At 64.8% G+C, this 56,885-nt stretch carries 57 protein-coding genes and 1 tRNA gene (2 of these 58 only partly in view); 45 read left to right on the top strand and 13 right to left on the bottom strand.

Annotated features, from left to right (window positions below):
- Nucleotides 1-886, top strand: partial view of a GlxA family transcriptional regulator gene (locus AU175_RS17390; protein WP_066292520.1) — the 3' portion only. The gene continues 83 nt to the left of window position 1, outside the view; the window shows 886 of its 969 coding nt (coding positions 84-969); its start codon lies off the left edge, out of view; its stop codon occupies nt 884-886.
- A 14-nt stretch (nt 887-900) separates the two neighbouring features.
- Here AU175_RS17390 and AU175_RS17385 read toward each other — a convergent pair whose 3' ends face one another.
- Nucleotides 901-1,224 carry a protealysin inhibitor emfourin gene (locus AU175_RS17385; RefSeq protein WP_066294392.1) on the bottom strand — a complete coding sequence of 108 codons (324 nt, stop codon included), beginning with the start codon at nt 1,222-1,224 and terminating at the stop codon, nt 901-903.
- A 60-nt stretch (nt 1,225-1,284) separates the two neighbouring features.
- Nucleotides 1,285-2,343 (bottom strand): M4 family metallopeptidase, encoded by a 1,059-nt coding sequence (locus AU175_RS17380; RefSeq protein ID WP_066292518.1) that lies wholly within the window; start codon nt 2,341-2,343, stop codon nt 1,285-1,287.
- A gap of 463 nt (nt 2,344-2,806) precedes the next feature.
- On the opposite strand from AU175_RS17380, the gene AU175_RS21485 reads away from it, so the two are divergent.
- Together AU175_RS21485 and AU175_RS22055 are read left to right on the top strand one after the other, a co-directional pair.
- Entirely contained in the window at nt 2,807-3,379 is a 573-nt protein-coding gene (locus tag AU175_RS21485; RefSeq protein ID WP_197497168.1) for a DUF6318 family protein, read from the top strand.
- A gap of 345 nt (nt 3,380-3,724) precedes the next feature.
- A complete protein-coding gene (locus AU175_RS22055; protein WP_231938640.1) occupies nt 3,725-4,327 on the top strand; it encodes a PKD domain-containing protein in 603 nt (200 codons plus the stop codon).
- A 281-nt stretch (nt 4,328-4,608) separates the two neighbouring features.
- Here AU175_RS22055 and AU175_RS17365 read toward each other — a convergent pair.
- The 4 genes from AU175_RS17365 to AU175_RS17350 all read right to left on the bottom strand — a co-directional run bounded on the left by AU175_RS17365 (nt 4,609) and on the right by AU175_RS17350 (nt 7,669).
- A tRNA-Arg gene (locus AU175_RS17365) sits at nt 4,609-4,681 on the bottom strand.
- Between the two features lie 79 nt (nt 4,682-4,760).
- Nucleotides 4,761-6,320 (bottom strand): ferredoxin--NADP reductase, encoded by a 1,560-nt coding sequence (locus AU175_RS17360; RefSeq protein WP_066292509.1) that lies wholly within the window; start codon nt 6,318-6,320, stop codon nt 4,761-4,763.
- A complete protein-coding gene (locus AU175_RS17355) occupies nt 6,317-7,189 on the bottom strand; it encodes an FAD:protein FMN transferase (RefSeq protein ID WP_066292507.1) in 873 nt (290 codons plus the stop codon). Before AU175_RS17355 ends, AU175_RS17360 begins: the two co-directional genes overlap by 4 nt.
- Before the next feature lie 3 nt (nt 7,190-7,192).
- A complete protein-coding gene (locus AU175_RS17350; RefSeq protein ID WP_066292504.1) occupies nt 7,193-7,669 on the bottom strand; it encodes an FMN-binding protein in 477 nt (158 codons plus the stop codon).
- A gap of 181 nt (nt 7,670-7,850) precedes the next feature.
- On the opposite strand from AU175_RS17350, the gene argS reads away from it, so the two are divergent.
- From argS to AU175_RS17300, 10 genes are all read left to right on the top strand, one after another.
- Entirely contained in the window at nt 7,851-9,500 is a 1,650-nt protein-coding gene (gene argS, locus AU175_RS17345; protein WP_066292502.1) for an arginine--tRNA ligase, read from the top strand.
- 5 nt (nt 9,501-9,505) lie between these two features.
- Nucleotides 9,506-10,969 (top strand): diaminopimelate decarboxylase, encoded by a 1,464-nt coding sequence (lysA, locus tag AU175_RS17340; RefSeq protein WP_066294389.1) that lies wholly within the window; start codon nt 9,506-9,508, stop codon nt 10,967-10,969.
- The gene (locus AU175_RS17335; RefSeq protein WP_066292500.1) at nt 10,962-12,278 is read left to right on the top strand and encodes a homoserine dehydrogenase; all 1,317 of its coding nucleotides are present in this window, start codon (nt 10,962-10,964) and stop codon (nt 12,276-12,278) included. The genes lysA and AU175_RS17335 overlap by 8 nt, the downstream gene beginning before the upstream one ends.
- Entirely contained in the window at nt 12,279-13,385 is a 1,107-nt protein-coding gene (gene thrC, locus AU175_RS17330; protein ID WP_066292497.1) for a threonine synthase, read from the top strand.
- Nucleotides 13,386-13,387: 2 nt separating this feature from the next.
- Entirely contained in the window at nt 13,388-14,362 is a 975-nt protein-coding gene (gene thrB / locus AU175_RS17325; RefSeq protein WP_066292495.1) for a homoserine kinase, read from the top strand.
- A gap of 298 nt (nt 14,363-14,660) precedes the next feature.
- Nucleotides 14,661-16,835, top strand: coding sequence for a transcription termination factor Rho (rho, locus tag AU175_RS17320; RefSeq protein ID WP_066292491.1), 2,175 nt, complete (start codon nt 14,661-14,663; stop codon nt 16,833-16,835).
- A 183-nt stretch (nt 16,836-17,018) separates the two neighbouring features.
- A complete protein-coding gene (prfA, locus tag AU175_RS17315; protein WP_066292486.1) occupies nt 17,019-18,092 on the top strand; it encodes a peptide chain release factor 1 in 1,074 nt (357 codons plus the stop codon).
- Nucleotides 18,093-18,104: 12 nt separating this feature from the next.
- Nucleotides 18,105-18,971, top strand: a complete 867-nt coding sequence (prmC, locus tag AU175_RS17310; protein WP_066292484.1) for a peptide chain release factor N(5)-glutamine methyltransferase — start codon at nt 18,105-18,107, stop codon at nt 18,969-18,971.
- Nucleotides 18,972-18,986: 15 nt separating this feature from the next.
- Complete coding sequence (locus AU175_RS17305) at nt 18,987-19,853, top strand: L-threonylcarbamoyladenylate synthase (RefSeq protein ID WP_066292481.1); 867 nt, start codon at nt 18,987-18,989, stop codon at nt 19,851-19,853.
- Nucleotides 19,853-20,611: a WecB/TagA/CpsF family glycosyltransferase gene (locus AU175_RS17300; RefSeq protein WP_066292478.1), complete on the top strand. Its 759-nt coding sequence runs from the start codon at nt 19,853-19,855 to the stop codon at nt 20,609-20,611. The genes AU175_RS17305 and AU175_RS17300 overlap by 1 nt, the downstream gene beginning before the upstream one ends.
- Here the strand turns inward: AU175_RS17300 and AU175_RS17295 are convergent.
- Nucleotides 20,608-21,504 carry a glycosyltransferase gene (locus tag AU175_RS17295; protein ID WP_066292474.1) on the bottom strand — a complete coding sequence of 299 codons (897 nt, stop codon included), beginning with the start codon at nt 21,502-21,504 and terminating at the stop codon, nt 20,608-20,610. The genes AU175_RS17300 and AU175_RS17295 overlap by 4 nt on opposite strands.
- Nucleotides 21,505-21,809: 305 nt before the next feature.
- Between AU175_RS17295 and AU175_RS17290 the strand changes: the two genes are divergently transcribed.
- The 14 genes from AU175_RS17290 to AU175_RS17225 all read left to right on the top strand — a co-directional run bounded on the left by AU175_RS17290 (nt 21,810) and on the right by AU175_RS17225 (nt 35,267).
- Entirely contained in the window at nt 21,810-22,922 is a 1,113-nt protein-coding gene (locus AU175_RS17290) for an MraY family glycosyltransferase (RefSeq protein ID WP_066292471.1), read from the top strand.
- Nucleotides 22,923-23,024: 102 nt separating this feature from the next.
- A complete protein-coding gene (locus AU175_RS17285) occupies nt 23,025-23,507 on the top strand; it encodes a hypothetical protein (protein WP_066292469.1) in 483 nt (160 codons plus the stop codon).
- Nucleotides 23,500-23,829 carry an AtpZ/AtpI family protein gene (locus AU175_RS22465; RefSeq protein ID WP_066292467.1) on the top strand — a complete coding sequence of 110 codons (330 nt, stop codon included), beginning with the start codon at nt 23,500-23,502 and terminating at the stop codon, nt 23,827-23,829. The genes AU175_RS17285 and AU175_RS22465 overlap by 8 nt, the downstream gene beginning before the upstream one ends.
- 91 nt (nt 23,830-23,920) lie before the next feature.
- Nucleotides 23,921-24,721: a F0F1 ATP synthase subunit A gene (gene atpB / locus AU175_RS17275; RefSeq protein WP_066292465.1), complete on the top strand. Its 801-nt coding sequence runs from the start codon at nt 23,921-23,923 to the stop codon at nt 24,719-24,721.
- 79 nt (nt 24,722-24,800) lie between these two features.
- Nucleotides 24,801-25,004 (top strand): ATP synthase F0 subunit C, encoded by a 204-nt coding sequence (gene atpE, locus AU175_RS17270; RefSeq protein WP_009356484.1) that lies wholly within the window; start codon nt 24,801-24,803, stop codon nt 25,002-25,004.
- Between the two features lie 56 nt (nt 25,005-25,060).
- Nucleotides 25,061-25,612 carry a F0F1 ATP synthase subunit B gene (locus AU175_RS17265; protein WP_066292463.1) on the top strand — a complete coding sequence of 184 codons (552 nt, stop codon included), beginning with the start codon at nt 25,061-25,063 and terminating at the stop codon, nt 25,610-25,612.
- Complete coding sequence (locus AU175_RS17260) at nt 25,612-26,439, top strand: F0F1 ATP synthase subunit delta (RefSeq protein ID WP_066292461.1); 828 nt, start codon at nt 25,612-25,614, stop codon at nt 26,437-26,439. Before AU175_RS17265 ends, AU175_RS17260 begins: the two co-directional genes overlap by 1 nt.
- A gap of 83 nt (nt 26,440-26,522) precedes the next feature.
- A complete protein-coding gene (atpA, locus tag AU175_RS17255) occupies nt 26,523-28,160 on the top strand; it encodes a F0F1 ATP synthase subunit alpha (RefSeq protein ID WP_066294388.1) in 1,638 nt (545 codons plus the stop codon).
- A 72-nt stretch (nt 28,161-28,232) separates the two neighbouring features.
- Nucleotides 28,233-29,123 carry a F0F1 ATP synthase subunit gamma gene (locus AU175_RS17250; protein ID WP_066292458.1) on the top strand — a complete coding sequence of 297 codons (891 nt, stop codon included), beginning with the start codon at nt 28,233-28,235 and terminating at the stop codon, nt 29,121-29,123.
- 84 nt (nt 29,124-29,207) lie between these two features.
- A complete protein-coding gene (gene atpD / locus AU175_RS17245; RefSeq protein WP_066292455.1) occupies nt 29,208-30,662 on the top strand; it encodes a F0F1 ATP synthase subunit beta in 1,455 nt (484 codons plus the stop codon).
- Nucleotide 30,663: 1 nt separating this feature from the next.
- A complete protein-coding gene (locus tag AU175_RS17240; RefSeq protein WP_066292452.1) occupies nt 30,664-30,948 on the top strand; it encodes a F0F1 ATP synthase subunit epsilon in 285 nt (94 codons plus the stop codon).
- Between the two features lie 10 nt (nt 30,949-30,958).
- Nucleotides 30,959-31,390 (top strand): DUF2550 domain-containing protein, encoded by a 432-nt coding sequence (locus AU175_RS17235; RefSeq protein WP_066292450.1) that lies wholly within the window; start codon nt 30,959-30,961, stop codon nt 31,388-31,390.
- 5 nt (nt 31,391-31,395) lie between these two features.
- Nucleotides 31,396-32,706 carry an alpha/beta hydrolase-fold protein gene (locus AU175_RS17230; protein ID WP_066292445.1) on the top strand — a complete coding sequence of 437 codons (1,311 nt, stop codon included), beginning with the start codon at nt 31,396-31,398 and terminating at the stop codon, nt 32,704-32,706.
- Complete coding sequence (locus AU175_RS17225) at nt 32,703-35,267, top strand: bifunctional lysylphosphatidylglycerol flippase/synthetase MprF (protein WP_066292443.1); 2,565 nt, start codon at nt 32,703-32,705, stop codon at nt 35,265-35,267. Before AU175_RS17230 ends, AU175_RS17225 begins: the two co-directional genes overlap by 4 nt.
- Nucleotides 35,268-35,449: 182 nt before the next feature.
- Here the strand turns inward: AU175_RS17225 and AU175_RS17220 are convergent, their stop codons facing one another.
- Nucleotides 35,450-35,653, bottom strand: coding sequence for a cold-shock protein (locus tag AU175_RS17220; protein WP_011692441.1), 204 nt, complete (start codon nt 35,651-35,653; stop codon nt 35,450-35,452).
- Between the two features lie 291 nt (nt 35,654-35,944).
- Nucleotides 35,945-36,640: an endonuclease NucS gene (gene nucS, locus AU175_RS17215; protein ID WP_066294386.1), complete on the bottom strand. Its 696-nt coding sequence runs from the start codon at nt 36,638-36,640 to the stop codon at nt 35,945-35,947.
- A 37-nt stretch (nt 36,641-36,677) separates the two neighbouring features.
- On the opposite strand from nucS, the gene AU175_RS17210 reads away from it, so the two are divergent.
- Both AU175_RS17210 and AU175_RS17205 read left to right on the top strand, forming a co-directional pair.
- Nucleotides 36,678-37,046: an ATP/GTP-binding protein gene (locus AU175_RS17210; protein ID WP_066292440.1), complete on the top strand. Its 369-nt coding sequence runs from the start codon at nt 36,678-36,680 to the stop codon at nt 37,044-37,046.
- Nucleotides 37,047-37,120: 74 nt separating this feature from the next.
- Nucleotides 37,121-37,921: an alpha/beta hydrolase gene (locus AU175_RS17205; RefSeq protein ID WP_066292438.1), complete on the top strand. Its 801-nt coding sequence runs from the start codon at nt 37,121-37,123 to the stop codon at nt 37,919-37,921.
- A gap of 47 nt (nt 37,922-37,968) precedes the next feature.
- On the opposite strand, the gene AU175_RS17200 is transcribed toward AU175_RS17205, so the two are convergent.
- Nucleotides 37,969-39,276: an AI-2E family transporter gene (locus AU175_RS17200; protein ID WP_066292435.1), complete on the bottom strand. Its 1,308-nt coding sequence runs from the start codon at nt 39,274-39,276 to the stop codon at nt 37,969-37,971.
- Between the two features lie 206 nt (nt 39,277-39,482).
- Between AU175_RS17200 and AU175_RS17195 the strand changes: the two genes are divergently transcribed.
- From AU175_RS17195 to AU175_RS17160, 8 genes are all read left to right on the top strand, one after another.
- Complete coding sequence (locus AU175_RS17195; protein WP_442855339.1) at nt 39,483-41,189, top strand: hypothetical protein; 1,707 nt, start codon at nt 39,483-39,485, stop codon at nt 41,187-41,189.
- 69 nt (nt 41,190-41,258) lie between these two features.
- Nucleotides 41,259-42,266 carry a tetratricopeptide repeat protein gene (locus AU175_RS17190; RefSeq protein WP_066292429.1) on the top strand — a complete coding sequence of 336 codons (1,008 nt, stop codon included), beginning with the start codon at nt 41,259-41,261 and terminating at the stop codon, nt 42,264-42,266.
- Nucleotides 42,266-43,363, top strand: a complete 1,098-nt coding sequence (locus tag AU175_RS17185; RefSeq protein WP_066292426.1) for an NADH:flavin oxidoreductase/NADH oxidase — start codon at nt 42,266-42,268, stop codon at nt 43,361-43,363. The genes AU175_RS17190 and AU175_RS17185 overlap by 1 nt, the downstream gene beginning before the upstream one ends.
- 72 nt (nt 43,364-43,435) lie before the next feature.
- Nucleotides 43,436-44,230, top strand: coding sequence for an ABC transporter ATP-binding protein (locus AU175_RS17180; RefSeq protein ID WP_066292424.1), 795 nt, complete (start codon nt 43,436-43,438; stop codon nt 44,228-44,230).
- Entirely contained in the window at nt 44,212-45,783 is a 1,572-nt protein-coding gene (locus AU175_RS17175; protein ID WP_066292422.1) for a transporter, read from the top strand. Before AU175_RS17180 ends, AU175_RS17175 begins: the two co-directional genes overlap by 19 nt.
- Nucleotides 45,784-45,813: 30 nt before the next feature.
- Nucleotides 45,814-46,596, top strand: coding sequence for a glucosamine-6-phosphate deaminase (gene nagB, locus AU175_RS17170; protein ID WP_066292420.1), 783 nt, complete (start codon nt 45,814-45,816; stop codon nt 46,594-46,596).
- Nucleotides 46,597-46,647: 51 nt separating this feature from the next.
- On the top strand, nt 46,648-46,989 hold the full coding sequence (locus tag AU175_RS17165) for a DUF3039 domain-containing protein (RefSeq protein ID WP_066292415.1): 342 nt from the start codon (nt 46,648-46,650) through the stop codon (nt 46,987-46,989).
- Entirely contained in the window at nt 46,989-48,773 is a 1,785-nt protein-coding gene (locus AU175_RS17160) for a DEAD/DEAH box helicase (RefSeq protein ID WP_066292411.1), read from the top strand. The genes AU175_RS17165 and AU175_RS17160 overlap by 1 nt, the downstream gene beginning before the upstream one ends.
- An 81-nt stretch (nt 48,774-48,854) precedes the next feature.
- On the opposite strand, the gene AU175_RS17155 is transcribed toward AU175_RS17160, so the two are convergent.
- The gene (locus AU175_RS17155; RefSeq protein ID WP_066292405.1) at nt 48,855-49,502 is read right to left on the bottom strand and encodes an isochorismatase family protein; all 648 of its coding nucleotides are present in this window, start codon (nt 49,500-49,502) and stop codon (nt 48,855-48,857) included.
- The gene (locus tag AU175_RS17150; RefSeq protein ID WP_066294382.1) at nt 49,502-50,830 is read right to left on the bottom strand and encodes a nicotinate phosphoribosyltransferase; all 1,329 of its coding nucleotides are present in this window, start codon (nt 50,828-50,830) and stop codon (nt 49,502-49,504) included. Before AU175_RS17150 ends, AU175_RS17155 begins: the two co-directional genes overlap by 1 nt.
- 107 nt (nt 50,831-50,937) lie before the next feature.
- Between AU175_RS17150 and clpS the strand changes: the two genes are divergently transcribed.
- The 6 genes from clpS (at nt 50,938) to rdgB (ending at nt 55,355) form a co-directional block, all read left to right on the top strand.
- The gene (clpS, locus tag AU175_RS17145) at nt 50,938-51,318 is read left to right on the top strand and encodes an ATP-dependent Clp protease adapter ClpS (RefSeq protein WP_066292403.1); all 381 of its coding nucleotides are present in this window, start codon (nt 50,938-50,940) and stop codon (nt 51,316-51,318) included.
- On the top strand, nt 51,311-51,877 hold the full coding sequence (locus tag AU175_RS17140; RefSeq protein WP_066292402.1) for a DUF2017 domain-containing protein: 567 nt from the start codon (nt 51,311-51,313) through the stop codon (nt 51,875-51,877). The genes clpS and AU175_RS17140 overlap by 8 nt, the downstream gene beginning before the upstream one ends.
- Before the next feature lie 94 nt (nt 51,878-51,971).
- Entirely contained in the window at nt 51,972-53,051 is a 1,080-nt protein-coding gene (gene murI / locus AU175_RS17135; RefSeq protein ID WP_066292397.1) for a glutamate racemase, read from the top strand.
- Nucleotides 53,048-53,845 (top strand): MBL fold metallo-hydrolase, encoded by a 798-nt coding sequence (locus AU175_RS17130; RefSeq protein WP_066292394.1) that lies wholly within the window; start codon nt 53,048-53,050, stop codon nt 53,843-53,845. Before murI ends, AU175_RS17130 begins: the two co-directional genes overlap by 4 nt.
- A 62-nt stretch (nt 53,846-53,907) precedes the next feature.
- A complete protein-coding gene (gene rph / locus AU175_RS17125) occupies nt 53,908-54,666 on the top strand; it encodes a ribonuclease PH (protein ID WP_066292391.1) in 759 nt (252 codons plus the stop codon).
- Nucleotides 54,663-55,355, top strand: a complete 693-nt coding sequence (rdgB, locus tag AU175_RS17120) for an RdgB/HAM1 family non-canonical purine NTP pyrophosphatase (protein ID WP_442855338.1) — start codon at nt 54,663-54,665, stop codon at nt 55,353-55,355. Before rph ends, rdgB begins: the two co-directional genes overlap by 4 nt.
- Nucleotides 55,356-55,431: 76 nt before the next feature.
- On the opposite strand, the gene AU175_RS17115 is transcribed toward rdgB, so the two are convergent.
- Entirely contained in the window at nt 55,432-56,208 is a 777-nt protein-coding gene (locus AU175_RS17115; protein WP_066294380.1) for a VTT domain-containing protein, read from the bottom strand.
- Nucleotides 56,209-56,336: 128 nt separating this feature from the next.
- Between AU175_RS17115 and AU175_RS17110 the strand changes: the two genes are divergently transcribed.
- The gene (locus tag AU175_RS17110) at nt 56,337-56,738 is read left to right on the top strand and encodes a GntR family transcriptional regulator (RefSeq protein ID WP_066292389.1); all 402 of its coding nucleotides are present in this window, start codon (nt 56,337-56,339) and stop codon (nt 56,736-56,738) included.
- Nucleotides 56,735-56,885, top strand: the beginning of a protein-coding gene (locus tag AU175_RS17105; RefSeq protein WP_066292386.1) for an ABC transporter ATP-binding protein. It continues 782 nt past the right edge of the window; the window shows 151 of its 933 coding nt (coding positions 1-151); it begins with the start codon at nt 56,735-56,737; the stop codon falls past the right edge of the window. Before AU175_RS17110 ends, AU175_RS17105 begins: the two co-directional genes overlap by 4 nt.

Below are 56,885 nucleotides of genomic sequence, written 5' to 3'. Positions count from 1 at the left end.
CAGGACCGCCCGCGGAGGTGGCGTGCCTGCCTTCGACTTCCGCGTCTGCACACCCGAACCGGGAAACGTCAGGCTCAAATCCGGCCTGTCCATGAACGTTCCCCTGGGGCTCGATGCCACGGCGGACGCTGACCTGGTGGTCATGGCGCCGTACGGGCGGGACGAAGACGTCCCCGAGTCCGTGATGGAGGCGCTGCGCGCCGCTGACGCCCGTGGGGCGTGGGTGATGTCCATTTGCTCAGGAGCTTTTGCGCTGGCCCGCGCCGGCCTGCTCAACGGCCGCCGCTGCACCACGCACTGGCACTATTCGACCGAGCTCGCGAGCCGGTACCCGGACGTACAGGTGGATGAGAACGTGCTCTACGTCCAGGACGGGAACATCATCTCCAGTGCAGGCACGGCGGCGGGGATCGACGCCTGCCTCCACCTGGTGCGGGTGGAACTGGGCGCCAACGTGGCCGCCGCGATTGCGCGGGACATGGTGGTGCCGCCGCATCGCGACGGCGGGCAGGCGCAATTCATCGACCGGCCCATGCCCACCTGCGGCTCCGCGCCGATGGAGGAACTGCTGCGCTGGATGGTTCAGAATCTTGACCGCGAGCACACCGTCGGCGAGCTGGCTTCCCGGGTGCACATGTCGCCGAGGACCTTCGCGCGCCGGTTCCGCTCGGAGACGGGCGCGACGCCGGCGGCGTGGCTCAACTCCCAGCGCGTCCTTCGGGCGCAGGAATTGCTGGAATCCACGGACCTCAACATCGACGAAGTGGCCCGGGAGTCGGGATTTGGCCATCCGGTGCTGCTCCGGCACCACTTCTCCAAGGTGCTGGACACCAGCCCGCAGTCCTACCGCCGGGCCTTCCGGGGGCAATTGGCGACTGCTGGCTGAGTGGGGACCCGCCGCTACGGAGCGGCTGGCCTGTGCTGCCCGGGCTTGTCCTCGGCGGCTGCCCGGGCACTGTCCACCAGCACCCGCCAGGGGCCGGTGACAGCCTGCTCCGGCAACGCCGCCCGCCGCTGGCCTGCCCGGATGGCATAGATGAAACGGTCAGCCTGGTTTCCCGCCGCCTGAGCGGCTGCCGCCCTGACAGTTTTAGGCACTGCGTCCCACGGGCACGCTTCGACAATGGGCTGCCACTGGCTTTTGGCGCTCTCGGTCTGGGCGTGCACTGTCCATACTCTTGTGAGGGCGGCGACGCCGCCGCTGCGCTCCACGCTGATCTTCATGGCGGGTCCCGGGCTTTCCTGCAGCCTGGCCGCTGGGTGGAAGGCGGCGAAGGCATTCAACTAAAGCTTGACCTTCACAGTTTCCCACGCCTGCCGCACGGCGTCATGCTCCGTGGAACCGGTGCCAAAAAGTTCGACGGCGGACGCCGCCGTCGCCCTCGCGAACACACTGAAGGTGGCTGTAGTGGGTAACGAACCGCCGGTGAGGGTCTCGTACCAGATCCGGCCCGGGGACTCCCAGGCATTGCCTCCCAGTGCCTCCGCGAGGAGATAAAACGCACGGTTGGGAATACCCGAGTTGATGTGGACGCCGCCGTTGTCCGCGCTCGTGCGTACGTACGAATCCATGGAGTCCGGCTGTGGGTCCTTCCCGAGGACGTCGTCGTCGTACGCGGTGCCGGGAGCCTTCATGGAACGCAAGGCTGACCCTTCCACCTGCTCAGTGAAGAGGCCTTCGCCGATGAGCCAGCTGGCTTCCTTGAAGGATTCCTGATTTAGGTATTGCTCCACCAAGGCACCGAAAACGTCCGACATCGATTCGTTGATGGCGCCGGCCTGGTTGCGGTAAGCCAGACCCGCCGAGAATTGCGTGACCCCGTGGGCGAGCTCATGGCCGATAACGCTGAGTGACCGGGTGAAGCGCTCGAAAACCTCGCCATCGCCGTCGCCGAAAACCATCTGGCTTCCGTCCCAGAAGGCGTTGTCGTAGAGCTTTCCGAAATGGACTGTGGCATCAAGGGGAAGCCCTTCACCATCAATGGAGTTCCGGCCGAAGACCTCAGCGTACAGGCGGTGTGTGTGTCCGAGTCCGTCGTAGGCTTCGTCCGCCGCTTCGTCGCCCGAGGCCGGTTCGCCCTCCTTGCGGACGAGCTTGCCGGGGAGATTCTCGGCGCCGCCGGCGTCGTAGATGCTTCGGTTAGGTGGGCCCGGCTGGACCTGCCGGAGCCCCGGGGGAGTAGTCCTGGCTGGCTGGGCGCGGGACTCCTGGACGGACCGGACATGGCTCAGGGCCTCCTTCGCGGCCCGGGCCGCCGCAGAAAACTGCGGCGCGTCCTGGCGGGCCAGCCGGCGCAGCAGGTAAGGCGGAATGATGGAACAGAATGTGGCTGAAGTATGCATGGCCTACCCCCTCAAGTTGGTTGGAACAGCCTACGAGGGGCCACCGACAAAGTCCTGCAAACACACCCCGGGCGCGAACGTACACTTGTGGCCCTCGCCTCGCTGGCTTGAGGGTGCGTGGAGAAATAGTGCCGGAGCTGTGAATCGCAGCGAAAAGTGGCGGGCTTTCTTGAGCGGTAACTGTCGCCCGGTTAGCAGGGTTGTTATGGGTTCGCGCAGCTGTGTATGTGACTTCATATCTGAACAAGTCGATGGTAGAACCGATGACGGGTGGCTGTGGATAACTCTGGGCGCTGAAATGTGACCTGGGCTACCCTTAAGGCATTGTTCGGAGCGAGGCGTCTTGAAACTATTGGGGGAATAGCTGCCCATGACATCGCACAATCTCTTCACGTCCCGGCGCGTGCGTCTGGCACCACTCGCGGCTTGTGCGGCTGCCGCTTTGGCCTTAGCTGGCTGCAATATGGGCAGCGATCCCAACAGCGGCGGCACCCCGTCCCCGTCCGTGTCTAAGACGGAGTCGGCGACACCGAGCGCGACGCCAACTCCTTCTCCTACAGCGGTCTACAGGCCTGCAGATGCCAGCGGCCCGGCGCAGAACGTGCCAATTCCGGTGTTGCCAGATGTGGCTAAGACGGAGACGAAGGAAGGGGCGCTGGCCTTTGGCAGCTTCTTTTTCAGTGTTTTGAGCTACGCCTACGAGACTGGCGACCTGACGCTCCTCGAGAACGTGGCGCCAAAGACCTGCGCACCTTGCCAGAAGTCTTCTGAGGCTATCCGGGCGTGGCACTCCGAAGGAAGATGGCTCGCCGGTGGCAAACTGACGACTCCAACGGTGGAGACGACCTTTTCGAAGGACAACGAGGCGAAGTACAAGGTGGCCGTTCAAGTCCACCAGGAGCCGCTCTCGTACTTCCGAGCAGACGGAACATTGGCACGCACGGATCCTCAAGCCGCGGACTCTGGAAATTTGCTCGTAGTTTCGTTCCAGAACAATTCGTGGGTACTTCACGAAGTCGGAAGCATTGTTGGTTGACCCGTGTCCGGGACTCGATACTTTGGATACCCCGTATCTTTCGCTGCAGCGATCTTGCTCACGGTCCTCCTTGGGTCCCCGGCGCGCGGTGCTGAAAGCGAGGACCCTGATTTCGATGGAGCGTGGAAGCCTGATGCTGTGGAGATTGGCGGCTGGACCTGGGACCCTGAAACCCAAGACTATGGGCGGTTGGAACCTGGGAGCCCCAATACAGAACCCAACATCTACAAGTACGAACTCCAATGTCACCTTGGCGGTGGGGACTTCAATTCTGTCTGCCTGCGGGACCAAGTTGACTGCAAGAGCGGGCCAGAAGGCAGGGAAGAAGGAATCCCAGTTATTTGGTTGTCGGCCCCCAAAGGCTTTGCGAATCCCGTCTGGTCCTATCACTCCGGCCCCACGTGCCTTTACGACGCGAAGCCTGAGGACCTGCTGCCCCGCATCGCTGCCGACATCCAAAGGCAGTTTGAGAGTCTGCCGATCAACGCCGGCACCGTCGTGGCCCAGCCAAGCCCGCACACCCTGCGCGGTGCAGAAACAAACTTCTACGCCGAGGCTTCCGAACAGCAGTTCGACGTCACCATGTTCGGGCAGCGGGTGCACGTTGTTGCCACCCCCGTCCAGTACACCTGGAACTACGGCGACGGCACGGCGCTCGGCCCTCAGCCGTCCATGGGCGGACCCCTTCCGCAGGAGCGCTGGGGCGAGAAGACCCGGACCAGCCACGCCTATGCGGAAACCGGCGACTTCCAGGTTGTGCTCACCACGTCATTCCAAGGGACGTATTCCGTGAACAACGGTCCGCCGCTGCCCATCCCAGGTCAGGGACAGTTCAGTGCCGCGCCGCAGACCGTCAGCGTCTGGCGGTCCATCACGCGAAACTACGCCGACAACTGCAACCAGAATCCGCAAGGCCAGGGCTGCCCTGGAGCCCCGTCGGCCCCATAAAGCCGAGGCGGGCCTGAGGTGCTCATTCATGCGAAGGTAGCGGCCCTGAGGTGCTCGTTCGCGCGATTGGGAGGGCCACAAGTGTACGTTCGCGCGATTGGGAGGGGCGCAAGTGTACGTTCGCGCGATTGGGAGGGGCGCAAGTGTAGGTTCGCGCGATTGGGAGGGCCGCAAGTGTACGTTCGCGCGATTGGGAGGGGCCGCAAGTGTACGTTCGCGCAGTTCGGGCCGAGGGAACGCGAAAACCCCTACCGCTTTTCCAAGCGGCAGGGGTTTCGTTGTGCCCTCGATAGGATTCGAACCTACGACCTTCTGCTCCGGAGGCAGACGCTCTATCCCCTGAGCTACGAGGGCAATCCAGGGTTCCTGCTGTTGCCAGCGGGACGTCCTAGAGCTTAGCAGGAAGGTGGCCTGCAAGGAAAAACGACTCGCCTCAGTACCCGGAAAACGAGTCCACATGCACGCGCCGCGCACCTGCCTTCTTGGCCGCGCGGCGCAGCGAAGCCACGCTGCCGGGAGATCCGGAGACGTAGACCGTACGTGCCGCGATATCGGGCACGAGGGCCTGCAGTGATGCCCCGTCCAGTCGGGCACCCCCGCCGGCGCCCGCAGCAGTCCCGGCCCCAGTGATGAACGACGGCGGGACGGAACCGTCCGCGAGGCGGGCAATGATCCGCGCTCCCGACGTACGAAGCTCATCGGCGTAGGCAATCTCTTCAGCGTTTCTTGCCAGCAGCAGCAGAACCACGTCCCGGTCCTGCGCTGCCCCGGAGGCCAGGTGCGCCAGATAGGGCGTGATGCCGATCCCGGCCGCTATCAGCAGCAGCGGCGTGGCCGGATCCCGCGGCAGGACGAAGTCCCCTCCCACGGAAGTGGCGGTCACCTGATCGCCCGGCTTCAGCGCGAGCAGCACCTTCTTGGCTGCGGACAGGGGCTCTGCCGTCCGGACTCCAAACCTGACCGAGGCCGAGCCCGGGGCGCTGGTCAGGCTGAACACCCTGCGCCGCCCCTTGCCGTCGGATTTGGCGTGCGGAAGATCGAGCTCCATGTACTGTCCCGGGACAAAGCGGACGGGCCGGGACGGCTCAAAAGCGAACTCTGTGGTGCTCGGCGTCAGGGGACGGGAACCGGTGAAGCGCAGTTTCAACCCGCCCCGTTGTCCCGCCAGGAACGCCAGCAGGTTACCCAGCAGCAGGGCCAGCTCCGGGGAGTTGGCGACAAAGCCGAGGTTGTACGGCACCGCAAACACCACCCCCACCACCGCGGCCAGTGCGAGCTGCTGCCATCGGCGCGGTGGAAGCGTCAGCGGCTCCGTCAGCATGAAGCCCACAAAAAACAGGAGGGGGCGTTGCGCCAGCGCCTGCCAGAGCGCGCCGCCGAAGGAGAAGCCGGCCTGCAGCAGCTCTGCGCTGATGATCGCGGTGGAAACCACGAGGAAAACCGCGGCCATCAGAAACTTGCGGGTTCGGTAAAGCACCAGCAGGATGCCGGGGACCAGCAGCCACAACATGGCCGGGGTCGCGGCCCACCACGTCGCAATGTTCATCCCCGTCAGCCCGGTGATGAATGCCCCGGCCGCGGCCGGGTTGAAGATATGCCGGCCACGCCACGCGAGCGCGTACTTGGAGGCGGAAGCCAGGACACACGCCAGCGCCACTCCTGCCAAGTCCATGGGTACAAACGTGGGCCAGAACAGGAAGTAAAGGAGCAAGCCGGTGATGAGCGAGGATTCGGAATGCGGTCGCACCCGAAACAGCGCGGCCAGCCCCCGGTTAGACACATAGGTCAGGCCAAGGCACAGCGCCAGGTGGACCACCATCTGTGGGATGCCGAACGTGAGCCACCCGAGGACGTTCAGCAGGAGGCTGTACAGGGCCAATGCTGCCAGGACCAGCAGGATCAGCCGGTACATCGTGTACTTGCCCAGCAGGGTATCCAGCCGGCCGGCAGGGGAAACGGCTGCGCCCGCCTTGGGGGCGTCAACGGGGGTCATGTGAAAAGTGTCCCTTCAAATCCGGCCGAATAGGCCGCGCTGCCATCAGAAAATACCGTCAGCCAGGAAAAATCAAAGGTGCGTTCCAGCACCGCGCCGGGAACGAAGAACAGCGCTGTTGCAAGGGCGTCGGCCACCATGGTGCTTTCCGCCATCGTCCATGTAGCCACCGCAGTGCTGACGGGACGCCCGGTGGTTCCTTCCAGCACATGGTGCAAGCCGTCGCCCCACACCCGACGGTTTGAGGCAGATGCGCACAATGCCCCGCCTGCCAGCGACACCGTGCCGATGGCCCTGGTCGGATCGTACGGATGCTCCATGGCCACCGTCACAGGGTCAGGGCCGCTGTGAAGCAGGTCCCCGCTGGCATCGATCAGGAAGTTGTCCTCCCCGTGTGAACGTAGTTCCGCGGCCAGGAGATCCACGAGCTGCCCTTTCCCCGCGGCTCCGATGTCCAGGACCAGCGGGACGGAAGTTATTAGTTCGCTGCCGTCCCAGGCCAGGGCATCCTCCCAACGGGGCGCTGGAACCGGCGGGCCTGCGGGCCGGAGGGAATAGGACGCGTCGTACCCCAGCTGTTCCAGGCTGCCACCAATCAACGGCGTCATGGCCCCGGCCGTGATGTCGTACAGGGTGCGGTACAGACTGCCGAGGGCAGCCGCCTCTTCCGGCAGTTCGTACCGCCCCGCCGCGCGGGTCATGGCAGTGACGGTTGAATCGGGCCGGAACCGGGACCAGTCGCCGTCGTACCGCTCGACAACGGCCAGCAGCCGCGCGCTGAGGGTGCCGTTAATGGGCCGGGGCGTGGATATTTCCCAGCGGGTGCCGATCCCGTCGAAGGTGAACCCGTCCCAGTCCGGCTGCGGCACGGTTTACTGGGCCTCCGCCTTGATCTTGTCCACTGCCTGGTTGAAGCCGCCGCTGGTGAGCGAGGACCCCGCCACCTTGGAGACGTTCAGTTCGTCGATGCTCTTTCCCACGATTTGATCTGCAATCCCGCCGGCAAACTCGCCCTGGAATTTCCGGGTGTTTGGGTTGGAAGGATGCTGCGTGATGTTGACTGCTGTGACATTGCCCGAAGCGAGGGTCAGTTCCACGCCGACAGTTTCGGTGCCGTTCGGGGAAACGTACGTGCCGTCGGCGCTGTACGTACCGTCCTTGTAGACGGAACCGCTGCTGGCGAGCGAGGACGACGTGCTCGAGGGGGTGGAAGCGGATGCTTCGGGTGAGGTGCCCCCGGTGGTTGCCGGCGTGCCCTGCGTGGCGGACGGCGCACAGCCGGCCACCGTTCCTGCGAGGGAAAGGCCGGCGATGCCGGCGAAAACACTCTTGCGGACTGACGGTCTCATGAAGGGTCTCGTTTCGTGGGCTGGGTGCTTACTGTGTTCTCAACGTCGGATTCAGCGTAATGGTTCAGCCTGTGATTCGTCCGTGCGCCGCTGTGTCTGAAGACCACGGCGGCCGGACATAGCCAGGGCGCCCCTCAACGCTCAAATTCGTCCACGTGGCGGCCGCCGGTAGGCTAGAGGGGTGACTCCCGAAGAACTCTCCCTCGCCATATCCGCCTGCCTGAAAGACGCCGTCGCCGCTGGCGAAATTGCGCTTTCCGCATCAGCTGTCCCTGATGTGGTGCGCGTGGAGCGACCGAAGAACCGGGAACACGGCGACTGGGCCACCAACATCGCCCTTCAGCTCGCCAAGCAGGCCGGGACGAACCCGCGCGAACTCGCCACGATCCTCAGCGCCCGGCTGAAATCCATCAACGGCGTCTCGGCCGTGGACATCGCCGGTCCAGGCTTCCTGAACATCACGGTGGATGCCGCCGCGGCCGGCGCCCTGGCCAAAGCCATCGTGGAAGCCGGGCGGACATACGGCACCAACTCCGCGCTCGCAGGCCACACCGTGAACATGGAATTCGTCTCCGCCAACCCCACCGGACCGCTGCACATCGGACACACCCGCTGGGCCGCCCTCGGGGACGCCATCGCCCGCGTGCTGCGCGCTTCCGGAGCCGAGGTCACCGCCGAGTACTACATCAACGACGCCGGCACACAGATGAACGTGTTCGCCCACTCCGTCTACAACCGGCTCCACGGCCTCCCTGTGCCCGACGGCGGCTACCCCGGCCAGTACATCGCCGACCTCGGCCATGAGGTACTTACCGAGCACCCTGATATCCGCGAGCTCACCGAGGTCGCTGCCCTCCCCGTCATCCGCGCCGCCGCCTACAAAGCCCAGATGAAGGACATCAAGTCCACCCTGGCGGACTTCGGCGTCGAGTTTGACGTGTTCTTCTCCGAGCAGGAACTGCACGACGCCGGCGCGATCCAAAGCGCCGTTGCCCGCCTCCGCGAACAGGGCCACGTGTTCGACGACGGCGGTGCCGTCTGGCTGCGGACCACCGACTTCGGGGACGACAAGGACCGTGTGATGATCCGGGCCAACGGTGAGCCCACCTACTTCGCCGCCGATGCCGCTTACTACCTCTCCAAGAAGGACCGCGGCTTCACCGAAAAGATCTACCTCCTCGGCGCTGACCACCACGGCTACATCAACCGCCTGAAGGCCATCGCGGCCTGCGCAGGAGATGACCCGGACCGGAACATCGAGGTGCTGATCGGCCAGCTGGTCTCCGTCAACGGGGCCAAGCTGTCCAAGCGTGCCGGCAACATCATCGAGCTCAAAGACCTCATCGACTGGCTGGGCAAGGACGCCGTGCGGTATTCCCTGGCCCGCTTCCCGGCGGATTCACCGCTCACCCTGGACCCGGACCTGCTGAAGAAGCACAGCAACGAAAACCCGGTCTTCTACGTCCAGTACGCCCACGCGCGCACCCGCGGCGCGGCCCGCAACGCCGTGGCTGCAGGCGTGGATCGGAGCGCGTTCAACGCTTCCCTGCTGGACCACGCCACGGAAAATGAGCTGCTTTCCTACCTGGGCAGCTACCCCTCCATCGTGGCCAAGGCGGCGGAGCTGCGTGAGCCGCACCGTGTGGCCCGCCACCTGGAAGTGATTGCCGGCGCCTACCACCGCTGGTACGACGCCTGCCGGATCGCTCCCATGGGCGACGAGCCGGTTACCGACGTCAACCGCACCCGGCTGTGGCTCAATGACGCCACCAGCCAGGTGCTGGCCAACGGCCTTGACCTCCTTGGCGTTTCCGCGCCGGAACGGATGTGATTCCCATGCCAGTGCAGACCGGAAATGCAGCGTCCCCGCTTGCTCCCGACTGGCTGACGGTGCCGGCGGACCTGAACGCCCTCCACGAGCCCATGTGGGCAGGCAGCGTGCAGCGGAACGACGACGGCGTCCTCACGGTGGGCGGCCTCGACGTCGCAGCCCTGAAGGAACAGTTCGGAACGCCGCTTTTTGTGATGGACGAAGCCGACTTCCGTGCCAGGGCGCGCGCCTTCAAGGACGCCTTCGACGCAGCCTTCCAGGACATCTGCGGGGGAGTGGACGTCTACTATGCCGGCAAGTCCTTCCTCTGCACCGCCGTTGTCAAGTGGGTAGAGGAAGAGGGCCTGCGCCTGGACACCGCCTCCGGCGGTGAACTGGCAGTAGCCGCGCGCGCCGGCATTCCCGGTGAGCGGGTGGCGCTGCACGGCAACAACAAGTCCGACGCCGAAATCAACCGGGCGCTGGATATGGGACTGGGACGCATCGTGGTGGACAGCCTCGACGAACTGGTCCGCGTTGGCACCATCGCGCACGCCCGCGGTCAGCAGGCCAAGGTCATGCTCCGGCTCACCCCAGGGGTCCACGCACACACGCACGAGTTCATCGCCACGGCCCACGAGGACCAGAAGTTCGGCCTGTCCATGGCCGGGGACTCCACCGACAAGGAAGGCCTCTCCGCGGCCGAGGAGGCGGTGGCGGCAGCCTCCGCGCATCCCGGCATCGAACTGCTGGGCCTGCACTGCCACATCGGGTCGCAGATCTTCGAGCCTGACGGCTTCGCACTGGCTGCCGAAAAGCTGCTGCGGTTCCTCGCAGCCGTGCAACGGAAGTACTCCATTGAACTGCCTGAGCTGGACCTTGGCGGCGGCTACGGTATTGCCTACACACCCGTTGACACCCCCCGCCCCGCAGCCGACATCGCGACGGCGATGGCCGCCGTCGTGCGTTCCACCTGCGCTGAACTGGGCATCACGTCCCCCCGGATCTCCATTGAGCCGGGCCGCGCCATCGTGGGCAGCACCACGTTCACGCTGTACGAGGTGGGCACGCTGAAAACGGTCCGGGTTGACGCGGAAGGGCAGGAGAACGTTACGTATCCGCGCCGCTATGTGTCAGTGGACGGCGGGATGAGCGATAACGCCCGCCCGGTGCTCTATGACGCCGATTATTCGGCGATTCTCGCCTCCCGCACCTCCACGGCGTCCCCGCAGCTGTCCCGCGTAGTGGGCAAACATTGCGAGAGCGGCGACATAGTTGTTAGAGATGTATATCTGCCCGAGGACGTGGCAGCCGGTGATCTGCTTGCTGTACCGGGTACCGGCGCCTACTGCTGGGCCCTGTCAAGCAACTACAACTATCTGGCCCGGCCGGGCGTTGTCGCGGTGCGCGACGGATATGCCCGGCTGATTGTCCGCGGGGAAACCGAAGAAGATCTGCTTAACCGCGACATGGGAGTGCCGAATGACTGAATTGCGAACCCTGAAAGTGGCCCTGCTGGGCTGTGGCAACGTTGGGGCCCAGGTTGCGCGGATTCTCATTGAGGACGCCGACGCCCTTGCCGCCCGTACCGGTGCACACCTGCAGCTCAACGGCATCGCCGTACGCAACGTGAATTCCAAGCGGGACGTTGAACTCCCGCAGGAGCTGTTCACCACCGACGCCGAGACCCTGGTCAAGGACGCCGACCTGGTGATCGAGCTGATGGGCGGCATCGAACCTGCCCGCACGCTGATCCTCTCGGCGCTCCGCAATGGCGCCTGCGTGGTCACCGGCAACAAGGCACTGCTTGCCCAGGACGGCCCCACGCTGTACGAAGAAGCAGACAAGGCAGGCTTGCAGCTCTCTTACGAAGCCGCCGTAGCCGGAGCCATCCCCATCCTGCGACCCATCCGCGACAGCCTCGCCGGCGACCGCATCACCCGGGTCCTTGGCATCGTCAACGGCACCACCAACTTCATCCTGGACCAGATGGACTCCACCGGCGCCCAGTTCGCGGACGCCCTCGCCGAAGCCCAGCGGCTCGGCTACGCGGAGGCTGACCCCACCGCAGACGTCGAAGGCCACGACGCCGCAGCGAAGGCCGCGATCCTCGCCTCCCTATCGTTCCACACCCGGTTTGCGCTGGAAAACGTCCACTGTGAGGGCATCACGTCCGTCAGCGCCGCCGACATCGCGGCCGCCAAGGACGCTGGATTCGTCATCAAGCTGCTCGCCATTGCCGAAAAGCTGACAGATGCCGACGGCGGCGAGGGAGTCTCCGTCCGGGTGCACCCGACGCTGCTTCCCCGCGAGCACCCGCTGGCTGCCGTCCGCGGCGCTTTCAACGCCGTCTTCATCGAAGCGGAAAACGCCGGCGAGCTGATGTTCTACGGCCAGGGTGCCGGCGGCACCCCGACCGCGTCTGCCGTGCTGGGTGACCTCGTCTCGGCAGCCCGCCGCCTGGTCCTCGGTGGTCCCGGCCGCACCGAGACCACTACCGGCCACGTTCCGGCCCTGCCGATCGACTCTGCCGTCACCAGCTACTACATCGGCCTGGACGTCGCCGACCAGCCCGGCGTACTGGCCAGGATCGCCCAGCTCTTCGCGGAGCACGGCGTGTCCATCGAGATCATGCGCCAGACCATCCACACGGACGCTGCGTCCAAGGTGGAGTCCGCCGAACTGCGGATCGTCACCCACCGCGCATCAGAGGCTGCCCTCGCAGCCACCGTCGAGGCCGTGAAGGGCCTGGACGTCATCAATTCAGTTACATCCGTTCTGCGGGTAGAAGGAGTCTAAGTGGCTCACCAATGGCGCGGTGTCATCCGCGAATACGCTGACCGTCTGCCCGTGACGGAATCCACCCGGGTGATCAGCCTGGGCGAGGGCGGCACCCCGCTGGTTCACGCCCAGAAGCTGTCCGAACTGACGGGTTCCACCGTGTACCTGAAGGTTGAGGGGATGAACCCCACCGGTTCGTTCAAGGACCGCGGCATGACCATGGCCATGACGGCCGCCGTCGAGTCCGGGGCCCAGGCCGTGGTGTGTGCCTCCACGGGCAACACCTCCGCCTCTGCCGCGGCGTATGCAACGGCGGCAGGCCTGAAGTGCGCCGTCCTGGTACCCGAAGGCAAGATCTCCATGGGCAAGCTGAGCCAGGCGATCGCGCACGGCGCAACGCTGCTGCAGGTGGACGGCAACTTCGACAACTGCCTGGACATCGCGCGGAAGCTGGGGGAGTCCTACCCGGTTTTCCTGGTCAACTCCGTCAACCCGGCCCGCATCCAGGGCCAGAAGACCGGCGCCTTCGAGGTTGTTGACGCCCTGGGCGACGCCCCGGACATCCATGTCCTGCCCGTCGGCAACGCCGGCAACATCACGGCGTACTGGAAGGGCTATAAGGAATACTCCGCGCCCTTCGAGTCCGCAACGGCAGGCACGCTTCCCGCCGTGTCCACCAAGACGCCGCAGATGTGGGGCTTCCAGGCCGCCGGTGCCGCACCGTTCGTGGCGGGGCATCCCATCACTGAGCCGGACACCATTGCCACCGCCATCCGGATCGGGAACCCCGCATCCTGGGACGGTGCCATCGCTGCCCGTGACGAGTCCGGTGGCTTCATCGACGCCGTGACGGACGAAGAGATCCTGGACGCCCACCGCTGGCTGTCCGCCCGCGAAGGCGTTTTTGTGGAGCCGGGCTCCGCCGCCGGAGTGGCGGGCCTGCTCAAGAAGCACGCCGCCGGTGACGTCCCAACAGGTAAAACGATCGTCATCACCGTCACCGGCCACGGCCTTAAGGATCCCCAGTGGGCACTCCGCACGGAAGACGGCAGTGACGTACAGCCGGTCAAGGTCTCCAACGATGTTGTGACCGTCGCGGCCGAATTGGGACTGGAAGAAAAGTAGCCGTGGAAACCACCTCTCCCACCACTGTTGGCCTGCCTGTCATCGAGGCCGGACAGCGCGTCACCGTCCGGGTCCCGGCCACCAGCGCCAACCTCGGCCCGGGATATGACAGCCTGGGCCTGGCCCTGACGTTGCACGACACCCTGACCGTGGAGAGCCTGGAAACCGATGAACTGCTTTTCGAGCTCAGCGGCGAAGGGGCTGAAACGCTGCCGCGGGATGCCAGTCACCTGGTGGTCCGGGCCATGGAAGCCGCCTTCGAACGGCTGGGTTACCGCCATGGCGGCCTGAAGATCACCGCGAAAAACGTCAACCCGCACGGCCGGGGCCTGGGTTCATCGGCTTCGGCTGTAGTGGCTGCAGTCTCCGCGGCCAATGCCATGGTGCCGGACGCCGGGCAGCGGGGGCGGGACTGGATCCTCCAGCTCACCAGTGAACTGGAAGGCCACCCGGACAACGTCGCACCAGCCATTTTCGGCGGACTGGCGCTGTCCTGGCAGGACAGTGACCAGTACAGCAGCACGTGTGCCACCGTGCTGGAGTCGGTGATCCCGATTGTTGCGGTGCCTGACTTCGAGCTGTCCACGGAAGCCGCCCGTGCGCTGCTGCCGGCGTCGGTTGGCCACCACGCCGCGGCCATGAACTCCGGCCGCGCCGCGCTGCTCATCCATGCGCTGACGCAAAAGCCCGAGTTCCTGCTCGCAGGCACCGAGGACTTCCTGCACCAGAGCTATCGCGCGGAGGCCATGCGGCCCAGCGCGGCGCTGATCAGTGCGCTGCGGAAGGCAGGACACGCGGCCGTCGTCTCGGGCGCCGGTCCCACGGTCCTGGTGCTGGCCGCCGGCGAGGCGGACGCCGCCGTGGTCCTGGACTTCATCGAAGCCTTTACGGCGTCAAACACGCCGGACATCGCCTGGCGCGTGCTGAAGCTCGCAGTGGACGTCGAAGGTGCTAAGGTGGACTTGCACCGGCGGTAATTCCGCCTATCTGATCTGCAGCTGCATTCAGTTGTTATTTGATCTCCTACTGCGCAATATTTTCCGGTGCCACCTGCTTGGTCTGTCGCAGGAATCTGCAGCATGAAGTGTCTGCCCCTGAACCGTCAGTCCAGCGTTCCGCCATTAATCGGAGCGTGAGGTGATCAGTATCCGGCCCTGCTGGCCGAAATCCAACCGGCAAGGCCGAACAATCCGGCTACAGATCTGAACTGCAGCCCAGATCAAATCATCGCGTCCAGCTCCCAGTCTGGACGCCGTCGAGGGGGAAGGATCCTTCGTGACCGAAACCACTGAGCTGTCACCAGCTGTGGAACTATCATCTTCTGCTGCCGAATCACCGGCCGCACCCGCCAAGAGCAGCGGCCTTGCCGGCCTGAAGCTCGCCCAGCTGCAGGCTCTCGCCAGCCAGCTGGGTATTTCCGGCGGATCCCGCATGCGCAAGGGGGACCTTGTATCGGCCATTTCGGCCCATCGCGCAGGCACTCCCGCCACCAAGGCACCGGCCAAGGCTGCCGAAAAGGCGACTGAAAGCCCCGTTGCTGCCGCGCCTGCCGCTGCTGAGACTGCTGAGGCTCCGGCCGCAGAGGGAACCCGTGCCCGTGGGCGTGGACGCAGCCGTCGCGCCGTCAGCGATGGAGTGGTTGCCGCCCCCGCCGCGACAGCAACCGAGGCCCCGGCCGCCAGCCCGGCTGAAGCTCCGGTGGCCCAGCCCGCCGAATCCGGCGAGTCAGCGGAAGGCACCGGCGAACGCCGCCAGCCGCGCACCCGCAACCGCCGCCGCGGTGAAGCAGCGGCCAGTGCCCCGCAGGCTGCCGAGGCCGCTGAAGCTCCGGCAGAACAGCCGGCCGCCGAACAGCGCCAGGCAGAAGCCCCGCGCGCGGAGGCCCAGCGCACCGAAACCCCGCGCACCGAAACCCAGCGCACCGACGCCCAGGGTGCGGAGTCCGGCGACGGCCAGCGATCGGACCGCCGTGAAGGCGGACGTACCCGCGGCGCCCGCGACACGGCCGTTCGGGAGACAACCGACGGCGGCCGCGACAACGCAGGCAGCCGCGAGGCCGGCCAGCGTGAAGGCACCCGCCGTGACGACACCCGCGACAGCGACGAGGCAGACGGCGGAAGCCGCCGGAACCGCCGCAACCGCCGGGACCGGAACGACCGCAATGACCGCTCAGGCGGCCAGGACAGCCGGGACAACTCCCGCAACGACCGTTTCCGCGACCGGAACGACCGCCGTCGGGGACGCGCGCAGGGACCGGACGTCGACGACGTCGAGGTCACCGAGGACGACGTCCTGCTGCCCGTTGCCGGCATCCTGGACGTCCTGGAGAACTACGCGTTCATCCGCACCTCCGGTTACCTCCCGGGCCCGAACGACGTATACGTCTCCCTGGCCCAGGTCAAGAAGTACAACCTGCGCAAGGGCGACGCCGTAGTTGGCGCCATCCGCGCTCCGCGTGACGGCGAAGACCGCAGCCAGCAGTCCGCCCGCCAGAAGTTCAACGCCCTGGTCCGCGTGACGTCAGTCAATGGCAAGACCTCCGAAGAACTCAAGGACCGCGTCGAGTTCGCCAAGCTGGTACCGCTGTACCCCTCCGAGCGCCTGCGCCTGGAGACGGACCCCAAGAAGATCGGGCCCCGCGTCATCGACCTGGTTGCCCCGATCGGCAAGGGCCAGCGCGGCCTGATCGTCTCCCCGCCGAAGGCCGGCAAGACGCTCATCCTGCAGTCCATCGCCAACGCCATCACCACCAACAATCCTGAGGTCCACCTCATGATGGTGCTCGTTGACGAACGCCCCGAAGAAGTCACGGACATGCAGCGCACCGTCAAGGGCGAGGTCATTGCCTCCACCTTCGACCGTCCCGCCGACGACCACACCACCGTGGCCGAACTCTCCATCGAACGCGCCAAGCGCCTCGTGGAAATGGGCATGGACGTGGTGGTCCTCCTTGACTCCATGACCCGCCTGGGCCGCGCCTACAACCTGGCAGCACCGGCCTCCGGCCGCATCCTGTCCGGTGGTGTGGACTCCGCCGCGCTGTACCCGCCGAAGCGGTTCTTCGGTGCAGCCCGCAACATCGAAAATGGCGGCTCGCTGACCATCCTGGCAACCGCCCTCGTGGAGACCGGTTCCAAGATGGACGAGGTCATCTTCGAAGAGTTCAAGGGCACAGGCAACATGGAGCTCCGCCTGTCCCGTCAGCTCGCGGACAAGCGAATCTTCCCGGCCGTGGACGTCAACGCGTCCGGCACACGCCGCGAGGAGAACCTGCTTTCTCCCGAGGAAGTCAAGATCATGTGGAAGCTGCGCCGCGTCCTCTCCGGACTTGAAACGCAGCAGAGCCTTGAGCTGCTGACCAACAAGATCCGGGAGACCCAGAGCAACGTCGAGTTCCTTATGCAGGTCCAGAAGACGACGCTTGGTGCGAAGTCGGATAACGACAAGTAGCTGAGCTCACCGCTCAAAATATGCCGGCCCCGCCCCTACGCCGGGTGGCTTGCGATCTACGATCCCAAGCCACCCGGCTCCGGCAGGCCCGAAGCCACTCCCCGGCCGGCATATTTTGAGCGGTTCGTCGTTAAGCCACCGTTTCGCGTTACTAGACTTGTAAGAGTCGAAAGAGGTTTTGAAATGTTTGAGTCCGTACAGGGCCTGCTTGATGAGCATGATGCTATCCAGGCGCAGCTTGGTGATCCTGCTGTTTATGCTGACCAGCGGCTGGCCCGGAAGCTGGGGCGGCGGTCTGCCCAGCTGAACGGCATTGTGGAGGCCTACCACAAGTGGGAAGGCCTGCAGGATGATCTTGCCGCGGCCAAGGAGATGGCTGCCGAAGATCCGGAGTTCGCCGCTGAGGTGCCTGAACTGGAGGCCGCCATGGAGGCGGCGTCGGCCAAACTCCGCCGGCTGCTGATTCCCCGTGACCCTGACGATGCCCGCAACGTGATCCTTGAAGTCAAGGGCGGTGAAGGCGGCGACGAGGCAGCGCTGTTCGCCGGCGACCTGCTGCGGATGTACACCCGGTACGCGGAATCGCGCGGCTGGAAGACCGAACTCATCTCCGCCACCGAATCTGACCTGGGCGGGTACAAAGACGTCCAGATGGCCGTCAAAGGCAACTCCAACGATCCCGCCGAAGGTGTTTATGCCCGGCTCAAGTTCGAGGGGGGTGTGCACCGCGTTCAGCGTGTGCCCGTTACGGAATCGCAGGGCCGTATCCACACCTCGGCTGCCGGTGTCCTTGTCCTGCCGGAAGTTGACGAGCCGGAAGAGCTCGAGATCAACCAGAACGACCTCAAGATCGATGTCTACCGGTCCTCGGGGCCTGGTGGGCAGTCCGTGAACACCACCGACTCCGCCGTCCGCATCACCCACCTTCCCACGGGGATCGTCGTGGCGATGCAGAACGAAAAGTCGCAGCTGCAGAACCGCGAAGCAGGCATGCGTGTCCTCCGGGCCCGCATCCTGGCGCACCAGCAGGAGCAGATCGACGCCGAGAACTCGGCCCAGCGCAAGTCTCAGATCCGCACCATGGACCGCTCTGAGCGCATCCGCACTTACAACTACCCGGAAAACAGGATCGCGGACCACCGCACCGGCTACAAGGCGTACAACCTGGACCAGGTCATGAACGGCGACCTTGAGCCCGTGATCCAGTCCGCCATCGAGATGGACGAACAGGCACGCCTGGACGCCATCGGCGAATAGCCGCCTGTTGACATGCCTGGTACGGAGCGGACCCTCGCGGCGGCCGTCAGGGAGGCGACGGCCATCCTGAAGCAAGCCGGCGTCCCCAGCCCCCGCGTGGACGCGGAACTGCTCGCCGACCACCTGCTCGGAGTAGGCCTCGGCCGGCTCCGGGCCATGATGCTGGGGGAATCTCCGGCACCGGTGGGCTACGACGACTTGGTGGCCGAACGGGCGCAACGGATCCCGCTGCAGCACATCACCGGAGTTGCGCACTTCCGTTATTTGGAACTCGCCGTCGGGCCTGGCGTGTTTGTCCCGCGGCCCGAAACTGAGTCCGTGGTCCAGTTGGTCATTGACTACGTCAAAGGCATGGAACACCCGCGGATTGTGGATTTGGGCACCGGCTCCGGGGCGATCGCCGGTTCCATTGCCCACGAGGTTCCCGGCGCGGAGGTGCATGCCGTGGAGTACAGTCCCTTCGCGCACGCATGGGCCGCGAAGAACCTGTCGCCCCTCGGAGTGGAACTCGTCCTGGGAGACCTGCGGGACGCGCTGCCCGAACTCAACGGAACCTTCGACGTCGTCATTTCGAATCCGCCCTACATCCCGGCAGAAGCCATCCCCAACGAACCGGAGGTTGCGCTCCACGATCCGCCGGAAGCCTTGTACGGCGGGGGAGCGGACGGCATGGAACTCCCGACGGCGGCGGCAGCCTCCGCTGCCCGGCTGCTGGTTCCCGGCGGCTACTTCGTGATGGAACATGCAGAGGTCCAGGCCGGCTGGATCAAGACGATGTTGTCGCGGTCCGGCGTGTGGAGCGGAATCAGCACACACCTGGACCTCAACGGTAAGGAACGCGCAACCAGTGCCGTGCTGTCCGGGCCGCACCGCGAGTGATGAAAGAATAAAACAGTGACCACAACCTACAACTGCACGTCAGACGATCAGCGCGCCCTGGGGCTGGAACACGCCCAGCGCGCCATCAGCGAAAAGAAGTGCGTGGTGTTTCCCACGGACACGGTCTATGGAATCGCCGCCGATGCCTTTTCGCCGCAGGCTGTCACCATGCTGCTGGTTTCCAAGGGACGTGGCCGCAGCATGCCGCCGCCGGTGCTCATCCCGCGGATCAATGCCCTGGACGGGCTCGCCACCGATGTGTCCGCGGACGCCCGGAAACTCGCGGAAGCATTCTGGCCCGGCGGGCTGACGCTGATCCTGCACGCCCAGCCGTCCCTGGACTGGGACCTGGGTGACACCAAGGGAACCGTCGCCCTGCGGATGCCCGCCGACGAGGTGGCCCAGGAACTGCTCACGCTGACCGGCCCGCTCGCGGTTTCGTCGGCCAACCGGACCGGCCACGCCGCCGCGCAAACCGCGGCCGAGGCGCGGGAGCAGCTTGCCGAGTCGGTGGAGGTCTACCTTGAAGGCGGATTCCGACCCCTGGAGGGCACCGAGGGTGTTCCTTCGACGATTGTTGATGCCACCGGACCCCTGCTCCGCGTGGTCCGGAACGGTGCCGTCTCCCTGCAGCAGCTGCGGGAGCACGTTCCCGGAGTGCTGGGGCTAGGCGAAATCCCGATGGCTGAAGAACCGGCCGACGAACCTCCGGTGACTGAAGCTCCCGTGGACGACGCTGCGGTGCCTGAAACTCCAGGCGATGACCGTTCCGCCGATGAAATTCCGGTGGCTGTAGCTCCGATAAACGAAACTGCAGATGAACCTTCCGCAGGCGCAGCCGGCGCGGAGCCTGCCGGGCCCAAACAGGAGCCAAAAGCGTGATGACCCTGCTCCGACAGCGCATCCCGGTCCTGGGAGTCGACGCCACGCCCCTGAAAGTTGACGAGCTGATGAGTGTGCTCGAAGGGTTCGTGGGCGACGGCCGGACGCGGACCGTCGTCGGCCATAACCTTCACAGCGTGACACTGACGCACTCCGATCCCGGCTTCCGCCGGCTCTATGAGGACAGCGACGTTGTGCTCCTGGACGGTGCGCCGGTGCTTTGGCTGTGGAGCCGCACCGGCCAGGCATCCGGGCCTGTCATGGAGTACCGCCTTGGCTCAACCGACTGGATCCCTGCATTGGGGCAGCTGGCAGGACTGGAACGGATCGCGGTGGTCGGGGCCGGAACCGAGGCGAACGCCAAGGCCGTGGCAAGGCTGGAAGGCATTGTCCCGTCCGCCACGGTCACAGGTTTTCCCGGCGAAGGCTGGAACGACGACGTCGAGGACAACGCCGCCGCCTGGCTCATCGGACAGCGTCCCCAGCTTGTACTGCTGGGACTGGGCATGCCTTTGCAGGAATCAGTGCTGCAGCGCAGGCTGGACACCCTTCCACCGGCCATCTACTGCACCGTGGGCGGAGCGATTGAGCAGATCGCCGGAGTCCAGAAGCTGGCTCCCCGCTGGCTGGGACGGTTGGGGCTTGAGTGGGCCTGGCGCCTGCTTCTGCACCCGAGGAGGGTGGCCTACCGTGTTTTCGGTGAGCCGTGGGTGCTGCTGTGGCTGCTTGCCCGACGCCGCCTCAGACGAACCGCCTAGAACTTCTGGTCCTCCAGGGGAGCGAATCCCTTGGCACGCAGGCCCGTGGTGAAGGACCTGGCCCAGTCCAGGAACCCGGCCAGGTCCCGGCGCTGGACAAAATAGCCGGCATAGCCGCCGACATCGGCCACGAACGACTTGATCCGGAAATAGCGGCGGATCAGGTAGCCGCGGTTGCGGTAGTAGTAATAGCGCTTGAAAGCCGACTCCGGCACGATGACATGCCAGCCGGCGCCATAGACGTGCTTGGTTTCCGAGAAAGCATGCGGATGCGTGATGGCCGTGGTGGTTGCGGTGCCGAACCGGATGCCTGCCTTGCGGAGCCGAATCGTGAAGTCCACTTCATCGCCACGGATGAAGAGGCGCATGTCCGGCAGGCCCACCTTGAAGAAGACATCCGATCGGATCAGAGCACCGTTAAAGAAGTGCCCGTCATCCGGCAGGAAGCCCACTTTCTCTACCTCCGCACGGTCATGCGTGACTTTTCCGTCAAGCCGGAAGAAGAAGGACAGCCGGTCGGGCTGGCCGGGTGCGACAACGAGGGGAACCACGGCTTCGAGGTCACGGGCCTCAGCTTCGCGAAGCAGGATGGCCAGGCATTCCGGGTCCGCCGGTTCGGCGTCATCATCCATCATCCAGATCCATTCGGCCCCGCTGGCAACGGCCTTGAGCGCTGCCAGGGCGAAGCCTCCGGCGCCGCCGAGGTTGGCCTCCGAACGGACGTAGTCCACGTTGGGATGCGTTGCGGCTACGTCACGTGCGGGACTCGTGCCGCTGTCAATGAGGCAAATGCTATCCACTGTTACGGACTGTGCGTTGATGGCGTCCAACAGAATGGACAGTTCGCGGTGACGGTCGAAGGTCACCGCAGCAACAGCAATACGGGGGGTCATGGACTTCCTTTCAGCATGGCTGACAGGGAATTCCCCGCTCGCAGTGCGCCGTGTGGCGCGAAGCCATGAAGCCGTTGGCGCTAGTATCTTTGACTAGAGTCCACTGTAATACAGCCCTGTAAGGCACTGCGTACACGAAAAAAGCACTGCCTGCTGCGCGCCCGGCGACGGAGAAGTTTCATTTATCGAAGAACAGATCCCCGGCCAGTGAGCCCATCGACCACGGAACAGCCAATGATGTGGCTGCCCAGCACTGTCACAGCTCCAGGAGCCGCGGCAGGCACCGACGAAACGGCCGCCATCGCATGATTATGTACCTGCTTATGGGCTTGACGGCTGCCGTCGTGTCCTACTCGGCCACTTGGGGTGCCCGGGTCATCGGAAACCGGCTTGAACTCCACATGCCCATCCGAAGCCGCGACATGCATTCGACGCCGGTATCGCGGCTTGGCGGCGTTGCCATTTTCCTTGGCGTGATGGTGGCCCTGATCGTGGCCAGCCAATCTTTCTTCGTCAAGGACATCTACCGAAACAACTTCTCGCCGTGGGGCGTCCTGGCCGGTGGGGCGCTGATCGTCCTGGTGGGCGTGGCGGATGACCTGCTGGATATCCGCTGGTGGGTCAAGCTCATCGGGCAGAGCGCTGCGGCCCTTGTAGTGGCCATCTGGGGAGTCCGGATGACAATTGTTCCCTGGGTTCCGGAGCCGATCTTCCTGGAGAACGAGATGGTCCGGATAGTGCTGACTGCCGGACTCATCGTCACCACCATGAACGCCTTCAACTTCATCGACGGCCTCGACGGATTGGCGGCCGGTGTGGCGATCATCGGCGGGACCGCGTTTTTCTTCACCGCGTACTGGGTCCACCGGAATGCCGTACTTCTCGACTATTCTGACCTGGCTACCCTCCTGACTGCAGTCCTGGTGGGCAGTTGCATCGGGTTCCTGCCGCATAACTGGTTCCCCTCGAAAATCTTCATGGGCGACTCGGGGGCCATGCTGCTCGGGCTGCTGATGTCATCTGCCGGCATCGTCTCCACAGGCCAGATCACCTCAGGGCTGTACGACCGCGCCAACGGTATCTCCACCGTCATACCCATCCTGCTGCCGTTCGCTGTGCTCTTCCTGCCCTTGCTTGACTTGGGCCTTGCCGTCGTCAGGAGGACAGCCCGCGGCCGTTCGCCGTGGTCCGCGGACCGCGGCCACCTCCATCACAAACTGCTGGACATCGGCTATTCGCACCGGACCGCGGTGATCCTGATGTACCTATGGACTGGCGTCCTCTCCTTCGGCGGCCTGGCCTTTGCCGTCTTCCCCTGGCAAATCGTGCTGTCTGTGGACATTTTTGCGACCCTGGTAATGGGCCTCGTAACGGCGTGGCCCTACCTGACCCGGAGGAGCGAAGAATCGGCGGCGTAACCCTGTTCGGAAATATTTCTATCTCGTGTAGAATTTAGGGGCAGCTGAAGCTGTCCCTCCACCTCTCCTGGCTGCTTGCCGGGTACCGACGATTGGGATCACATGACCTCCAACGCCGACTCCGGATCCGCGTCCGGGAACGGGTCCGTTGGCGTCTCCGGTCCCACCGGGTCGCTGTGGCTTCGCCTCCTCGCACTCAGCTCGTTGGCCGCCTCGGCCGGCCTGGTCCTGTGCTCAGTGGCTGCTGCGCTTCTCGATGGCGTGAACGGCGCCGTGTCGGCTGCCGCTGGCGGACTGCTGGTGATGGTGTTCTTCGGGATCAGCCTCCTGGTAGGCCACTTTGTAGGACGCAGCAACCCCTCAGGCGCCATTGGCGTGTTTGTTGCGACGTACTTCGTCAAGGTCGTGGGATTCGCCGTTGTCCTGTTCGTTATTGGGGCCCCGGAGTGGCTGCACGGCCGTTGGTTCCTGACAGGTGCCGTCGCCGCGGTAGTGCTTTGGCAGGCTGCCGAGATCTATGGCTTCAGCAAGGCCCGGCTGCAGATCTACAACGACCCCGAGACCAAGGAACCGCGCGATGTCTGATCGGAAACGAGAGGGAAGCAGTGGCTCCTCCAAGCCCCGGGTAACCGGTTCCGCCCCTGGCGTGTCCAGTGAAAACAACGACGGCGGATACAACGCCGGGATGGCCGTCTTCAGCTACATAATTGGCGGAATCATCGTCTGGAGTTTGATAGGGTGGGGTCTGGATTATCTGTGGGGAACGCGCTGGATTGTGCTCGCAGGCGCTCTGCTTGGAGCCGTCGGAGGTTTTTACCTTTCCCACATGCATGGCCTCACCAGCAATCGAAAAAAGGCTGGGGATCGCCCTGCTGCCAGCGGGCCGTCCAAGGACGGCAAACACTAATGCCAAATAATTTCACAACGGGAACAGCAGGCCTAACGGCCGCCGGTCCCTGCCCAACGCCCAATGATGGACACTGCAGAGAGGAAACGCGTTGATCGCGCTTGCGCTCCCGGCCCAAAATTCAGGAGACTTCACTCCTCCTGGAATTAACGAAATGCATTTGCCGGCAATCCTGCCGTGGGGTGCCGCAGAGGGATTCTCCAAGCAGATGCTGCTTGTCCTGCTCTCTGTCGCCTTTATCGCCGTCTTCTTCGTGCTTGCCGCACGCAAGCAGCAGCTGGTACCCGGCAAGCTCCAGTTCGCCGGCGAGGCCGCCTACGGCTTCGTCCGCAACGGCATTGCCAAGGACATCATCGGCGGCCGGGACTTTATGAAGTACGTCCCGCTGCTGTTCAGCCTGTTCTTCTTCATCCTGGTGAACAACATCTACGGGGCCATCCCGTTCTTCCAGCTCCCCACGTTCTCACACGTCGGCGGCGCCTATGTCCTGGCTGGCATTGTCTACTTCACCTGGATCGCCATCGGCATCAAGAAGAACGGACTGCGCTACTTCAAGCTCGCAACCGTTCCTTCCGGTGTTCCCTGGTACATCCTCCCGATCGTCATCCCGATCGAGATCATCTCCAACTTCCTGGTCCGGCCTGTCACGCACAGCCTCCGTCTGTTCGCGACCATGCTCGCCGGCCACCTCATTGTGATGATCGCCGGCTATGGCATCGAGTTCCTCATCATGCAGGAGAACATCCTGCTGAAGGGCACCTCCCTCCTGGTCCTTGGCGGCGCGATCGCCATGTACATGCTTGAAGCCCTGATCATGGTCCTGCAGGCCTATGTGTTCACCCTGCTGACCGCGATCTACATCGAAGGCGCACTTCACGCCGACAGCCACTAGGCTCCCAAAAGCTTCCCCTCGCGGGGATGAAGCAACCCAAACAACCTGCCACATGGGTGGCATCTTGAAAGGAAGAAAAATGGAAGGCAATCTCAACCTCGTAGGTTACGGTCTGTCCGCAATCGGAGGTGGTATCGGTGTTGGTCTGGTGTTCGCCGCTTACATCAACGGTGTGGCCCGCCAGCCGGAAGCCCAGCGCGTCCTGCAGCCGATCGCGTTCCTCGGCCTCGCGCTGACTGAAGCCCTTGCCATCCTCGGCCTGGTCTTCGCCTTCGTTCTCTAGTCTGTCTTCAGAACCAAGCGAACATCCAGAACCGAGTAGATAAGGACGGGTGAATTATGAACCAGGTGATCATCTCAGCCGCCACAGAGGGCGAGACTAACCCACTGGTACCCAACGTCTGGGAAATGGGCGTTGTCCTCGTCGGCTTTGCTGTCCTCATGTTCATCGTGGTCAAGTTCGTTGTCCCGATGTTCGAGAAGACATTCGCAGAGCGCGCTGAGGCAATTGAGGGCGGCATCGCCAAGGCCGAGAAGGCCCAGGCAGAAGCTTCTGCAGCCCTCGAAGAATACAAGCAGCAGCTCACGGACGCCCGTGCAGAGGCCAACCGCATCCGCGAGGAAGCCCGTGCCGAAGGCGCTCAGATCCTTGCGGATCTGAAGGAAAAGGCTGCTGCAGAGTCCGCCCGCATCACTGCGCAGGCGCACGTGCAGATCGAATCGGAGCGCCAGGCCGCTGTTGTGTCCCTGCGTTCCGAGGTGGGCACACTGGCCACCACGCTGGCAGGACGCATTGTTGGTGAAGCACTCACCGACGACGAGCGTGCGGCCCGCGTTGTTGACCGCTTCCTGGCAGATCTGGAGAACCAGAACGCAGGTGCAACTCAGTAATGGCAGGTGTATCGAGCGAATCGCTGGCCACGGCACTGACCACGTTGGAAGCCAAGCTTCCGACGGCTTCGCTGGGGTTGGCTAAGGAACTCTTCGGAATCCTGGGAACGGTGGACAGCTCGGCTGGCTTGCGCCGCGCCCTGACTGACCCGTCCCGTAGCGGTGACGAAAAGTCGGCGCTGGTCAAGCAGCTGTTTGGCGGGAAAGTCTCCGCTGATGCTGCGGATATCGCGGGTGGGCTGGCCAGTTTGCGCTGGGCATCGGCACGGGATATCGGCGATGCACTCGAGACTCTTGCCGCAACGGTGGTCATCGCCGTCGCTGAAAACAAGTCGGCTGTTTCTGCCTCCGGAATCTCTGGGCTGGAAGAGCTGGAGAACGATCTGTTCTCCTTCAACCAGGCCGTTGCCTCCAGCCACGAGGTACAACGTGCTCTGTCCGAACCACAGGCAAGCGGTACTGCAAAGACCACCCTCACCGAGAGGCTGGTTCCTGGCGCAAGCGAGGAAGCCAAAGTCCTTATCGGCCAGGCCGTCTCCCAGCCCCGCGGCCTCAAGCCGACCAGGTTGGTGGCCCGGTTCGCCGAGTTGGCGGCCAAACGGCAGCAGCGCTGGATTGCAACTGTCAGCGTCACCAGTCCTTTGACTGAGACGCAGTTCAGCCGCCTCCAGGCAGGGCTCAACTCCCTGTATGGTCGCGAGCTCAAGGTCAACATCAATGTTGATCCCGCACTGATAGGCGGAATCCGTGTCCAGGTGGGCGACGAAGTGCTTGACGCTTCCGTTGTTTCCCGGCTGGGCCAGCTTCACCGCCAACTGGCAAGCTAGCCGGACAAGCACAACTTAACTGATAGAAACCCCGGTCATCGTGAGCAACGATGATCACGAAAACAGGAGAGCAGGGACTGCAGATGGCCGAATTGACCATCAACGCCGACGACGTCCGTAATGCGTTGAACGAGTTCGCGGCGTCCTACGAACCCGGAAACGCAGAGCGCGTAGAGGTTGGCCGCGTAACCACCGCAAGTGACGGCATCGCCCGTGTTGAGGGCCTTCCCTCGGTCATGGCGAACGAGCTGCTTCGCTTCGAGGACGGCACTCTGGGCCTGGCCCAGAACCTTGACGTCCGCGAAATCGGTGTCATCATCCTCGGTGACTTCACGGGCATCGAAGAAGGCCAGGAAGTGCACCGCACCGGTGAGATCCTTTCCGTACCGGTTGGCGACGCGTTCCTTGGACGCGTAGTTGACCCGCTCGGTCAGCCGATCGATGACCTCGGCGAAATCAAGGCTGAGACCACCCGTGCGCTGGAACTCCAGGCGCCCGGCGTTACCCAGCGCAAGTCGGTCCACGAACCGATGCAGACCGGACTCAAGGCCATCGACGCCATGATCCCGATCGGCCGCGGCCAGCGTCAGCTGATCATTGGCGACCGCCAGACCGGCAAAACGGCCATCGCCGTTGACACCATCATCAACCAGAAGGCCAACTGGGCTTCCGGAGACGTCACCAAGCAGGTGCGCTGCGTCTACGTCGGTGTTGGCCAGAAGGCGTCCACCATCGCAGCCGTCCGTCAGACCCTTGAGGACCACGGCGCACTGGAGTACACCACCATCGTGGCGTCTCCCGCTTCCGACCCCGCAGGCTTCAAGTACCTGGCCCCTTACGCCGGTTCGGCCATCGGCCAGCACTGGATGTACGGCGGCAAGCACGTTCTGGTGATCTTCGACGACCTGTCCAAGCAGGCTGAAGCCTACCGCGCCGTTTCGCTGCTGCTGCGCCGCCCGCCGGGACGCGAAGCCTACCCGGGCGACGTGTTCTACTTGCACTCCCGTCTGCTGGAACGTTGTGCAAAGCTCTCCGACGAGCTCGGCGCAGGCTCGATGACCGGCCTGCCCATCGTGGAGACCAAGGCAAACGACGTTTCCGCCTACATCCCGACCAACGTGATCTCGATCACCGATGGCCAGATCTTCCTCCAGTCGGACCTCTTCAACGCCAACCAGCGTCCTGCTGTTGACGTTGGTGTCTCGGTGTCCCGCGTTGGTGGTGCTGCCCAGGTCAAGTCCATGAAGAAGGTCTCGGGTACCTTGAAGCTGGACCTGGCCCAGTACCGCGACATGCAGGCATTCGCCATGTTCGCTTCGGACCTGGATGCGGCTTCACGCCAGCAGCTGACCCGCGGCGCCCGCCTGATGGAACTGCTCAAGCAGGGCCAGTACTCGCCGTTCCCGGTCGAGGACCAGGTTGTGTCCATCTGGGCAGGTACCAACGGCTATCTCGACGACGTGCCGGTTGAAGACATCAGCCGCTTCGAGGCCGAGTTCCTGGAGCACCTCAAGCACAAGTCATCGATCCTCACCACGCTGGCCCAGACCAGCGTCTTGGGCGATGACACCGCAGAAGCACTGAAGACCGCGATCGTGGACTTCAAAAAGGGTTTCTTCGGCGAGGGTGACAACCACCTGGTAGGTGCCGGCCACGAGGAGCATGATGCTATCTCCGAGGGCGACGTCGACCAGGAAAAAATCGTCAAGCAGAAGCGCTAGTTCCGCTGGTCGGATGCGCCGGACCCACGGGTCCGGCGCATCCGGGCTACGGAATCTTAGGAAAGGATAAGTATGGGAGCCCAGATCCGGGTCTACCGCCAGAAGATCAGCTCGACCACGTCGATGCGCAAGATCTTCAAGGCGATGGAACTGATCGCTACCTCGCGCATCGGCAAGGCCCGGGCGCGCGTAGCAGCTTCACTGCCTTACGCGAACGCCATCACGCGCGCCGTTTCTGCTGTCGCCAGCCAAAGCGAAATCGACCACCCGCTGACCACTGAGCCGGAGCAGATCCGCCGTGCCGCAGTCCTGGTAATCACCTCGGACCGTGGCCTGGCAGGTTCCTACTCGGCGAGTGTGCTCAAGCAGGCGGAAGGTCTCAACGAGCTGCTCCACGCTGAAGGCAAGGAAGTCAAGACCTACCTGGTCGGACGCAAGGGACAGGCGTACTACGAGTTCCGGAACCGCGAGTACGCGCGGGTCTGGACCGGCGGCACCGACGCCCCTGAGTTCGCCACTGCCCGCGAAGTCGGAGAAGCGCTGCTGACGGATTTCGCAACGGCCTATGAAGAGGGTGGCGTGGACGAAATCCACGTTGTGTACACCCGCTTCAAGTCCATGGTCACCCAGGAGCCGACGGTAATCCGCCTGCTTCCGCTTGAGGTCGTTGAAGAGCAGGCAGCTTCGGAATCGGACCTCTTGCCGCTCTACGAGTTCGAACCGGAAACGGAGCAGGTTCTTGATGCCTTGCTGCCGCGCTACATCGAATCCCGTATCTTCGCAGCCATGTTGCAGGCAGCAGCTTCCGAGCTTGCTGCGCGCCAGCGGGCGATGAAGTCCGCCGGCGACAACGCGACGGACCTCATCAAGAAGTACACGCGTCTGCGCAACACGGCCCGCCAGGCTGAAATCACGCAGGAGCTTTCCGAAATCGTTGCCGGCGCAGACGCCCTCGCGTCCTAGCCTTCGGCAGTTTCGGTTCCCGCGGAACCTGCACCACAACAGATAAACTTAACCCCACGCCATCTACTGAGTGAAGTGAGAGAGATGACTGCCACTGCTACCGAACACGTAGCCGCAACGTCCGGTGCCACCGGCCGTATTGCTCGTGTTATTGGCCCGGTTGTCGACGTCGAATTCCCGGCTGACGCAATCCCCTCGATTTACAACGCCCTCACCACCGAGATCACACTCAACGGTGAAACCAAGACCATCACGTTCGAGACCTCCCAGCACCTGGGTGACAACCTCGTCCGCGCCATCTCCCTGCAGGCTACCGACGGACTCGTCCGCGGTACGTCCGTGGTTGACAGCGGTGCCCCGATCTCCGTGCCCGTGGGTGACGGCGTCAAAGGCCACATCTTCAACGTCCTGGGTCAGCCCCTTGACGTAGCAGAGTCGGAACTGGAGATCAGCGAACGCTGGCCCATCCACCGTAAGGCTCCGGCCTTCGCCTCCCTCGAAGGCTCCACTGAGATGCTCGAGACCGGCATCAAGGTGATCGACCTTCTCACCCCGTACATCAAGGGTGGAAAGATCGGTCTGTTCGGCGGCGCCGGCGTGGGCAAGACCGTCCTGATCCAGGAAATGATCACCCGTGTTGCACGCAACTTCGGTGGTACCTCGGTATTCGCCGGTGTTGGCGAGCGTACCCGTGAAGGCAACGACCTCTGGGTTGAAATGGAAGAGGCAGGTGTCCTCAAGGACACCGCCCTTGTATTCGGCCAGATGGACGAACCGCCGGGAACGCGTCTGCGGGTGGCACTGTCGGCCCTGACCATGGCGGAGTACTTCCGCGATGTGCAGAACCAGGACGTGTTGCTCTTCATCGACAACATTTTCCGCTTCACGCAGGCAGGTTCCGAGGTTTCGACCCTCCTCGGCCGCATGCCTTCGGCTGTGGGCTACCAGCCCAACCTTGCCGACGAAATGGGCCTCCTCCAGGAGCGCATTACGTCCACTAAGGGCCACTCCATCACCTCGATGCAGGCCATCTACGTTCCCGCAGATGACTACACCGACCCGGCCCCGGCCACGACGTTCGCACACCTCGACGCGACCACGGAACTTTCCCGTGAAATCGCCTCCCGTGGTCTGTACCCGGCCGTTGACCCGCTGACGTCGACCTCCCGAATCCTGGATCCCCAGTACATCGGCAAGGACCACTACAACACGGCTGTCCGCGTGAAGCAGATCCTGCAGAAGAACAAGGAACTCCAGGACATCATCGCCATCCTCGGCGTTGACGAACTCTCCGAAGAGGACAAGATCGTCGTGTCGCGTGCACGCCGCATCCAGCAGTTCCTGTCGCAGAACACCTACACCGCCAAGCAGTTCACCGGTGTCGAGGGCTCCACGGTTTCCATCAAGGACACCGTTGAAGGCTTCACCGCGATTTGCGACGGCGAGCTCGATCACATTGCAGAGCAGGCGTTCTTCAACGTCGGCGGCCTGGATGACGTTGAGCGCCAGTGGGCCAAGATCCAGGAACAGACCAAGTAATATGGCTGAGCTTGAGGTTGAGATTGTCGCAGCGGACCGCTTTATTTGGTCCGGAGCGGCCACGATGGTCAAGGCCCGCACCAGCGATGGTGAGATCGGAATCCTGCCCGGCCACTCGCCCCTGCTGGCGATCCTGGCCGAAGGTGAACTGGCGATTCAGCCGGCTTCGGGTGACCGTATTGCCGTAGTTGTCGATGGCGGATTCTTCTCCGTTGACAACAACCGTGTGGTTATTGTTGCTGACAACGCCCAGCTGGGTGACGCGGCTACTGCTGGGATCCGCTAGCACGACCTTGATGGACGCTCCGAGTCTTCCGTTCATCGCCTTGGCAATCGCCTTTGGATTGCTGATACTTGCACTGTGCCTTTCCGGGGTGCGCCGCTTCAACCTGCGGCGCGCCCTGGGCACAGTGGACGCCTCCATTTGCGTAGCTGGAAACAGCTGGCAGATGGGGGTTTGTCGTTACCAGGACAACGACCTTGAGTGGTTCCGTCTGCTTTCACTCAGTGTCCGGCCCAAGCACAAATTCAAACGGAGTTCCCTGGAACTGCTGGGCCGCCGCAAGCCGACGGAAGCAGAGGCCGTGAAGGTCCAGCCCGACGTCGTTATTGTGGAGCTGCGGTACGAGGGCCAGGACCTGAGACTGGCTATGAAGTTTGACGCCTACACCGGGCTCTCATCGTGGCTGGAAGCCGGGCCCGTCATCGGTGTGGGGACCTGGCGCTAGCCGGCGTGGACTTCCTTTCTGATGTCCGGCTGACTGACGGACCGGTATTTTGGACCGCCTGCGCACTGGGCGCGGCGGCAGCCGTGTATTTGCTCTGGCGCCCGGCAATGGCCGGACCGCGCCCATGGTGGCTGTCAGTTCTCGTTTCCGTCGCCGGCGGCATCGCCGTGGTCGGCATGGTGCACTGGGCCCTTATCGACGTCTTTTCGACTTTTCCGGAGGATCTTCCGGACGACGTATTGCTCTGGTCGGTCCCCGCCGTCGCTGCCCTGATACTGGCACTGATCCGCATGCCGCGGGCCAGCAGGCGACAGCAAAGTGCCGGCATCGTCGCATTTCTGCTGGTGCTCCTGCTCACCGGAGTCCAGATCAATGCCTACTTTGGCCTCAACAGGACGGTCAGCGACCTTATGGGCACGGCGCTGGCCCGGATTCCGGTCCTGGAGACTGGCCTCATGCGCCAGCCCGGCGGCCCGTCCCCGGTGCCGCTGGAAGGCTGGGCACCGCAGGGGGATATGCCCAGTGGGGGCGTCCTTCGGAAGGCGAACATCCCCGGGCCGGCATCTGCGCTGGAAACACGGGAAGCCTATATTTACCTGCCTCCGGCGTACTTCGCCACAAACCGTCCCGCACTGCCCGTCCTGGTGCTCTTCTCCGGACAGCCCGGCGGTCCGTCCGACTGGCTCACCGGTGGAGCGCTGCGGGCACACCTGGACAAGTTCGCTTCCGGCCACGGCGGCATTGCACCGGTTGTGGTGGTGGCGGACCCTAACGGGTCACAGTCTGCCAACACCCTGTGCCTGGACAGCCGGATAGCCCGGGCGGACACCTACCTGGCCGTGGACTTGCCGGCATGGATCAACGCAACCCTTGACGTGGACCCCAGCCACAGGCAATGGGCCGCCGGCGGGTTCTCCTTCGGAGCAACGTGTGCCCTGCAGATGGGCACCCGGCATCCGGACATCTACAGCTCGGTGCTGGCATTTTCCAGTGAAATTGAACCGGCCCTGGCCAAGGAGCGGCAGAAAACAATCGACGCAGCGTACGCCGGGGACACGGCTGCTTTTGAGCGCGAGACCCCGCTGTCCAGGATGAAGCATCAGCGTTTCGATTCCAGCGCAGTGTATTTTGCGGCGGGCGAGCGGGACCCTGAGTTTGTCGACTACATGGACACCCTGGCCGAAGCGGCCAGCAAGGCGGGCTTCACTGTCGAAGCAGGGCAGGTGCAGCATGCCGGCCACTCGTGGGACACTCCGTCCCGGGGGATGGCGGACGGGCTCGGGTTCCTGGCCTCCCGCTGGGGTATCAAGCCGTGACTGCCGGCCCGGATGTCCGGCCCGCGTCACTGGCCTGGGCCACCGTGGTCCGGCCGGCGTGGCAGCGATCCAAGGCACGGCTCAGCTCGATTCCCTTCACCCTGGGCGTCCTGGCCGTCTTCCTTCTGACCGGCGCCATCACGGGAAGCTATCTTGCCGGTCCGCCGGCAACATTGCTGGATATCGCCAGTGTCAGCGGACCGGGATTGAAATCTGGCCTGTGGTGGTCGCTGTTTACGTCGATGTTTTTCGCCACCAACCCGCTGGCCTACCTGACGGCATCACTGATGATCCTCCTGCTTCTGGGACTCGCAGAGCGGAAACTTGGAACACTGCAGGCTGCCCTCTTCTTCGCCGCCGGCCAGTTCGGTGCAGTGACGCTATACCTCCTGGTCACCCAGCTGGCCAGGTACGCGGGCGACGGTTGGTTGGGGCTGATGGCGGACACCGGGCTCATCGGACCCTATGCCGCTGTTCTCGCTGTTGGTCTCGCGGCGAGCGGCCGGCTCTCGGTCCTCTGGCGGCGGAGGCTGCGGACTGGGCTGGTCTCTGTGTCCCTTCTCCTTGTCCTTTATGTTGGCCATCCGGAAACGGTGATCGGACTGCTGGGCGCGCTCCTTGGCCTGATCGCCGGATGGTGGATCCAGGGCGAGGACGGCCACCTTCACCGGCACCGCTCCACCGGCCGCGAAACGCGCAACCTGCTCGCTCTGACGGTGGCAGTTTTTGCCGTGGGTCCCATCCTCACGGGCGTCGCAAGGACCCCCACAGGGCCCCTTGCCCTGCTGCGCGACGTGGTCCTGAATCCGTTGCCCACCCTCGGCCAGTTGGAACTTTACTGCGGCGGCTCCACGGTGGAAGCGTCGTGCCTGGAGGCCGGCCGGCAAGGGTTCGCCGGACCACTGGGCCTGGCCCTGGCGGTTGTCCCCGTCATCCTGCTGCTGATTTGCGCAGACGGAATGCGCCGCGGGCGGCGGCTCGCGCTGCGCATTACGCTGGCCGTCCAGCTGGCAGTCACGGCGGTGGCGGCCGTCTACCTGGCGCTGTTCGCGCTGATTCCGCATTATCCGTCGCGCCCCCATACCGCGGCGATGGGGTCCGGGTTTGCGCACATTCTGCCCCTTGTGACAGTACCCCTGCTGCTGGCCGCCGTGTTGTGGGCCAACAGGCGGCAGTTCAGGGTGGAAACACATCCTGAAGCCCGCCGCACCCTCCTGGCTGTGCTGGGAAGTGCCTTGCTGCTGCTGGCAGGCGGCTACAGTGTTGCCTGGCTCAGCGCCGGCGGAATGACCCGGGACGGCGGCCTCCTGGGGCTGTTCGCCGAACTCTCCCGGCAGTACATGCCTGTCCCCATCCCCAACCTCTACCGGCGGGTGTTCGCTGACCGGGACGGCGCGGAGTCCTTTATCTTCGCCTTTTCGGGTCCCGTTTTTTGGTTCATCGCACTGGCCGGCGTCTGGTTCATTCTCCTGGGCCGTCACCATGGCAGCGACGCCGGTGCTTCTGACCGGACAAGGGTGCGAAGGCTGTTGCATGAGGGCGGCGATTCATTGTCTTGGATGGCTCTTTGGGAACCCAACACCTACTGGTTCAGCCCTGACCTCAAAGGCGCTGTTGCCTACCAGCAGCATGGAAGCGTCGCACTCACCCTGGCGGGACCCTTCGGCGAGCCGGCATCGCGTTCCGGCGTGGCTGAAGGCTTCCTCGCCCACTGCAGCCGTCATGCCCTGATTCCCGCGTTCTATTCCTGCGATTCCAGCCTCTGGCCGCTGTTACAGGACCGCGGCTTCCACCGTGTGGCGGTCGCCCTGGAAACACGGCTGGCCGTGCGGGAACTCGAATTCCGCGGCAAGGAATGGCAGAACGTGCGGACAGCACTGAATCGCGCGGCCAAAATGGGGGTTACGGCCGTTTGGGGAACTTATCACGGCCTGCCGCAGGCACTGCGCGGGCAGCTCAGTGAAGTGTCGGAGGAGTGGGCGGCCGGTAAGTCTGTGCCTGAGATGGGCTTCACCCTCGGTGGGCTGGATGAGCTCATGGATGATGAGGTATTGTGCTGCCTCGCCGTCGACGGGGACGGCACCGTGCATGGGGTGACCAGTTGGCTTCCCGTCTACGAGGGCGGCAAAGTGGTCAGCCGCACCCTTGACGTCATGCGCCGCGGCGCCGGGGGCTTCCCGGGGGTCATGGAGTTCCTGATTGCCTCGGCCGTGCTGGAGCTCCGAAAGTCGGTGGAGGTCATCTCGTTGTCCGGATCGCCGCTGGCACGGCGGCCCGAGGACGGCCACGGGGACGGGCAGCAGGCGGGGCAGCAAGAGCCAGTGGCTGCGGAGAACCTGGTCCGGATCCTGGATGTCGTTGGCCATGCGCTCGAGCCCGTCTACGGTTTCCGTTCGCTGGCAGCCTTCAAATCACGGTTCAAGCCTGAATACCGCACGCTCTACCTTTACTACCAGGATCCGCTGCATCTGCCGGCCATAGGCAGGGCGCTCACCCGGGCCTACCTGCCCGGACTGTCCGTGCGGCAGGGTGCCCGGCTCGTCCGGGAGCTGGTGACCTGACAAGCGCCATTTCAGGAACTGAAACATTTTGTGACAGTTAAGTCGTGGCCGGAAATGCCGGAATCCTTCGGATTTCGGTTCCGCCCAATTACCGTTGCTGCGCATGACAAAAAATGATCCCCGGCAATAACGCCGGGGATCATTAATTCGCAGGGGCCGCACATGCGGCCGGCGGCGGGGGACTAGACCAGCGTAACGCCGGTAGCCTGGGGACCCTTGGCGCCCTGACCAATTTCGAACTGAACGCGCTGGTTCTCGTCGAGGGTCTTGAAGCCACCGGTCTGGATCTCAGAGTAGTGAACGAAGACATCGCCATCGGAGTCATCCGGGGTGATGAAGCCGAAGCCCTTTTCAGCGTTGAACCACTTGACGGTTCCCTGTGCCATTTATTTCTCCTCATTATGGAACTTTTAAGTTCAGCACACTTCGTGCTGGCCTTGGTTACTCCGCGAGAAGAATCCTGGACTGCCCGTTCCTGGGAACCGGCCCTGCAGGAGCTTCGCGCTCGCAACATGTCTTGCGAGCATGAAAAACACCTACACAAAGACTCAGATAAGAATTTCATGACAGGACCGTCAGGTCAACGGTCCAGACAGCCAAACCGATAAATTTTGGGTAAAAGAAGCGTAAACGCCCTTGTCAGGGCCGCTTCGCCACTCCGGCGGTGCGGCGCGGGCCTAAAAAAGCCGGGATTCGCTGTCGTCCATGCCGCGCATGGCGTCATAGTCGAGGGTGACGCAGTCGATGCCACGGTCGTTTGCCAGGACCTTGGCCTGCGGCTTGATCTGCTGGGCCGCAAAGATGCCACGGACGGGGGCCAGCAACGGATCCCGGTTCAGGAGTTCAAGGTAGCGGGTGAGCTGTTCCACGCCGTCGATATCGCCACGGCGCTTCAGCTCGATGGCCACCGTGGCCCCCGTGGCGTCCCGCGCCAGGATGTCCACCGGGCCGATGGCGGTGAAATACTCCCGCCGGATCAGCGAAAATCCGGAACCCAAGGTTTCGATCTGATCTGCGAGCAGGCGCTGGAGATCCGCCTCGACACCGTCCTTGATCAGGCCCGGGTCAACACCAAGGTCGTGCGAGGACTCGTGGAGATACTCGTGGATGTTGATGATGAGCCGGTCATCGGTCTTGGCGGACTGGACAGTCCACTGTTCCGTAACCCCCAGTTCGAGGTCGACGTCCTCCGGGGAAGAGACGCGGAGGGTGGCAGGGGGACTCATCCAGTTCAGCGGCTTGTAGGAGCCGCCGTCTGAATGGACCAGCACCGAGCCATCGGCCTTGACCAGCAGGAGCCTGGTGGCAAGGGGGAGATGGGCTTTGAGCCGGCCAACATAATCAACGGAGCATCGGGCTATGACAAGTCGCACGCCGTACACACTACCGGGGCTGGGGCAGAATGGAGGCATGCCGCGTTCCAACCGCCCCCGCCGTCCTGCCACCGGAAAAGGTGCGGCTGCAAAGTCGGGCCCGGCCGGAAAGACAGCGGGCAAGAAGGGAAACGGCGAGGTCCCGGAACTCGACCTGGAACGGGCCAGGGCCGGCATCGCCCGCCGTGAAAGCGCCCCCGACGGCGAGTGGATGGTCAGGACCATGACAGCCAGGAACGCGGAAAAGTCTTATGTCTGCCCCGGCTGCTTTATGGCCGTCCCGCCGGGCGTGGCGCACCTGGTGGTCTGGAAGGGCGACCACCTTTTCGGCGCGGCCGCAGGCCTTGCCGAGCGCCGCCACTGGCACACCAACTGCTGGGCGTCGCGCAGCTACCGCTACCGCTGAGCCCGCGCATTGCCGTGCTGCGCGCCGGAACCGGGGATGAATCCAGACCGCACAGAGTCGCTAAGCTGGCAGGCATGACCTTTGATCCGGCGTCGTACGAGTTTATCCAGCCTGAAGGCCCCGCACCCATCCGTGCCTCCACCGTCCTCCCTGCCAGGCGCGAGAACGTGGAGCTGCACACGGCGGACGGGCACACCCTGGTTGGCGAGCTGGCGCTCCCTGAATCGGGCCAGGTCAACGCCACGCTGATCACGCTGCACCCGCTTCCCACACACGGCGGGTTTATGGACTCGCACGTGTACCGGAAGGCTTCGTACCGGCTTCCGGCACTGGCGGGCGTGGCCGTGCTGAGGTTCAATACGCGCGGAACCTCTTCTCCCCGCGGGACCAGCGACGGTACGTTTGAAGAGGGCATCGGCGAGAAGTTCGACGTCGAGGCCGCAGTCCGGTTCGCCGTCGAAAGGCAGCTGCCCAACCGGTGGCTGGTGGGGTGGTCCTTCGGCACCGAGCTCGCACTCATGTATGGCGCAGTGGAGCCAGTCGCTTCGCAGGTGGAAGGCGCAGTGCTGCTGTCCCCGCCGCTGCACCGGGCCTCTGATGCCCACCTTGGCGCGTGGGCGGAGAGCGGCAAGCCACTGACCGTGCTGGTCCCCGAACACGACGACTACCTGCGGCCTGAGGCCGCTGCGGATCGCTTCCGGCTTGTTCCGCAGGCACGCGTCGTGGGGGTCGACGGCGCCAAGCACCTGTGGGTGGGCGAGAAATACGCTGCACGGGTGCTCAATGAAATCGTGGATGAGGTGACGGAGGAAGGCTCAGGTCCGGGCGGCCTGGCCCAGGAATGGGATGGCCCGGTGGCCACCGCCGCCGCCTGACCCGGGCTCAGCCACGGCTGCTGGCGCGGACCGGTGCCTGCTGCAGCCTAGTGCTTGTCCTGGCGGGCGATGTAGATCTCCTTGACCAGCAGGAGAATGGCGGCGGCTGTGGGAATGGCTATCAGTGCGCCCAGGATGCCGAGCAGGCTGCCGCCGGCAATCACTGAAATAACGGCCACCGCCCCAGGGACAGCCACCGCCTTCTGCATGATGCGGGGGGAGATGAAGTACGCCTCGAACTGAAGGTAGGCGAAGTAGCATACCGCGTAGATGGCGGCCGTCTGCCAGCCCTCCGTCAGCGATACGAGGAGCACCACTACCGCCGCAATCAGGCCGCCCACCAGGGGGATGAACGCCAGCAGCGCCACCACGAAGGCGAGCAGGACGGCGAATGGAATGCCCAGGATGGACATCACCACAAAGGCGAAAGTGGCATTCAGCAATGCCACGCACGCCTGGCCGATGACGTAGTTTCCAACAGAGCGCGTGATTTCCTCAGAGAGCGCCTCCACGCGCGGCCGGCGGGACCGGGGTGCCAGGCGGTAGCCCCACTTCTTCATCGCGGGCAGGGCCGCGAGGAAGTACAGGCTCAGCACGAGGACGATCAGGGTGCCGAAAAGCCCGTTGGCCACCGTTGACCCGAACCCCACCACCCCGCCGAAGATACCGCTCATGGCCTCCGGATTGTTGACGAATTTATTCAATTCGTCCTCAATCCGGTCCCGGACGCCAAACTGGTCATCGACGCTGCGGAAGAAATCAGAATCAATAAAGTCGCGCACCCAGACCGGTGCCTGTTGGACGATTTCCGTGACCTGCTCCACGATCGTGGGGATCAGCGTGGCGAAGAACCCCACCACCGCCGTCACCAGTACCGATACGGAGATCAGGATGCCCGCGGGGCGCGGAATCTTCCTGCCCTCAAGCCAGCCCACCACCGGATCCAGGCCAAGCGCGATGAAGAGGGCCGCGACAATCCAGAGCAGCAGCTGCGTGGTGTTGGAGCCGATCCAGTAGACCAGCAGGGCCAGGCCCACTCCCACCGTGCCCATAAACCCGAGGTAGAGCGGGTGCTGCGGCGATATCCGCGGCCCCGGCTGGCCAAACTGTGGCGGTGACTGCACCGCTTCGGTGCCGGGGCCCTCATCCTGAGGGGAGTACTCGGGCGGCATTTCAAAACGAAGCCGGGGCTGCGCGCCGGGCAACGGCTGGCGGAGCCTGCGCAGCACGGCCCCGAGGGCAGCTGTCGCCCCTGTCCGCCGGGCGGGAACAGGTTGTTGCGGCCCAGCCTGCTTCCCGGGAACGGCGGGTGGATTGTCCTGTTCCGCGGGGGATTCTTCCGTCTTGTCAGTCACTGCTTCTTGGGGCCTGTTCCGTGCGTGGCGCCGCGGCTGCGGGCCGGTGTGATGATCATCGCAAACACTATCAGCAGCCTTGTCAACAGCAGGGAGTAGTGCTTAAGTCGGGGAGCCAGGGATGGCCGCCGAAAGCCTCCGACTGAGCTATTGGTAACAAAACGGTTACTATTGAACTAAACCCCCGCTGATGATTGGTGTTTCCTTTGCGTTTCAAGACTGCAGTCGCACTTGTGCTGCTCGGCCTCCTGACACTCCTGGCCGGTATCGGCCAGAAGACCATCTGGGCTCCCTCCGAGACCTTCACGGCCTCGGTACCCACAGATTCCGCCGAGGCGCCGCTGACCGTCATTGACCAGAACCTGCGCACGCTTCACGGCGGCACGGTAAAGATCAATATCAAGGGTGACGGCAACTTCATCCTTGCTGCCGGCCGTCCGGACGACATCGACGCGTGGGTTGGCCAGGCTGCCCACAACACCGTTACGGGGGTCGCCGAAGGCAACAAGGCCCTTCAGGTGGAGCACTCCGACGGTGAACCCACGGCCCCCAACCCTGGGGGCTCGGATCTCTGGGTATCCAGCGAAAACGCAAGTGGCGAACTGGACTACTCGTGGACTCCTCCCGCGGACGGTGAATGGTCGCTGCTGCTGGCCTCCGACGGCACCAAGGCCGCTCCGGGCACCGTGTCGATGACGTTCCCGAATGACACCTCGACGCCGTGGGCCATCCCGCTGATGGTTATTGGCGGACTGCTGATCCTTGCCGGCATTGCTCTGGCTGTCCTTTCTGCCCGCACTCGGAACGGCGACGGCACGGGGCAGGGAAGCGTGTTCGCCAAGCGGGCAAACGCTAAGACGGAGGCCCGGTCCTCGGCCCGCCTGGGCATGGTGAGCGCGGGCATGGTCACTGCTGCCGTCACTGCTGCCGTGGTGGCCGGAACTGGCGTGGCTGCAAACGCAACCACAACTCCTGCCCCCTCCACGGAGCCCACGGCTTCCGCCGCCGGCGAAGGCGCTGCTGCCCAGTCCTCGCCCGTCCTTCTTGACGCGCAGTTCCGGCGCATCCTGGAGCAGGTTTCCAGTGCCGCCGACGCCGGCGACGCAGCCAAGGACGCGGGTAAGCTGGCCGACCGCGTGGGCGGAACCGAACTGGAAGTCCGGACGCAGAACTACAAGATCCGCTCCCAGGTGGGCTCCTACGAGGCACGGATGCCTGTCCGCTCCACGAAGCTGCTCACCACCGTTGTCACCAGCGAGCGGGACTGGCCGCGCCAGGTCCTGGCTGTCACCCAGGGCGATGGCAACGTGGTGCCCCAACTGCTGACCCTGGTTCAGTCATCGCCGCGCGAGAACTACAAGCTCGTAAAAACCACTCCGCTGCAGCCGGGCACCACGTTCCCGTCCATCGGAAGGGACGGAACGGAAACGCTGGCGGCCAGTGACAAGACCGGCCTCCTCTACAGCGGTGAGGAGGCCCTCGCAGGCCTGGCTGACCGCCTCACGTCCGCGGACTCCACCTTCAAGGACAAGCTGGTGGAAGGGGAGTCCTCGCCGTACATCGCCGACACCCTTTCCTACCAGGCCGAAGTGGTCAAGTCCGGCGAGAACGGCAACTTCACCTTCACCCACAAGGTGGTGCCGGAAAGCACCGTGGTGTTCCGCACGGCCGACGGCGGCGCGCTGGTCCTGGGCCGCCTGAATTTCGCGTTCGACGGCACTCCCAAGGCGTCCGGAGACAAGCTCACCATCGGTGACGATGCTGCGGCGCTCGCCGGGGGCAAGGAAACCACTACCGGCATGGTGCTGAACTTCGCCGAGTCGATGGCGCTCTATGTCCCGCCCGCGGGCTCAACGGACCCCATCAAGCTCGTCGCCGCCACCCGCGGACTGGTCGGAGCAAGCTTCAAGTAAGCGGCAGCGGGCGTACAAGCCTCCTGTGTATTGCACCCGGCAGCGGCCGGAGTGGCTAGAGTGGAAAGCATGAGTTCGCCAGCTTCCCGCCCAGTCCCTCCAGCCGCTGCCAGCCTGCTTAACCTGCGAGGCGCCGTCGACCTTTCCGCTCTGAAACAGCGACAGGCGCCACCTGCCAGCCCCGGCACCCCTCCTGGCAACGCGCCAGGCAATCCGCCCGTTCCAGGCGATTCCGCCGGAACCTCCGAGGCGGGCCCGGGTCCGTTGCGGGTCAACGTTACCGAAGGCAACTTCCAGGAGCTTGTGGAACTCTCGGCCAAAGTGCCGGTCGTCTTCGCTTTGTGGGCCGCCTACTCACCTGAATCCGCCGGGATGCTGGACACGCTCGAACGGGTGGTCAACAGCTATGGCGGCCGCCTGGTGCTGGGCGCCGCGGACATCGACGCCTTCCCCCAGCTGGCTCAGGCCTTCCAGGTGCAGGCCGTGCCCACCGCGGTTGCAGTGCTCAAGGGCCAGCCGGTTCCGCTCTTCCAGGGAGGTGCGGACGAGGCACAGGTGCAGGCCCTGCTCGATGAACTGTTGAAAGTCGCGGCGGCCAACGGCGTCACCGGAAGCCTGGGCAACGGAACGCCAGCCGAAACCGAACCGGCGCCGCTTCCTCCGCTGCACCAGGCCGCATACGACGCCATCGAGGAGGGCGATTACAACGCCGCGGCCGCCGCTTACCGCCAGGCGCTGCTGGAGATGCCTGCCGACGCCGAAGCCAAGGCTGGCCTGGCGCAGGTGGAGCTGATGGCAAGGCTTCAGTCCCTGTCCGCCCAGGAGACCGAGGCGCTGCGGACCCTGGCAGCCGAGGAGCCGGACAACCTTGACGCCCAGCTCGGCGTTGCGGACCTCGACGTGGCCGGCGGCCATGTGGAAGACGGCCTCAACCGCGTGGTCAGCTTCATCGGCAGGAACTTCGGCCCGGAACGGGAAACGGCCCGTGTCCGCCTCCTGGAACTTTTCGACGTCGTGGGCAGCTCCGACGAGCGCGTGGCGAAGGCCCGGCAGAGCCTGGCACGCGTGCTGTTCTAGTGCCGGCACTCTTCCGGCCGCTGAAGCTGCGCTCACTGGAGCTGACGCACCGCGGCTGGGTGTCACCCATGTGCCAGTACAGCTGCGGACCCGACGGCGCCCCTGGCGTGCCCAACGACTGGCACCTGATGCATCTGGGCTCTTTCGCGGCCGGCGGCGCCGCCCTCATCCTCTCGGAGGCGGCGGCCGTTAGTGCCGAGGGGCGCATCAGCCCGCGGGACGCCGGACTGTATAACGACGAACAGGCTGAGGCGTGGGAACGGATCACGTCTTTTGTGCACCGCCACGGGGCCGCAGAGGCGAAGATCGGCGCCCAGCTCGCGCACGCCGGGCGTAAGGCCTCCACGTATTGGCCGTTTTCGGGCCGGCGCGGCAGCGTCCCGGAGTCCGACGGCGGCTGGGCCACGGTGGGCCCGTCGCCGTCGGCCTTCGACGGCTATGCCGAACCTGCCGAGATGGGCGAGGAACAGATCCAGGGGGTGGTCAGCGACTTCGCCGCTGCCGCCGTGAGGGCCGTCGACGCCGGCTTTGACACCCTCGAGCTGCACGGCGCGCACGGCTACCTCCTGCACCAGTTCCAGAGCCCGCTGACCAACCTGCGGACTGATTCGTGGGGCGGGGACGAAGCCGGACGGAACCGCCTGACGCTCGCCGTGATCGACGCCGTGCGTGACGTCATGCCGGAGTCCATGCCCCTGCTGCTCAGAATCTCCGCCACCGACTGGGCGGAGGGCGGCATCGGCATCGAGGCCTCCATCCGCCTGGCCGCGCAGGCCCACGAACATGGCGTGGACCTCATCGATGTCTCCAGCGGGGGAGCAGTGGCGCACCAGGAGATCCAGCCGGGTCCCGGCTACCAGACCGGCTTCTCAGCACGGATCCGGCGCGAAACAGGTGTCCCCACCGGCACCGTAGGCCTCCTGACCTCGCCTGGCCAGGCCGAGCACGCTGTTGCCACCGGCCAGGCCGATGGCGTTTTCATCGCCCGTGCGGCGCTGCGGGACCCGCACTGGTGGCTGCGTGCAGCCTTCGAACTGGGCCACGACCTTGCCTGGGCACCGCAGTATGAACGTGCCGTGCCACGGCGTTCGTTCTAGGCACCCCTACTCCTTTGCCCCTACTCCTGCGGGAGGACCCGTCAGGCGGGACCGTAGGGCTACTCTGGCATTATGACTGCTCCGCATCCTGATCCCTCGGTGCACGCCGGCCCCGTTCCTGCCCTGTCCATCCGCGGGCTCGCCAAGCGCTTCGGCGGGAAAATCGCCGTCGACGGCATCAGCCTCGACGTCCCGGCCGGCTCATTTTTTGGCATTGTAGGCCCCAACGGCGCCGGGAAGACCACCACCCTGTCGATGGCCACCGGCCTGCTGCGGCCCGACTTCGGTACTGCGGTGGTCCATGGCGTGGATGTCTGGGCCAGGCCGCTGGAGGCCAAGAAGCTGATGGGGATCCTCCCGGACGGGGTGCGCCTCTTTGACCGGCTCACCGGCGAGCAGCTGGTCACCTATGCCGGGCTGCTTCGCGGCATGGAGAAGGACGTCCTGGCTGCCCGGGTAGGGGAGCTGTTGTCGGCCCTGGACCTCAGCCAGGACGCCGGCACGCTGGTGGTGGACTACTCGGCCGGCATGACGAAGAAGATCGCCCTCGCCTCGGCCCTGATCCACGCGCCGCGGCTGCTGGTGCTGGACGAGCCCTTCGAATCCGTGGACCCCGTCTCGGCGTCAAACATCCGCGCCATCCTGGACCGCTACGTCGCCTCCGGCGGGACGGTCATCGTCTCAAGCCATGTCATGGACCTGGTCCAGCGCATGTGCGACCACGTTGCCGTCGTTGCCGCCGGGCGGCTGCTCGCGGCCGGGACGGTGGACGAGGTCCGGGCCGGCGCGTCCCTGGAGGAGAGGTTCGTCCAGCTGGTGGGCGGACGCAACCACACGGAAGGCCTGGAATGGTTGCGCACCTTCTAAGGCTGAAGCTGACCCTGCTCCGCAACGGCCTCCGGCGCAGTCCCTGGCAGCTGGTGGGCATGGCCTTCGGCGGGCTGTACGCGCTGGGGCTGGTGGGCTCACTGGTCGTGGCCCTAATCCTCTTGCGCCGCGCTGACCCGGAACTGGCCCAGACTGTAGTGGTGCTCGGCGGTTCGGCGGCCCTCCTGGGCTGGGGCATCATCCCCGTGGCCGCCGCCGCTGCAGACATGACGCTGGATCCCGCGCGTTTCACCACCTCCGCGATTCCCATGCGGCAGCTCCTGACCGGGCTGGCCCTTGGCGGGCTGATCGGCATTCCCGGCGTCGCCACTGCCCTCGTGGCGCTCGCCACCGTATGGACGTGGGCCCGGGGCCCCCTTCCGGCCGTTGCCGCACTGGTCGGTGCCGGCGTCGGCGTCCTGAGCTGTGTGGTCCTGTCCAAGGTGGTGACCACTGCGACCGCCAGCCTCGCGTCCTCGCGCCGCTTCAAAGATGTCAGCGCCATCGTCTTTATGATCCCGCTGGTCCTCATGGGTCCGATCGTGGCAGGGGTGAGCAGGGGTGTCTCCGCCTCCTCAGGCTTCCTGCCGGAGTTGGCGGCCACACTCTCCTGGACGCCGCTGGGGGCGGCCTGGTCCCTTGGCGGCGAGATTGCCGCCGGAGCCCCCGTGGCGGCGACAGCCAAGTTCCTGGTCGCGGTGGCCACGCTCGGCGGCCTCGCCTGGTGCTGGAAGCTGCTGCTGGAGCGGGCCCTGGTCAATCCGCCGTATTCCGGAAGCGGAAGCCGGAAAGGCGGAAAACTGGGACTCCTCGGCCTGCTGCCGCCCACCCCTGCCGGTGCCGTAACGGCGAGGGCGCTGACCTACTGGCTGCGGGACCCCCGCTACTCAGGTTCGCTCGTAGTGGTTCCGCTGCTGCCCATCCTGCTGGTGTTCCAAGGAAGCCAGAGCGGTGACTACGCCACCCTGGCGCTCGCAGCACCCCTGGCGGCGTTCCTGCTGGCCTGGTCCATCTCGGCGGACGTCTCCTACGACAACACGGCTTTCGCCCTGCACCTGGCCACGGGAGTCAAGGGAACCGATGACCGGCTCGGGCGGGCGCTCGCCTGCCTCGCCTTCGCCCTGCCGGTGGTGCTGGTCTTCGCCGTGGGCCAATGCCTCTTCACGGGCAGCTGGGACGCCCTGCCAGGCCAGCTGGGCCTCAGCCTGGGCATCCTGTTCACGGGGCTGGGACTGTCGTCCGTGGTGTCTGCACGCTACACCGTGGCCGTGCCGTTGCCCGGAGACAGCCCGTTCAAGAAGCCCCCGGGCAACGTGGGCCAGACCTTGGCTGTGCAGTTCGCCGGCATGGGAATCCTGAGCCTGCTGGTCTTGCCCGAAGTGGGGCTGTTCATCGCGCACCTGGTCACGGGAAATGCCCTTTTCGGGTGGATCAACCTGGCAGTGGGCGTGATACTGGGACTCTCGCTTTTTGTGGTCGGAGTCCGGCTGGGCGGCAGATGGCTTGACGCCCGCGGGCCGGAATTGTTGGCCCAGCTGACTGTTAACCGCTGAATCCGCAGTACGCCAGAAAGGTGGCCGGTAGTGGAAGTTGTCATCCTCCAAGGCAGCAAGCAAATAGGACAGCTGGCGGCCGATGCCGTCGAAGCGCTGCTCCGGCGCAAACCCGACGCGGTCCTGGGGCTGGCCACAGGGTCCTCCCCCCTTCCCGTCTATGACGAGCTCGCGGCACGGCACGAGCGTGACGGGCTGGACTTCAGCGCGGCGCATGCGTTCGCGCTGGATGAATACGTGGGCCTCGAGCACGGGCACCCGGAATCCTACCGCGAGGTCATCAGGCGCGAGTTCACCGACCGGGTGAACATCCTGCCGGAGAACGTGCACACTCCTGACGGTGCCGCAGAGGACCTGCCGGCAGCATGCCGTGCCTACGAGGACCAGATGCGGTCCCTGGGCGGAGTGGACCTGCAGCTCCTGGGAGTCGGCACGGACGGGCACATCGGCTTTAACGAGCCCGGCTCGTCGTTCGCGTCGCGGACCCGGATCAAGAGCCTGATCGAGCAGACCCGCCGGGACAACGCAAGGTTTTTCCCCAGCCTGGCGGAGGTGCCGCACCACGTGGTGACGCAGGGGCTGGGTACCATCCTCGAGGCCCGGCACGTTGTCCTCATCGCCACCGGAGCGCAGAAGGCCCCGACGGTCCGCGACTTTGTCGAGGGACCAGTCTCCGCCATCTGCGCAGCCTCCATCCTGCAGTTCCACCCGCATGCCACCATCCTCCTGGATGAGGCCGCAGCGTCCTCACTGAAACTGGCGGATTTCTACCGGCACACCTATGACAACAAACCCGCCTGGCAGGGGCTGTGAGAGCGAAACGGTCCTCCCGGCGTCGGACGCCACCGTTCCGGAAAGGCTAAGATGGATGCCATGACTAGCATGACGGACCCTCTCGAAAACGACCCGATGCGCGAGCTTTCCGGGGCTGGAACGTCCACGGCCACCATTGAGCGCGAGGAACTGCGCCAGGAAGTGGAGCCCGGAGACCGGGAACGCTTCTCGCACTATGTGCGCAAAGAAAAGATCATGGAATCCGCGCTGACGGGTGAGCCCGTCATTGCCCTCTGTGGCAAAGTGTGGACGCCGGGCCGGGATCCGCAGAAGTTCCCGGTATGTCCCATGTGCAAAGAGGTTTATGAGGGCCTCCGCCCGGGCAACGACGGCGGCAAGGGTCCCGGAGGGGACTCGGGCAACAACAAGTAGTGACGGAGACGCTCTTTGGCGGCCCCACCCTGCCTCCGGCCTATCCGGAACGCGCAGCGTGGGGAACCGCCCCGAAACTCCGTGCCTGGCAACAGGAAGCCCTTGACCTTTACTTCACTACCGGACCCCGGGATTTCCTGGCGGTAGCAACGCCCGGCGCAGGCAAAACCACGTTCGCCCTGCGTGTCGCGTCCATGCTCATCGAATCCGGTGCAGTGAACCGCGTCACCATCGTTGCGCCCACTGACCACCTGAAACGACAGTGGGCAGACGCGGCCGCCAAGGTTGGCATCGCCATCGACCCCAATTTCAAGAACTCCGACGGCCAGCACGGCCGCGGGTTCATCGGTGTGGCAGTCACCTACGCCCAGGTCGCCAGCAAACCCATGCTGCACCGGGCCAAGACGGAGGCCGCCCGCACCCTGGTGATCCTCGATGAGATCCACCACGGCGGCGAGGCCCTGTCCTGGGGCGACGGCCTGCGCGAGGCGTTCGATCCCGCGGCGCGGCGGCTGTCGCTGACAGGTACTCCCTTTCGGTCCGACACTTCGCCCATCCCCTTTGTGGAATATGCCCAGGACCGGGACGGCATCCGGCGCTCCAAAGCGGATTACACGTATGGCTACGGCAACGCACTCCGGGACCATGTGGTGCGCCCCGTGATGTTCATGGCGTACTCCGGCCAGATGCGCTGGCGTACCAGTGCCGGGGAGGAGATGGCCGCCTCGCTTGGCGAAGCCGCGGTCACGAAGGACATCACCTCCCACGCCTGGCGGACGGCGCTGAACCCGGCCGGCGAATGGATTCCGGCCGTCCTTGCCGGCGCGGACAAACGCCTCAGCGAGGTGCGCCGTACAGTCCCGGACGCCGGCGGGCTGGTCATCGCCACAGACCACGAGGATGCCAGGGCCTATGCCGGCCAGCTGAAGCGGATCACCGGCGAGTCACCCACCGTTATTCTTTCCGACGACGCGAAAGCCTCCAGCAAGATCGAGGAATTCACCGCGAGCGAGAAGCGGTGGATGGTTGCCGTCCGGATGGTGTCCGAAGGTGTTGACGTTCCCCGCCTGTCCGTGGGTGTGTACGCGACGTCCACCTCCACGCCGCTGTTCTTCGCCCAGGCCGTTGGCCGCTTTGTGCGTGCCCGGAAACGGGGTGAGACGGCGTCGGTCTTCCTGCCGTCCGTGCCACAGCTGATGGCGCTGGCCAACTCGATGGAAGCCGAACGGGACCACGCACTGGACCGCCCCGAGAAAGAGGACGCCGACGGACTGTTCAATCCCGAGGATTCCCTCATGGCCGAGGCCAACCGGGAGGACAAAGCGTCGGACAGCCTGACCAAGGGCAAGTTCGAGGCACTCGATTCGCAGGCCTCCTTCGACCGTGTCCTGTTCGACGGCGGCGAGTTCGGCACCGGGGGAGAGGTGGGTTCAGAAGACGAGCTGGACTTCCTGGGCATCCCGGGGCTTCTTGACGCGGAGCAGGTGGGAACCCTGCTCCGGCAGCGTCAGCACGACCAGCTAAGCCGCAAGAACCGGCGCTCGCCTGCCGCTGAGCAGGCCCCTGCGGCTCCCTCCGTCCCGGACCACCGGATGCTTATGGACCTGCGCAATGAGCTGGCCAAGAACGTGGCGGCCTGGTCTGCGCGGACAGGAACCCCGCATGGTGTGGTGCACACCAAGCTGCGGACGGTGTGCGGGGGCCCGCCGGTGGCCCAGGCCAACGAGGAACAGCTGCAGTCAAGGCTGCGGAAGCTCCAGGACTGGTTCATCGGCAGGAAATAGCCGTGGCGTGAAGCAGCGGTGACGTTGGAAAGGAGTGGCCCCGGTGCACAGCACTGGGGCCACTCTCGCAGCAACAGGCAATCAGGCGACGTCGACGCCGCCGAGCTCCATCTCGGCAACAGCATCCTCAAGGTCTTCGGCGATGCCCGCGGTGAGGGAGCGGATGACAGTCACGGAGTAGCCCGCCTGGACGGCATCCAGTGAGGTTGCCATCACGCAGTAATCCGTAGCGATCCCCACCACCACGACGTCCTCCACATCGTGGCTTTGCAGCCAGTCATCAAGCCCGATGGCGTCGTCGGCCGCAGCGTACGTTTCGGGATCACCCGCCACAGCGCCAGCGGCAAGGGTTCCGGGTTGGCGGTCCCCGGTGGGTACGGCGTCCTCAGGTGCGAGGAGACCCTCGAAGCCCGAGTACGCTGCCGCGAACTGGCCCTTCTGGAAGTAGGCCTGGATGTATTCGGTGTCCAGGTCCGGATGCAGTTCGGCTCCCCTGGTTCCCGCGATGCAATGCGGTGGCCAGCTGTCCTTGAAATCGGGCGCCTCGGAGAAATGATCACCGGGGTCGATGTGCCAGTCCTGGGTGGCAACGATGTGGTCGAATTCAAGGTGGTGGGCGTCCACATAATCGCTGATGGCTGCGGCTACGTCCGCGCCGCCGGCCACAGCCAGCGAACCGCCTTCACAGAAATCGTTCTGGACGTCCACAATGATCAAGGCGCGTGACATCAGTACTCCTCATAGATGGTTGGGATGGCGGCTTCGCCGCGCTGCAGCCGGTTGACCACTGGTGGAAGCTCAGCCATGGTGTCCGCGTGCCGCTGCCGGGCGCGAAGAACGCCTTCGTGCCCGGTCCAGCCGGGAAGGAGTTCGCCGTTCTTCATGAACTGCTGGAGCAGCGGCCGATCGTTGCCGTCGTCCTCGGGACGGCGTCCGATTCCCACGATCTCCTGGGTGGCGATGCCGTGGTCGTTGAGCTTCCGCAGGGCATACTTCCGCCCGCCCATGCTGGTCTTGTTCTTCGCAGCCTTCGCCACCGGGACGAAGTTCCCGGCGTCGTCGGTCCGGCTGACGAGTTTGTAGACCATGCTCGCGGTGGGTGCACCTGAGCCGGTGACCAACGACGTGCCGACGCCGTACGAATCGACAGGGGCGGACTGCAGGGCAGCGATGGCGAATTCGTCCAGGTCCGAGGTGACCACGATCTTTGTGTCCTCGTTGCCGAGCTCGTCCAGCAGCTGCCTGACCCACTGGGCCTGCGCAACGAGGTCCCCTGAATCGAGCCGCACAGCCCCCAGGCGGGGCCCTGCCAGCTCGACGGCGGCACGGACGGCCGCTTCGACGTCGTACGTATCCACCAGCAGCGACGTTCCCGGCCCGAGCGAGGCGACCTGCGCCTCGAAGGCCTCCCGCTCGGTGTCATGCAGGAGGGTGAAGGAGTGCGCGGCGGTGCCCACTGTCTTGATGCCGTAGCGGATTCCGGCCTCGAGGTTGGAGGTGCTGTCGAACCCGGCGATGACGGCGGCGCGGGCGGCGGCGGCGGCCGATTCCTCGTGCGTTCGGCGGGACCCCATTTCGATGCACGGCCGGTTGCCGGCCGCTGTGATCATCCGGGAGGCAGCGGAAGCGATGGCGCTGTCGTGGTTCAGGACCGAGAGGAGGTAGGTCTCCAGCATGCAGGCTTCGGCGAACGTGGATTCGACGACGAGGATGGGCGACATGGGGAAGTAGGCCTCGCCCTCCGGATAGCCCCAGATGTCCCCGGAGAAGCGGTAGTTCGCCAGGTAGTCCAGCGTGTCCTGGTTGACCACACCGGTCCGGCCGAGGAAATCCAGTTCGGCCTCGCCGAAACGGAAGTTGGCGATGCCCTCCAGGAGCCTGCCCGTGCCCGCCACAATCCCGTAGCGGCGGCCGTCCGGCAGCCGCCGCGCGAAGGCCTCGAAGACTGACCGGCGATGTGCGGCACCGGAGTGGAGCGACGCCTGCAGCATGGTCAGTTCGTAGTGGTCTGTGTAAAAGGACGTGCGGGGACGGTCCCAGCCGGCGGAGGTACTCACGAAAATCACTCTAGTCCCCACCGGCTCCCACGTCTCGCTTCGCTTCCCCGGCGGGCTCCGGGGTGGGCCCATCCGGCGCGGGCCCATCCTCCCCATAGAATGGACAGATGACCTTAAGCGTTGCGCTCGGCCCTGATACCCAGGAGGGCACCCGGACCGGGACAGAGGCGTCCACAGACTCCCTGACCGCCCCGGACATCCCCTGGAACCTGGTGATCTGGAACGATCCCGTGAACCTGATGAGCTATGTCAGCTATGTTTTCCAGAGCTACTTCGGGTTCTCCGAGAGCAAGGCAAACAAGCTCATGATGGAGGTCCACAAGAAGGGCCGGTCCATCGTCGCCCACGGCAGCAAGGAACAGGTCGAACGGCATGCCGTGGCCATGCACGGGTTCGGGCTGTGGGCCACCGTGGAGAAGGCAACCGGCGGCCAGGGCGGCTCCGGCAAAACTGGCGGATCAGGGCAGGGCAAGGGCAAGCGTGGCTAAGGCATTTAAGTACGGACTCAAAGGCATCACCGGATTCCTCGAACCCGCGGAACGGGAGCTGCTCCGCAGCCTGATCCACGACGTCATCTCCATGCTCCAGCCGGAGGAACGGACCCACCAGGATCCGCTGGCCGCGATGATCGGGTTGGACATGGACGTCCAGGAACCCACGGACCGCGCGGTCAGGCGGCTCCTTCCCAACGTGATGAAAAACGACGACGGCGCGTCCCTGGAGTTCCGCCAGCTCACCGAGCGCTCGCTGCGGGAGACCAAGATCGGCGCCCTGCGGGCCGCCGCCCTTGACCTGGACAAGGACGAAATTCTCCTCACCCCGGAGGGTGCCAGGCACTGGTCGATGGCGCTGAATGATGTCCGGCTGGTTCTGGCCGAGCGGCTGGACATCCGGGACGAGGAAGACGCCGAGCACGTCCATCTCATGCAGGACTGGTCCCAGGCGGAGGACGTGGAAAGCTACCTCGCCCTCGTGTACAACTTCGCCACGTGGCTGCAGGAGTCCCTGGTCCAGGCGATGCTGCAGTCCCTGGACACGCGGGCCTGAACGACATCCTGTCCGGCGGCTGTCCGCCCCGCGCTGCGCCCGGGCCATAAGCTGCAGTGTGACAAATTAGACATGAGTCGGCCGCCACAATGTGATGGCCGCGACTACCGGGAAGACCTATCCTCGAATAATCATGACAACAGCCTCGAGCACGGATTCGTCAGCAGCTGCGGCGGAGTCCCCAGCCAGCAGCATTCCCGGCGGCCACGTGGGATCCCGGCCAATCGGAGTTTTTGATTCCGGCGTCGGCGGACTGACGGTGGCGCGTTCCATCATCGACCAGCTGCCCAACGAATCGATCCTCTACGTGGGGGACACCGCCCACGGGCCGTACGGGCCGCTGCCCATCGCCGAAGTCCGGGCGAACGCCCTTGGCGTGATGGACGAACTCGTGGATTCCGGCGTCAAGCTGCTCACCATCGCCTGCAATTCGGCGTCGGCCGCTGTCCTGCGCGACGCCCGTGAGCGGTACACCGCCAAATACGGAATTCCCGTGATCGAGGTGATCCAGCCCGCCGTGCGTCGGGCCGTCGCTGCCACCCGGAGCGGACGCGTGGGCGTTATAGGAACGTCGGCCACCGTTGGTTCCCGCGCCTACGAGGACACTTTTGCTGCGGCGCCTGACCTGGAAATCACGTCCGTGGCCTGCCCCGAGTTCGTCAGCTACGTCGAGGCCGGCATCACCACCGGGCCCGCACTCTTGGCCGTCGCCGAAGAATACCTCGCGCCGTTAAAGGCCGCAGGGGTGGACACCCTCGTCCTGGGCTGCACCCACTACCCGCTGCTGACGGGCGTCATTTCCTACGTTATGGGAGAGGACGTGACGCTTGTCTCGAGCGCGGAGGAGACAGCCAAGGATGTCTACCGCGCACTGGCCACGCATGCCCTGCAACGGACCGCCGCGACCCCGCCGGAACACCACTTCATCGCCACAGGCGATGCCGGTCAGTTCGAAGCCCTCGCCCGCCGGTTCCTGGGGCCGGAGGTCCTGTCCGTCCGGCACGTGGACCATGTGTCCGCCCAATACCCCACCGGAAGCCTCGCCCGGATCACTCCCGAGATGATTGCCGCGGCACAGGGCGCCACCGGGACCGCCAGCACCCGGCGGCGGCTGTCGAATTTTGTGGGCAGTGGCTCTGTGGAGACCGGCCGGGCCGGGGGTCCTGACCTGTGAAACTGACCATCGTTGGCTGTACGGGCTCCTTCCCGGGCCCAGGCTCGCCGGCGTCGTGCTATCTCCTGACCGCCAACGACGGCGAACGGACCTGGAAGATCGTGATGGACCTGGGCAGCGGCGCGCTGGGCGCCATCCAGCGGTACACCGACCTCGAGGACATCGACGCGATCTTCCTGACCCACTTGCACCCTGACCACTGCATGGACCTTTGCGGCCTCCATGTGGCCGTCCGCTGGAAGCCGGGCGGCTGGGGACGCGGCAGGATCCCGGTCTGGGGCCCGGCGGCAACGGCCGACCGCATGGCCACCGCATATGGCCTGGAGCTGGACCCCGGCATGCATGAGGAATTCGACTTCACCAACTGGACCGAACGCAAGCCCGTAACCCTGGGGCCGTTCACCGTCACTCCGTTCGCCGTGAACCACCCGGTGGAAGAGGCCTACGCCCTCCGCGTCGAGGTCACCGAGCCGGACAAGGAAGGCAACAACGTCAGCCGGGTGCTGACGTATTCCGGTGACACCGATTCCTGTGCCGGGCTGGAGGAAGCGGCCAAGGACGCTGACCTGTTCCTCTGCGAAGCAGCCTTCGAGGAAGGCCGCGACGACGGCATCAAGGATGTGCACCTGACCGGAAAGCGTGCCGGCGAGGCTGCCGCGGTCGCCGGCGCCCGCCGGCTGCTTCTGACCCACATTCCCGTCTGGACGTCCCCCACCACGGTCATGGCTGAGGCCCGGCCGGTCTTCGGCGGCGACGTGGCGGTTGCCGTGGCCGGAGTGCATTACACGATCTAGCCGCTCCGGGCGGAAGACTGTCCGTGGCCGGGCGGCCGACGACGAGTCGATAAGCTAAAGGCATGACTTCAGAAGCAACCGCAGTGCCCGTAGTGCGCGCCGACGGCCGTACCCCCGACCAGCTCCGCCCCATCAGCATCACGCGCGGGTGGTCCAAGCAGGCTGAGGGTTCAGCCCTGATCGAGTTCGGCAACACACGGGTCCTGTGCACGGCTTCGCTGACAGCCGGGGTGCCGCGCTGGCTGAAGGGGGAGGGCCGGGGCTGGGTCACCGCAGAGTACGCCATGCTGCCGCGCGCCACCAACACCCGTTCCGACCGCGAGTCGGTCAAGGGCAAAATCGGCGGACGGACGCACGAGATCTCCCGGCTTATCGGCCGTTCACTGCGATCCATCATCGACACCAAGGCCCTGGGCGAGAACACGATTGTGCTGGACTGCGATGTCCTGCAGGCTGACGGCGGAACGCGCACAGCAGCCATTACGGGCGCCTATGTTGCCTTGGCAGACGCCATCCGCTTCGCCCGCGACAACAAGCTGATCGCGAAGAATGCCCAGCCCCTCGTGGACACTATCGCGGCCGTCTCAGTGGGCATCATCGACGGCGTCCCCATGCTGGATTTGCCCTACGTCGAGGATGTCCGGGCCGAGACCGACATGAACGTTGTGGTCACCGGTTCCGGGAAGTTTGTGGAAGTCCAGGGCACCGCGGAAGGTGCACCTTTCGACCGGGACGAGCTGAACCAGCTCCTCGATCTTGCACTTCTGGGCACTACCCAGCTGGCGGCGATCCAGCGCGAAACCCTCGCGGACGTTCTGTGAACGTTGCGGCACCCGGGGGCGGGCATCCGGACGGCAGATTGTTGGACGGCGCGGCGCCGCGGCTCGTCCTCGCCACGCACAACCTGGGCAAACTCCGCGAGCTGCGTGAGCTCCTGCGCGGCCAGGTTCCGGGGCTCGACGTCGACACGCAGGTAGTGGACGCCGCCGCGGCGGGTGCGCCTGACGTCGTCGAAACGGGCGTGACGTTCGCTGAGAATTCGCTGCTCAAGGCGCGTGCGGTGGCCGAGGCGACCGGCCTGGTGGCCATTGCCGACGACTCGGGACTGGCTGTCGACGTCCTGGGCGGGGCACCCGGCATCTTTTCCGCACGGTGGTCGGGCCGGCACGGCGACGACGCAGCCAACCTGCGGCTCCTGCTGGACCAGCTGTCCGATGTCCCTGACGGGCACCGCGGTGCGGCCTTCGTCTGCGCTGCGGCACTTGCCGTGCCGGCGCCGGGAGGCACAGCCCACGAAACCGTGGAATACGGGCAGCTTGAGGGCGTCCTGCTGCGCGAGCCGCGGGGTGAGGGCGGATTCGGTTACGACCCCGTGCTGCAGCCGATCGGCGAGGACCGCAGCTGCGCCGAGCTGTCGCCGGAAGAGAAGAATGCGATCAGCCACCGGGGGAAGGCCTTCCGGGCGCTCCTGCCCGCCATCGTCGAGGCACTCGCCCGGCCCCTCCCGTAGAAGAGTTTTTGTCCAGATACGGCGACTTGGAGTGGTTCCAAAGCCCCGTATCTGGACAAAAACTCCAGAGGGAAAGTCAGTTTTCCAGGTTGGTCTTGCGGTCCTTGGCGGGAGCGTGCTCTTCGATGAATTCGTCTACCGCATCCGTGCCGAAGACGGCTGCCTGGCGTTTGGCGGAGATGCCGCGGAGAACTTCGACGCCGATCGGAAGCACGGAAACCAGCACGATCGCGATGAAAATGATGTCCAGGTTGTCCCTCACCCACGGGATCCTGTCGCCCAGAAGGTAGCCGAGGAGCGTGACGCCGCTGCCCCACAGGACTGCGCCGATCACGTTGAAGAGGAAGAATTTCCGCTTGTCCATCTGGGCCACGCCCACAATCACGGGAACGAAGGTCCTGATGATCGGGACGAAGCGCGCGAGGATGAGGGCCTTGCCGCCGTGCTTTTCAAAGAAGGCATGGGCGTTCTCGACGTTCTCACGTTTGAACAGGCGGGAGTTGGGTTTGTTGAAGATGGCAGGACCGGCCTTGGAACCGATCAGGTAGCCGGTCTGGTTGCCGATGATGGCGGAGACAGTGATCAGGAGCGCCAGGAGCCAGACGTTGAACTTGATGGTGTCGGTGGCCACCAGCAGGCCGGCCGTAAACAGCATTGAGTCGCCGGGGAGGAAAAAGCCCACCAGCAGGCCGGTCTCGGCAAAAACAATTCCGCAGACGAGCAGGACCACCCACGGCGCGAGGGCAGGGTCGGCAAGGAAAACCTGGGGGTTCAGCCAGTCGGGCAGGAATGAGGCCAGCTGCGGCTGGACCGGTCCTGCACCCCCCAGCATGGGCACGGCAAGGTCGCTGATCGCAAGAAAGTTCACCTACTCAGGGTACTTGACCCAACACGGCCCTCCGGTTGTATGGTTAGTTACATAAGTAATGAACCAGTGAAGCGGCTGCCGCTTCTCCTGGCAACAGAACCCGGGGTGTACCAGTGATTGACGACAGCAGGCCGATCTTCCTGCAGATCGCCGGACTGATTGAGAACGAGATCGTGGACGGAACCTTGGCGGAGGAGACCCAGATCCCGTCCACCAACGAGTTCGCGGCCTTCCATCGGATCAACCCGGCCACGGCTGCCAAAGGCGTGAATGTCCTGGTCGAAGACGGAATTCTCTATAAGAAACGGGGAATAGGCATGTTTGTTTCCACCGGCGCCCGCGCTGCCTTGGTGGCGAGGCGGACCCAGGAATTCTTTGAGCAGTACGTGCGCCCGCTGGTGGCGGAGGCCCGCAAGCTGGGCATCCCTGCGGACGAGCTCAGCAGGATGATCATCCGCGGCGCCGACGGCGCCCCGGCAGAAGGCGGCAACCGGGAAAGGAGCGCGGCCTCGTGAACGGCGCGGTGGTCGAGGCGAGGAACCTCACAAAACGGTACCGGGATGTCCTGGCCCTCGACGACGTGAGCATCAGGCTCTCGGCGGACCGGATCTATGGGCTCCTGGGCCGCAATGGCGCAGGAAAGACCACGCTGATGTCCGTCC

Source organism: Arthrobacter sp. B6 (genome assembly GCF_001663775.1).
Taxonomy (GTDB): Bacteria; Actinomycetota; Actinomycetes; order Actinomycetales; family Micrococcaceae; genus Arthrobacter.
The sequence above is the reverse complement of the archived record's forward strand: the minus strand, read 5'-3'. Positions and strand labels throughout refer to the sequence as shown.

Coding starts and splice junctions, on each gene's coding strand:
- AU175_RS17385 (WP_066294392.1), bottom strand. CDS start 1,224: ATGAAGATCAGCGTGGAGCGCAGCGGCGGCGTCGCCGCCCTCACAAGA.
- AU175_RS17380 (WP_066292518.1), bottom strand. CDS start 2,343: ATGCATACTTCAGCCACATTCTGTTCCATCATTCCGCCTTACCTGCTG.
- AU175_RS21485 (WP_197497168.1), top strand. CDS start 2,807: ATGGGCAGCGATCCCAACAGCGGCGGCACCCCGTCCCCGTCCGTGTCT.
- AU175_RS17360 (WP_066292509.1), bottom strand. CDS start 6,320: ATGACCCCCGTTGACGCCCCCAAGGCGGGCGCAGCCGTTTCCCCTGCC.
- AU175_RS17350 (WP_066292504.1), bottom strand. CDS start 7,669: ATGAGACCGTCAGTCCGCAAGAGTGTTTTCGCCGGCATCGCCGGCCTT.
- lysA (WP_066294389.1), top strand. CDS start 9,506: ATGCCAGTGCAGACCGGAAATGCAGCGTCCCCGCTTGCTCCCGACTGG.
- AU175_RS17335 (WP_066292500.1), top strand. CDS start 10,962: ATGACTGAATTGCGAACCCTGAAAGTGGCCCTGCTGGGCTGTGGCAAC.
- prfA (WP_066292486.1), top strand. CDS start 17,019: ATGTTTGAGTCCGTACAGGGCCTGCTTGATGAGCATGATGCTATCCAG.
- prmC (WP_066292484.1), top strand. CDS start 18,105: ATGCCTGGTACGGAGCGGACCCTCGCGGCGGCCGTCAGGGAGGCGACG.
- AU175_RS17300 (WP_066292478.1), top strand. CDS start 19,853: ATGACCCTGCTCCGACAGCGCATCCCGGTCCTGGGAGTCGACGCCACG.
- AU175_RS17295 (WP_066292474.1), bottom strand. CDS start 21,504: ATGACCCCCCGTATTGCTGTTGCTGCGGTGACCTTCGACCGTCACCGC.
- AU175_RS17290 (WP_066292471.1), top strand. CDS start 21,810: ATGATTATGTACCTGCTTATGGGCTTGACGGCTGCCGTCGTGTCCTAC.
- AU175_RS17285 (WP_066292469.1), top strand. CDS start 23,025: ATGACCTCCAACGCCGACTCCGGATCCGCGTCCGGGAACGGGTCCGTT.
- AU175_RS22465 (WP_066292467.1), top strand. CDS start 23,500: ATGTCTGATCGGAAACGAGAGGGAAGCAGTGGCTCCTCCAAGCCCCGG.
- atpE (WP_009356484.1), top strand. CDS start 24,801: ATGGAAGGCAATCTCAACCTCGTAGGTTACGGTCTGTCCGCAATCGGA.
- AU175_RS17265 (WP_066292463.1), top strand. CDS start 25,061: ATGAACCAGGTGATCATCTCAGCCGCCACAGAGGGCGAGACTAACCCA.
- AU175_RS17260 (WP_066292461.1), top strand. CDS start 25,612: ATGGCAGGTGTATCGAGCGAATCGCTGGCCACGGCACTGACCACGTTG.
- atpA (WP_066294388.1), top strand. CDS start 26,523: ATGGCCGAATTGACCATCAACGCCGACGACGTCCGTAATGCGTTGAAC.
- AU175_RS17250 (WP_066292458.1), top strand. CDS start 28,233: ATGGGAGCCCAGATCCGGGTCTACCGCCAGAAGATCAGCTCGACCACG.
- atpD (WP_066292455.1), top strand. CDS start 29,208: ATGACTGCCACTGCTACCGAACACGTAGCCGCAACGTCCGGTGCCACC.
- AU175_RS17240 (WP_066292452.1), top strand. CDS start 30,664: ATGGCTGAGCTTGAGGTTGAGATTGTCGCAGCGGACCGCTTTATTTGG.
- AU175_RS17235 (WP_066292450.1), top strand. CDS start 30,959: ATGGACGCTCCGAGTCTTCCGTTCATCGCCTTGGCAATCGCCTTTGGA.
- AU175_RS17220 (WP_011692441.1), bottom strand. CDS start 35,653: ATGGCACAGGGAACCGTCAAGTGGTTCAACGCTGAAAAGGGCTTCGGC.
- AU175_RS17210 (WP_066292440.1), top strand. CDS start 36,678: ATGCCGCGTTCCAACCGCCCCCGCCGTCCTGCCACCGGAAAAGGTGCG.
- AU175_RS17205 (WP_066292438.1), top strand. CDS start 37,121: ATGACCTTTGATCCGGCGTCGTACGAGTTTATCCAGCCTGAAGGCCCC.
- AU175_RS17190 (WP_066292429.1), top strand. CDS start 41,259: ATGAGTTCGCCAGCTTCCCGCCCAGTCCCTCCAGCCGCTGCCAGCCTG.
- AU175_RS17180 (WP_066292424.1), top strand. CDS start 43,436: ATGACTGCTCCGCATCCTGATCCCTCGGTGCACGCCGGCCCCGTTCCT.
- AU175_RS17175 (WP_066292422.1), top strand. CDS start 44,212: ATGGTTGCGCACCTTCTAAGGCTGAAGCTGACCCTGCTCCGCAACGGC.
- AU175_RS17165 (WP_066292415.1), top strand. CDS start 46,648: ATGGATGCCATGACTAGCATGACGGACCCTCTCGAAAACGACCCGATG.
- AU175_RS17155 (WP_066292405.1), bottom strand. CDS start 49,502: ATGTCACGCGCCTTGATCATTGTGGACGTCCAGAACGATTTCTGTGAA.
- clpS (WP_066292403.1), top strand. CDS start 50,938: ATGACCTTAAGCGTTGCGCTCGGCCCTGATACCCAGGAGGGCACCCGG.
- murI (WP_066292397.1), top strand. CDS start 51,972: ATGGCCGCGACTACCGGGAAGACCTATCCTCGAATAATCATGACAACA.
- rph (WP_066292391.1), top strand. CDS start 53,908: ATGACTTCAGAAGCAACCGCAGTGCCCGTAGTGCGCGCCGACGGCCGT.